37 protein-coding genes, 1 tRNA gene and 1 pseudogene (2 of these 39 only partly in view) are annotated in these 57,671 nt (G+C 57.6%); 29 read left to right on the top strand and 10 right to left on the bottom strand.

The window, feature by feature from the left end; genetic code table 11:
• From H3T89_RS04415 to H3T89_RS04395, 5 genes are all read left to right on the top strand, one after another.
• On the top strand, window positions 1-723 hold the 3' portion of the coding sequence (locus H3T89_RS04415) for a hypothetical protein (protein ID WP_198216321.1). Its footprint begins 135 nt before the window's first position; only the last 723 of its 858 coding nucleotides appear in the window; its start codon lies off the left edge, out of view; it ends in the stop codon at window positions 721-723.
• Window position 724: 1 nt separating this feature from the next.
• A complete protein-coding gene (locus tag H3T89_RS04410; RefSeq protein WP_198216320.1) occupies window positions 725-1,549 on the top strand; it encodes an ABC transporter permease in 825 nt (274 codons plus the stop codon).
• A 130-nt stretch (window positions 1,550-1,679) separates the two neighbouring features.
• Entirely contained in the window at window positions 1,680-2,411 is a 732-nt protein-coding gene (locus tag H3T89_RS04405) for a response regulator transcription factor (protein ID WP_198216319.1), read from the top strand.
• Window positions 2,399-3,907: a sensor histidine kinase gene (locus tag H3T89_RS04400; RefSeq protein ID WP_198216318.1), complete on the top strand. Its 1,509-nt coding sequence runs from the start codon at window positions 2,399-2,401 to the stop codon at window positions 3,905-3,907. Before H3T89_RS04405 ends, H3T89_RS04400 begins: the two co-directional genes overlap by 13 nt.
• Window positions 3,908-4,121: 214 nt before the next feature.
• Complete coding sequence (locus H3T89_RS04395) at window positions 4,122-5,654, top strand: ATP-binding protein (RefSeq protein ID WP_198216317.1); 1,533 nt, start codon at window positions 4,122-4,124, stop codon at window positions 5,652-5,654.
• Between the two features lie 81 nt (window positions 5,655-5,735).
• On the opposite strand, the gene H3T89_RS04390 is transcribed toward H3T89_RS04395, so the two are convergent.
• Complete coding sequence (locus H3T89_RS04390; RefSeq protein ID WP_198203178.1) at window positions 5,736-6,788, bottom strand: LacI family DNA-binding transcriptional regulator; 1,053 nt, start codon at window positions 6,786-6,788, stop codon at window positions 5,736-5,738.
• A 243-nt stretch (window positions 6,789-7,031) separates the two neighbouring features.
• Between H3T89_RS04390 and H3T89_RS04385 the strand changes: the two genes are divergently transcribed.
• The 5 genes from H3T89_RS04385 (at window position 7,032) to H3T89_RS04365 (ending at window position 19,829) form a co-directional block, all read left to right on the top strand.
• Complete coding sequence (locus H3T89_RS04385; protein WP_198216316.1) at window positions 7,032-8,330, top strand: MFS transporter; 1,299 nt, start codon at window positions 7,032-7,034, stop codon at window positions 8,328-8,330.
• A 32-nt stretch (window positions 8,331-8,362) separates the two neighbouring features.
• Window positions 8,363-11,029: an alpha-L-rhamnosidase gene (locus tag H3T89_RS04380; RefSeq protein ID WP_198216315.1), complete on the top strand. Its 2,667-nt coding sequence runs from the start codon at window positions 8,363-8,365 to the stop codon at window positions 11,027-11,029.
• Between the two features lie 186 nt (window positions 11,030-11,215).
• Window positions 11,216-12,541 (top strand): MFS transporter, encoded by a 1,326-nt coding sequence (locus tag H3T89_RS04375; RefSeq protein WP_198216314.1) that lies wholly within the window; start codon window positions 11,216-11,218, stop codon window positions 12,539-12,541.
• A gap of 203 nt (window positions 12,542-12,744) precedes the next feature.
• On the top strand, window positions 12,745-15,870 hold the full coding sequence (locus tag H3T89_RS04370) for a cation-translocating P-type ATPase (protein WP_232348441.1): 3,126 nt from the start codon (window positions 12,745-12,747) through the stop codon (window positions 15,868-15,870).
• 122 nt (window positions 15,871-15,992) lie between these two features.
• A complete protein-coding gene (locus tag H3T89_RS04365) occupies window positions 15,993-19,829 on the top strand; it encodes a DEAD/DEAH box helicase (protein WP_198216313.1) in 3,837 nt (1,278 codons plus the stop codon).
• 1,355 nt (window positions 19,830-21,184) lie between these two features.
• Here the strand turns inward: H3T89_RS04365 and H3T89_RS04360 are convergent.
• Together H3T89_RS04360 and H3T89_RS04355 are read right to left on the bottom strand one after the other, a co-directional pair.
• On the bottom strand, window positions 21,185-22,573 hold the full coding sequence (locus H3T89_RS04360) for an AbiH family protein (protein ID WP_198216312.1): 1,389 nt from the start codon (window positions 22,571-22,573) through the stop codon (window positions 21,185-21,187).
• A 2,762-nt stretch (window positions 22,574-25,335) separates the two neighbouring features.
• Window positions 25,336-25,408: transfer RNA gene (locus H3T89_RS04355), tRNA-Lys, on the bottom strand.
• Window positions 25,409-25,908: 500 nt separating this feature from the next.
• Between H3T89_RS04355 and H3T89_RS04350 the strand changes: the two genes are divergently transcribed.
• The 11 genes from H3T89_RS04350 to H3T89_RS04300 all read left to right on the top strand — a co-directional run bounded on the left by H3T89_RS04350 (window position 25,909) and on the right by H3T89_RS04300 (window position 37,567).
• Window positions 25,909-26,646 (top strand): ABC transporter ATP-binding protein, encoded by a 738-nt coding sequence (locus H3T89_RS04350; protein ID WP_198216311.1) that lies wholly within the window; start codon window positions 25,909-25,911, stop codon window positions 26,644-26,646.
• On the top strand, window positions 26,646-28,067 hold the full coding sequence (locus tag H3T89_RS04345; RefSeq protein ID WP_198216310.1) for an FtsX-like permease family protein: 1,422 nt from the start codon (window positions 26,646-26,648) through the stop codon (window positions 28,065-28,067). Before H3T89_RS04350 ends, H3T89_RS04345 begins: the two co-directional genes overlap by 1 nt.
• 37 nt (window positions 28,068-28,104) lie before the next feature.
• Window positions 28,105-29,370 carry a sensor histidine kinase gene (locus tag H3T89_RS04340; protein ID WP_198216309.1) on the top strand — a complete coding sequence of 422 codons (1,266 nt, stop codon included), beginning with the start codon at window positions 28,105-28,107 and terminating at the stop codon, window positions 29,368-29,370.
• Window positions 29,363-30,037 carry a response regulator gene (locus H3T89_RS04335; protein WP_198216308.1) on the top strand — a complete coding sequence of 225 codons (675 nt, stop codon included), beginning with the start codon at window positions 29,363-29,365 and terminating at the stop codon, window positions 30,035-30,037. The genes H3T89_RS04340 and H3T89_RS04335 overlap by 8 nt, the downstream gene beginning before the upstream one ends.
• Before the next feature lie 299 nt (window positions 30,038-30,336).
• Entirely contained in the window at window positions 30,337-30,900 is a 564-nt protein-coding gene (locus tag H3T89_RS04330) for a GNAT family N-acetyltransferase (protein WP_198216307.1), read from the top strand.
• Between the two features lie 1,061 nt (window positions 30,901-31,961).
• Entirely contained in the window at window positions 31,962-32,870 is a 909-nt protein-coding gene (locus H3T89_RS04325; protein ID WP_198216306.1) for an ABC transporter ATP-binding protein, read from the top strand.
• Window positions 32,867-33,598 carry an ABC transporter permease gene (locus H3T89_RS04320; protein WP_198216305.1) on the top strand — a complete coding sequence of 244 codons (732 nt, stop codon included), beginning with the start codon at window positions 32,867-32,869 and terminating at the stop codon, window positions 33,596-33,598. Before H3T89_RS04325 ends, H3T89_RS04320 begins: the two co-directional genes overlap by 4 nt.
• A gap of 225 nt (window positions 33,599-33,823) precedes the next feature.
• Entirely contained in the window at window positions 33,824-34,387 is a 564-nt protein-coding gene (locus tag H3T89_RS04315; protein WP_198216304.1) for a hypothetical protein, read from the top strand.
• Window positions 34,388-34,436: 49 nt separating this feature from the next.
• The gene (gene ftsY, locus H3T89_RS04310) at window positions 34,437-35,759 is read left to right on the top strand and encodes a signal recognition particle-docking protein FtsY (RefSeq protein WP_198216303.1); all 1,323 of its coding nucleotides are present in this window, start codon (window positions 34,437-34,439) and stop codon (window positions 35,757-35,759) included.
• A 186-nt stretch (window positions 35,760-35,945) separates the two neighbouring features.
• Window positions 35,946-37,211, top strand: coding sequence for an ammonium transporter (locus H3T89_RS04305; protein WP_110417747.1), 1,266 nt, complete (start codon window positions 35,946-35,948; stop codon window positions 37,209-37,211).
• Window positions 37,212-37,228: 17 nt separating this feature from the next.
• Window positions 37,229-37,567: a P-II family nitrogen regulator gene (locus H3T89_RS04300; RefSeq protein WP_110417746.1), complete on the top strand. Its 339-nt coding sequence runs from the start codon at window positions 37,229-37,231 to the stop codon at window positions 37,565-37,567.
• A gap of 116 nt (window positions 37,568-37,683) precedes the next feature.
• Here the strand turns inward: H3T89_RS04300 and H3T89_RS04295 are convergent, their stop codons facing one another.
• Window positions 37,684-39,075, bottom strand: coding sequence for an MATE family efflux transporter (locus H3T89_RS04295; protein ID WP_232348440.1), 1,392 nt, complete (start codon window positions 39,073-39,075; stop codon window positions 37,684-37,686).
• 416 nt (window positions 39,076-39,491) lie between these two features.
• On the opposite strand from H3T89_RS04295, the gene dnaB reads away from it, so the two are divergent.
• The 5 genes and pseudogenes from dnaB to H3T89_RS04270 all read left to right on the top strand — a co-directional run bounded on the left by dnaB (window position 39,492) and on the right by H3T89_RS04270 (window position 45,459).
• On the top strand, window positions 39,492-40,832 hold the full coding sequence (dnaB, locus tag H3T89_RS04290; protein ID WP_033510868.1) for a replicative DNA helicase: 1,341 nt from the start codon (window positions 39,492-39,494) through the stop codon (window positions 40,830-40,832).
• Between the two features lie 2 nt (window positions 40,833-40,834).
• Window positions 40,835-42,226, top strand: a complete 1,392-nt coding sequence (locus tag H3T89_RS04285; protein WP_232347040.1) for a Mur ligase family protein — start codon at window positions 40,835-40,837, stop codon at window positions 42,224-42,226.
• Window positions 42,227-42,252: 26 nt separating this feature from the next.
• A complete protein-coding gene (locus tag H3T89_RS04280; protein WP_198216301.1) occupies window positions 42,253-43,059 on the top strand; it encodes a type 1 glutamine amidotransferase in 807 nt (268 codons plus the stop codon).
• A 217-nt stretch (window positions 43,060-43,276) separates the two neighbouring features.
• Window positions 43,277-43,537 (top strand): annotated as a pseudogene (locus tag H3T89_RS04275) (phasin family protein); the annotation flags it as partial.
• A 212-nt stretch (window positions 43,538-43,749) separates the two neighbouring features.
• Window positions 43,750-45,459, top strand: a complete 1,710-nt coding sequence (locus H3T89_RS04270) for an ABC1 kinase family protein (RefSeq protein WP_198216367.1) — start codon at window positions 43,750-43,752, stop codon at window positions 45,457-45,459.
• Between the two features lie 55 nt (window positions 45,460-45,514).
• On the opposite strand, the gene H3T89_RS04265 is transcribed toward H3T89_RS04270, so the two are convergent.
• Entirely contained in the window at window positions 45,515-46,375 is an 861-nt protein-coding gene (locus H3T89_RS04265) for an aldo/keto reductase (RefSeq protein WP_015022564.1), read from the bottom strand.
• 181 nt (window positions 46,376-46,556) lie between these two features.
• On the opposite strand from H3T89_RS04265, the gene H3T89_RS04260 reads away from it, so the two are divergent.
• Entirely contained in the window at window positions 46,557-47,639 is a 1,083-nt protein-coding gene (locus H3T89_RS04260; protein WP_198216300.1) for a glycerophosphodiester phosphodiesterase family protein, read from the top strand.
• On the opposite strand, the gene H3T89_RS04255 is transcribed toward H3T89_RS04260, so the two are convergent.
• The 5 genes from H3T89_RS04255 to H3T89_RS04235 form a co-directional block, all read right to left on the bottom strand.
• Window positions 47,608-49,683, bottom strand: a complete 2,076-nt coding sequence (locus tag H3T89_RS04255; protein WP_015022562.1) for an ABC transporter permease — start codon at window positions 49,681-49,683, stop codon at window positions 47,608-47,610. The two genes, H3T89_RS04260 and H3T89_RS04255, sit on opposite strands and share 32 nt — an antisense overlap.
• A gap of 443 nt (window positions 49,684-50,126) precedes the next feature.
• Window positions 50,127-50,765: a uracil phosphoribosyltransferase gene (gene upp / locus H3T89_RS04250; protein WP_015022561.1), complete on the bottom strand. Its 639-nt coding sequence runs from the start codon at window positions 50,763-50,765 to the stop codon at window positions 50,127-50,129.
• Between the two features lie 248 nt (window positions 50,766-51,013).
• The gene (locus H3T89_RS04245; RefSeq protein WP_198203513.1) at window positions 51,014-51,709 is read right to left on the bottom strand and encodes a thymidine phosphorylase; all 696 of its coding nucleotides are present in this window, start codon (window positions 51,707-51,709) and stop codon (window positions 51,014-51,016) included.
• A gap of 13 nt (window positions 51,710-51,722) precedes the next feature.
• Window positions 51,723-52,802: an NUDIX hydrolase gene (locus H3T89_RS04240; protein ID WP_198216299.1), complete on the bottom strand. Its 1,080-nt coding sequence runs from the start codon at window positions 52,800-52,802 to the stop codon at window positions 51,723-51,725.
• A 61-nt stretch (window positions 52,803-52,863) separates the two neighbouring features.
• Window positions 52,864-55,110 (bottom strand): RNA degradosome polyphosphate kinase, encoded by a 2,247-nt coding sequence (locus H3T89_RS04235; protein WP_110417735.1) that lies wholly within the window; start codon window positions 55,108-55,110, stop codon window positions 52,864-52,866.
• A gap of 781 nt (window positions 55,111-55,891) precedes the next feature.
• Here H3T89_RS04235 and H3T89_RS04230 point away from each other — a divergent pair.
• Window positions 55,892-56,662 (top strand): hypothetical protein, encoded by a 771-nt coding sequence (locus H3T89_RS04230; protein ID WP_198216298.1) that lies wholly within the window; start codon window positions 55,892-55,894, stop codon window positions 56,660-56,662.
• Window positions 56,659-57,671 carry the 5' portion of a CpaF family protein gene (locus H3T89_RS04225; RefSeq protein ID WP_015022556.1) on the top strand. 76 nt of this gene lie beyond the right edge of the window, so the window shows 1,013 of its 1,089 coding nt (coding positions 1-1,013); its start codon is at window positions 56,659-56,661; its stop codon lies off the right edge, out of view. Before H3T89_RS04230 ends, H3T89_RS04225 begins: the two co-directional genes overlap by 4 nt.

The following is a 57,671-nucleotide window of genomic DNA, read 5'->3' as shown; positions in this document are numbered from 1 at the left end:
CGGTCGGCACCACCCAGACGGATGGCCCTGGCTTTCCCCCTGGTGCTCATTGTCATCGTGGCTTGCTTCGCATTCGGACTGCACGCCTGGTTGCCCTCCTGGGTCAACTACTGGTATGTCCTGCTCCTTCCGGCCATGACCGCCCTGATAAGCGTCGCCGTGGCCAACATCGACGGAAAGCAGCGGTGGAGAACGACCCTGTCCCTGCCCGCAGCGCCCGTTCTGGTCTGGTGGGCCAAGATCGTCTACTGTCTGCTTCTAGTCGGCCTCGCTACCTTGCTGGCTCTGGGTCTTTCGGCAGTCATGGTCGCCGTCTCCGGGGTCGAGGGCCCCTCCCTGGTCGATTTTGTAGTCAGCGCCCTGATGCTGGTCCTGGCCTGCTCCTGGATGATACCGGCGGGACTTGCCCTGACCGCCAGGTTCGGCGTTCTGATCGGGTTCGGCCTGCCTTACATGGTGGACCTGCTGGTCTCAATCATCTTCTGGGGAAACCAACGGCTATGGCCCTTCCTGCCGCCCGCCGCCATGATCAACCTGCCGGTGCCCTTCATGAAGGTCATGCCTGATGGTGTGCCCCTGGAGACTGAAGACAACAGTCCCATCAAGGCTGCGCTGTCTGTCTTCGGCGGGCAAAGCCTGACGGCCTTGGTGGCCTGTCTGGTCTGGTTCCTGCTCCTGTCCGTCCTGACGGGCATCTGGTTCTCGCGGAAGGAGACCAACTGACATGGCTGGGATGACAGTCGGCCGGGTCGTGGCCTCGGAAGTCGTGCGTTTGCACGGATCTGTGCTTATCGCCATCCATGTCGTCTGCGGACTGGCGGCCGGCCTCGTCTGTGGCGCCTACTTCGCTGCAGCTCCCTATGATCCTGGTCTGGAGACCGATGCCTTCTTCCAGGTTCTGGGCGCCTTCATGCCCCTGATGGCCGCTATCGTTGTTGCCATAAACATTGAGACTGAGCGGGAGGCCGGCGACATGGCCAATCTTCTGGGGATCCCCAGCCGCCGTCTGGGTCTGGCAGCCAAGGTCCTGGTGCTCTGGTTGCTGGGTCTGCTGGCTCTTGCCTTAGCGGCTTTAGCATACTGCCTATCCGTGGCTTTGGCAGGCGGAGCGGGTGCACCAATCACGGCCGTCGCGCTCGCCACCCTGGGGATGGCCGGTGGTTCCCTCTGCCTCTACCTTTTCTCCATCGCTCTGGCCCTGCGCTTTGGCAGAAACACGACCATCGCCATTGGGGTCCTTGGCACGGGGATATCCATCAGTTCCCTTGGCGGCCTTTTCAATGGTCTATACGGCCGTACTTTATCCGGTGTCGAGAGCACTCCTGGGATCAGCCAGTGGATACCCTTCACCTGGCCTACCAGGTTCGGCTCCCTGGGAATCGAACAGGCTCTGGCCTTGACCATGCCGGGAGGGAAGGGTCTGCGTGCTTCAATTGGCGTGACGGCTGTGGACAATCTGGTCCCCTGCCTGGTCCTCACTCTGACCTTGGGCCTGGCCCTCCTGCTTTGGATCGGCAGGTTCGAGGATCGGCGCAAGGTCAGCGATTAGACTGGATTGCAGGGCATCCGGTCCGTGAGAAATCTGTTCTAGGAATCAGGCTTGCAAGACACCTGGTCCACAGGCGTTCATTCTCGAAAGCGGGTGGGCTGAGTCTGCAAGCGCAGAAAAGGAGCCAATCGTGGCTGACGTGCACGCCGAAGGTTCCCCCGGGAGCAATCGGCATCGGGCATCCATCCTGGTGGTGGACGACGATACAAGGATCACGACCCTGCTGATGGCTGCCCTGTCCAAGGACGGCTATGCCGTGACTGTGGTCAACGAGTCGCGGAAGGTCGTAAGCATGGACCTGTCTTCGGTCGATCTGATCCTTTGCGATGTCATGATGCCACACTTGGACGGCTTTGCCCTTTTAACTTCCATCAGAGACCGGGTATCCTGCCAGATCATCTTCCTGACGGCCAAGACCGATGAGGATAGCGCGGTCCTGGCCTACGGCCTGGGCGCCGACGACTACATACGCAAGCCTTTCGGTATCGCCGAACTCCGAGCCAAGGTCAGAGCGCGGCTGTCCCAGGGCAGTCGGCGCGGGCGTCCCCTCCTGCATTTTGGCTCCTTGGAAATGGACCTTCAGGCGCGGCAGATCAGGGTGGACGGGCGCAACGCCAATCTGACGGATGCGGAATACCGCATATGCGCTTTGCTGGCAGAGCATCCAGGGAGGGCCTACGCGCCCATGCAGATATGGGAGGCCTGCCTGGCTGCAGAGGATGATCCGGCCTCCGATGATACGGACAGCGATGCCACGGCTGCGGTCAGAGTGCATCTGAGCAATGCCCGGCGCAAACTCAAGGTTCTGGGGGTGGACCCCATCAGGACCATCTGGTCGGTGGGTTACCAATGGGTGGCCTGACCGACGGCGTGCCCGAATCGCCGATGGAACAGAGCCTCGACGACGAGGGCCAGCCAAGCCGCAAGGGAATGCCCATCGTTCTGCTGATCATCAGGTACTTTCTCTACGTGCTGCTGATTCTGGCTCTGCTGTTCGCAGGCATTTATATGGTCTGGATAAACCTGGGGGCCAGGGGTGACTTCTTCTGGGCCAACTATGGCGAGCAGCATCTGGAGGAGGTCGGGCAATCCATCGGCCGTTCGACTACTGTAGACGAATCCGTGATTCCCGCCGCCTATTGGTACCGAACCTATGATCATCAGGGGCGTCCTAAAGGGGGAGATATGAGGGGCGGCATGGCCAGCGAGGCCGACCAGCTGGCGACCGACCACTTGGAGCACAGGGCATCTAAGCCATCGGAAGAGCAGACAAAGAAGACGGGACGGCCCCTTGCCACTCGTGAAAAGCCGGATGCGACCTACGTCGTCTATGCCACAGCCGATGGGCGGCCATGCGTCCTGGCCTATCGGGTTCAGCCGCAGTGGGCATCGAGGCAGACCCGGGATCGCTATCCCAATCCTCAGAATCTTCTGCTGGCATCTTACGGGGTTGCTTTGCTGCTCACCCTCTTCTTGGTCGGATTGCGGGCGGCCCATGTCATATCATCCAAGCTCAAGGTCTTCAACCAGGTGGCTGACGATATAGGGCGGCAGGATCTGGATGCCTCACTGCCCCGTAGCAACGTGCTGGAGATCAACCGGGTGCTGGGGTCCTTCGACAGGATGCGCGTCACGTTGAGGGAATCGCTGGAGAAGACCTGGACGGCCCAGGAGTCCCAGCGTCGGCAGGTGGCGGCCCTGGCACATGACCTGAAGACACCGCTGACCATCATGCGAGGCAACGCGGACCTGCTGGGGGAGACTGGACTCAGCCAGGAGCAGCAGTCCTACCTGGACTCCATTGAGGATGCCATCCGCGAGATGGCCGACTATGCCCAAGCCATCAGCCAGGGTTCCGTGGGCACCGCTTCAGAGCGATCCGGGGTTACGACAGTTGCCTTGAGAGATATGGTCGACAACCAGGCCCAGGGGTACCTCAATGCTCGGGGTCTGCGACTCGAGAGGGATGACCGCCTGGGTTCCGATGCCGGACGGGTTTCCGGTAATGATGCTGACCTTGCCAGGGCGATCATGAATATCGTCGCCAACGCGGCTGACTATTCTCCGGACCAAGGCCTGGTGACGCTGACCTGGAGGCTGGAGGATGGCCAGGAGGGCGGGCGCGATTTGGTGGTGGCCGTGCGTGACCAGGGTCCAGGATTCAGCAGCCGGGCTCTAGCCCATGCCACGGAATGGCTCTATCAGGCCGATAGCAGTAGGCACGGCTCCGGCGGCCACCATGGCATCGGCCTGGCTGCAGCGCGGTCGACTGTAGAGAGTGCTGGAGGCCGTCTGACCCTGGCCAATGCAGCAAGTGGCCAGGGCGCAGTAGTCACGGTATCTTTGCCAGTGCAGTGACTGGGGCAGGGTGAATATCGGTTACTACAAACTCCGTGTCCGGTTAAGAATTGCACATTGATAAAGATCCGGAAATAGTGTTGACCATGGGCCGATAATTATAAAAACATCAATTTTTTAGTAATCATTTTAGTAATTGATTACTAAAGTTTGCCTTTCTTTAGTAAATCTGTATGATAGAGATTACAGAGATTATCAATTTGTAGGGGCCTGTATGCAACAATCAGATGACGCTGAACAAAGCGATCTGTCGCTGGAGGAGGTCGTGCGTTCGATTCAGCGCAAGGGTTGTGAAGGCCAATCGATAGAAGTCAAAGCCGCCAGCCAGGGGACTCCAAAGGTGTATGACTCGCTGTCGTCGTTTTCCAACCAAAACGAAGGCGGCATCATCGTATTCGGGCTGGATGAAAGCCTTGGATTCGAGGTTGTCGGCGTCCATGACGCGCAGGAGCTGGAAAAGGCGGTAACGGCACAGGGCAAAGAGATGTATCCCGAGGTCAGACCGGTCTATAGCGAAAGCCTGATTGACGGCAAGTCCGTGGTGTCGGCTTACGTCAACGGCAAACCCATGGGCGAGAGGCCTGTCTACCGTAAGACAGCAGGCATCAGCGCAGGCAGCTACACCCGGATCGGGGATGCCGATGCCCGCATGACGCTTACGCAGCTGTATGAGATCGAGACTTTCAAGGACGGTCGGCGCGACGATGTATCGGTAGACCCTCAGGCCGATTCCGATATGTTGAACCCAGGAAAACGTCATGATTTCATTAGTCGCGCACAGCGGGAACGCCCGCTCCTGGCCAGAAGGAATGAGGACGAGATCCTGGAGCTATCAGGTGTCTGCCGTCGTGGATCTCCCACTCTTGCAGGTCTGATGACCCTTGGCGAATATCCGCAGCAGGTGTATCCGAACCTCTGCATTACCGCTGTGGTTGTGCCGGGAGCCAAGGCCGGAACTGGTCTTGGGGGAGAGCGGTTCCTTGACAATCAGCGCTTTGAAGGGTCCATCGATCGCATGCTTGCGGATGCCATGGCCTTCGTGCGGCGTAACAGCAGAACCAGAACGGTGATCAGGGATGGGGTGCGCACTGATATTCCCGAGTATCCCGAAACCGCAGTCAGGGAAATCCTGACCAACGCATTGATGCATCGTGACTATGGCCCATACTGCAACGGAACGCCGGTCAGATTGACGCTCTTTGCCGATCGTCTTGAATGCTGGAATCCTGGTGGTGTATATGGCGGTCAGAGCATCAACGACTTGGGCTTTGCCAATAGTCAGACCAGGAACCCTACTCTGGTCAGTCTGCTGGAGATTGAGGGGATTGCGGAGAATCGGCACTCAGGGATTCCGGCTATCCGTGAGGAGGCCAAACAGTATGGATATAAGCCTGTAGAGTTTCAGGATCGGCAGGCTTCCTTCACTGTGCGCTTCTACTCTGTGCCGGAGCGTGCTGGTGCGGCGGAAGCAAACGTTCCTTGGTCCGGAACCGCAGTATCAGATCCTGCGAAGAAGAGCATTGGAATACGAGACAGGATTCTCGATTTCTGCAAGGAGCCCCAATCGCTCGAGAGTGTTGCGCATGCGCTGGGGTTAGGCAAGTACTACGTCCGCAGGCGGTACATCGAGCCGCTGCTCGTAGAAAACGCACTCTCCATGACGCTTCCCGATAGACCCCGGAGCAAGTACCAACGATATGTGGCCAATGATTCCTTCTCTGAAGTGTCTTCGGGGAAGCAGCCGTGAATGGCATACCGTAAGGGCAGGCATTGCCGGGCGGCCATGATGAAGCAGGGTCATAACATGGTGAATGTCTTTTCCTCGAGATTATGCCGCCCGGCTTGAATCCCGCTCCACCAGAATCGGTTCAATCAATACAGAGCCGTGTACATGCCGGGAGTTGCTGAACTCGTCCATCAAGAGGGCTGCGGCCTTGCGGCCCATGTCGACGCCGGGCGCAGCGACGACTGACAAGGGGACCTTGGGATAGTTGCCCGTGCGGGCACCTTCGGTGCCGATGATTTTGATGTCGTCGGGTACGCGATATCTGTGCTTCTCCTGCAGGGCATTGATGATTCCCACCCCGAGCACATCGGTGCCGGCAATGATGCCGTCAGGGACTGTCGTAGGCGGGAGCTGGCTGATCTCGCAGCCGACCTCATAGCCGTCTTCTATCATGATTCCGTGTGAGTCGATGATTGACAACTTGGCCTGGGACTGCTCTCGCATGGCCCGCTGAACCCCCGTATAGCGGTCGTATATGGACTGATAGTCGAAGGAGTGGGATACGAAGGCGATGTGTTGGCATCCAGCTTCCAGCAAATGCCTGGTCGCCATCTGCCCTACGGCGAGGTTGTTCTCCAGGACGCTGCAGTTTTTGGTTTTGCTGCTGGGCTCCACATGATCGACCAGCACTACGGGCAGCTTGACCGAGGCCGCCCACTCCAAGTCAGCGGTGCAGTCCACTACGCTGCAGAGAATAACCCCCTTGACGCCCAGTGAGTAGAAGAGCTTGAGCAGGCTGGTCTGGCGTTTCGAATCGGAATAAGCATTGGTACCTATCAGCTGCATGTCCTTGTCTTCGCAGATTTCCTGGGCCCCCTCGAATACGGAGGTGAACAGGGAATGCTCGATGTCGGTCATGATGATGCCGATGGTGGACTGTCCGGTCAGGGCCGCGGCTCCGCGAGCTGGGCGGGGCACATAGCCGAGTTCGTCTATTGCTGCGCTGATGCGTTCTTTCAGAGTCTGCGAGACGCGGTCAGGGTAGTTCAGATAATTGGAGACAGTGCCCAGCGAGACTCCGGCTTTCTGGGCGATGTCTGCAACGCCGACCTTGCCTCTGCCTGCCGGGACGGCTGCGTCTTGTACGGACGACATTGTGTCGGATTCCTTCCTGCTGACCGTGATTATCGCATAAAACCAGCCTAACGCTTACCTGCCGGTAGCGCCGGGCTTTGTTTGGAGGCAAGGATTGAAATTTTCAAAAAGCGAGTTAGTATTAATCCATGACAAGGCATTCTCTCGCCTTATATATGGAATGAAAAATAAAAAATGACCAGTGCTGGGCTTCGATATGCAAGGTCGCGCCCGGCGCTCGCCTCAATGACAGAGGAGAAAAATATGGCAGACAGCACTTCTGTGGTGGACAAGGGGCTGGGAGGCTACGGCTCCCTGGCTGTTGCCGCCGGCATCGGGTCCATGCTGGGATCAGGCATCATTGTGGGCCTCTCATCGACCATCACAGTCTGGCAGCAGGGTTTCGGGCTGAGCAATGGACAGGTGGGGGTCCTGTCGGGTGCCTTGACCTTCGCCATCGCTTTCGGGTCCCTCTTCGGAGGTCGCATCGCTGACGCTGTGGGCAGGGTCCGCTTTTTCAATTGGATCAATCTGCTCTATGCGGTGGGGGCCGCCATCGTCGTATTCTCCGGCTCCTATGCCATGCTTCTGGTCGGAGTGGTCATTGCAGGCGTGGCCTCAGGCGCGGATCTGCCGGTGTCGATGACCGTCGTCTCTCATGATGCTCCCAATGATTCGCTGGCGGCCCGTCTGGTATCCACCACCCAGGTCTACTGGCAGGTTGGCGTGTTCATCTCCTTCATCTGCGCTTTCCTGGTTTCCAGGATGCAGGGGGCTGCAGGAGGCCGTGTGGTTTTTGTCATTCTGGCTGTTTTTGCAGTGATCGCCTGGCTCTGGCGCACATGCTCGCCCACCTTCCGTGCCTTCCATGAGGCTGCTGACCGTCGTGATGCAGCCGAGCCCGGGGTTGAGACCGGGGCAAAGGTTTCGGTGATCAAGGTGATGATGGGCGCGGACAAGAAGATGTATCTGAGCTTCTTCGCTGCAATCCTGATCTTCTATGTGGGCTGGAATCTGCTGGCCAACACCTGGGGTCAGTTCCAGACTTTCATGCTGGTCAATGCCCATGCCTCCCAGACTCTGGCCACCGGTATGGGCATCATCCTCAACTTCGTGACTCTGATCCTCAACATCGTCTTCGCTTCGATCGCCGGGGGTAAATACCGCAACAAGGCCTTCGTAGCAGGCATCATCATCACCTTCATCGCCATGGTCGCCCTTTCCCTTGGCGGCACCAACCTGTGGGTAATCGTCGGCGCCACCGCCTTCATGAATCTGGGTAGCCCTCTGGCCGGTGAAGCCCTCTACAAGGTCTGGACCCAGGAATCCTTCCCCATTGAGATCCGTGCCTCCATCCAGGGCTTCATCAACGGATTCTCCCGTCTGTGCTGTGGCCTCTTCGCCCTGGTTACACCTGCCTTGGTCGTTCCTTCGACCATTCGAACCACCATGTGGGGCTTCGCAGTGGTGGTGATCATCGAGGCCATCGCCGGAACCATCATGATCAGGCTCCAGGCGCGGTATGGCACCGATGAGGAACGCCGGGAACGGTCCAAGCGGTAACGCCCGCATACAAGACAAGGAGGTCAAGTTATATGAAGACGGATCAGGCAATCGTCATCGGCGCCCCTGAGGTGGAGCACTACCACGGTGACGTGCTGGGAATCGGCAGCCACAGACCCAGGCTCTCCTGGACATACTCGGACCAGCCGCCCCAGGGGGCGAAAGTGGTGGTCAAGTTGACCAGGCTGATGCCGGGCGGCGATCCTGTACAGCAGGAGGCCAAGGTCGACGCAGGCGACAATGTTCTCCTGGCCTGGCCATTTGAGCCCCTGCGTTCGCGGGAGCGGGCCCTTGTGGTTCTTGCCATGCTCAGTGCCGACGGGGTCCCTCTCGGAGCACCGTCACCGGAGCGCCGCTTTGATGTCGGGTTGGATGTGACCGACCGCATCGCTGACTTCGTCGGTCCCTCCTGGCCAGAGGCCGAGACGGACCATCGTCATCTGCCCCTGGTGCGAGCGGAGTTCGCGCTGCCTGCAGCGCCCAGGTCCGCCAGGCTTTATCTGTCGGCGCTGGGGCTGGTCCAGGCTGAAATCAACGGCGCTCGGGTCGGATCCGACGAGCTTACGCCGGGCTGGACCGTTTATGGCCGCCGACTGGAGTGCTGGACCTACGACGTGACCGAGCAGCTGTCGCAGGGTGCCAATGCCATGGGCTTCTGGCTGGGCGACGGCTGGTACCGTGGCCGGTTGGGTTTCGACGGCGGCATGGCAAACTTCTATGGCGACAGGATAGGAGTGTTCGCCCAGTTGGAGGTGGAGGGCGAGGACGGCTCGATCACCCACATCTACTCCAACTCCTGGGACCGCACTTGGAAGACCGCTCTGGGACCGATCGTGTGCTCGGACCTCTATGAGGGAGAGACCTATGACGCCAGGTTGGAGGAACCGGGCTGGTCCAGTCCGGGTTTCGATGACTCGGCATGGCGGCCAGTGGCTGAGGTTCCTTATGATCCGGCCAAGATTGAGAATCCGGAGCTCCAGTCCGTACGCATGCAGGGGCGGAACCAGCCGGTGTCCATTACCCGTACAGGAGGGTCGGGGAAGTCCTCCTCCTGGCTGATCGACTTCGGTCAGAACTGCAGTCAGCGGATGCGCTTGCACATGCATGGGTTGGCAGAGGGTGCTCAGATCTCCATCCGCCATGCCGAGGTGCTGGAGAAGGACGGCACCCTGGCCACACGGACCCTGCGCCGAGGGCAGGAGCATGATCAGTACATATCGAATGGCCAGGATGCCTGGTGGGAGCCACGCTTCGCCATGCATGCCTTCCGCTATGCCAGCATTGAGGGCTGGCCCGGAGAGCTGACCACCGAGGACATCGACTGCCGGGTCTACCACTCCACCATGGAGCGGACCGGGTGGTTCGACAGTTCCAACCCCCTTCTGAACCAGCTCCACAGCAACGTCCTATGGTCCATGCGTTCCAATTTCCTCTCCATACCAACCGACTGCCCTCAGCGGGACGAGCGCATGGGGTGGACCGGAGACATCGACCTTTTCGCGCCGACGGCCGCTTACCTGTACGATGTTCAGGCCTTCCTCTCTTCCTGGCTGAAGGATGTGCGCATCGAGCAGGAAGCTCATGGAACCATACCGTTCTTCGTGCCCTTTGTGCCGCTGGGCGTCTGGGCCAAGCCGACGGCTATCGCCATCTGGGGAGATGCGGCCGTAGCGGTCCCTTGGACCCTCTATATGGAGGGCGGGGACCGGCGTGTTCTGGATGAATCCTGGGACTTGGTGCGGGGATGGATAGACGAGGTGCGCGCCTACCTGTCGCCGGACGGAGTCTGGGATCGTCGGCCGGACTATGTGTTGGGTCAACTTGGAGACTGGCTGGATCCCACCGCTCCGCCCGATGATCCTGCCCAGGCTATGACACAGAAGGAGCTGGTGGCCACTGCCTACTTCGCCCGTTCGGTTGACTATGCCTCCCGCATTGCCCAGGCTCTGGGGAAGCAGACGGAAGCAGCGGATTACTGCTCCTTGCATGAGCGGATGGTTGCCGGCTATCGGAACCGGTTTGTGGCCGGCGATGGCCCAGACATGCGCATGACCTCCGATACTCAGTGCGCCTATGCGATTTCGATTGCTTTCGGGTTGTTCGATGCCGAGCCTGGACTCAAGCAGGCTGCCGGCCAACGGCTGGCGGAACTGGTGCGCGAATCAGGCGGCAAGGTCTCCACTGGTTTCGCCGGCACCCCATTCGTCCTGCCAGCTTTGAGCGAGACCGGGCATGATGCTGAGGCATACTCCCTATTGCTGTCGACCGAGTGCCCCTCCTGGCTCTACCAAGTGAAGATGGGAGCGACGACCACTTGGGAGCGCTGGGATTCCATGCAGCCTGACGGGTCCATCAACCCGGGCGGCATGACCTCCTTCAACCACTATGCCCTGGGGTCTGTGGCCGAGTGGATGCACGAGCGAATCGGCGGTTTAAGAGCTCTCGCACCAGGGTGGAGCCTTTTCGAGGTCGATCCTCGAATCGGTGGCGGGTTGACGAAAGCCTCGACACGCCATCTGACGCCACATGGCATGGCTGAATCGTCCTGGCGGCTCGAAGAAGATGGCCGGGTCAGGCTTCGTCTGGTCGTCCCTGCCGGTTCCGTGGCGCGGGTGCTGATTGGTTCCCCTGCAGCCCCTGGCAAGCGATCCAGCAAGGATTACCCTGCAGGAACCTACGATCTGGTGGTTGAACGCTGACTGCTGCTGGGCCGACCAGGTCCTGACTGTTTGGACCTGGTCGGCCCAGAAAGCTATGCATGACGCATTCTGTCGTGGCTGATCCTCGTAGAAGCTGAGCGAAAGGTCACGGCTGCAGGCCTGCGGAAGAGCAAAGAAGCTCGGATTGAGCATGGTGCTCCCCTGTAAAGGATCGGAGTGTATGAAATGGCTGATACGGTTGAGCAAGACCAAAAGACGGCACCCTCGTCGGATGCATTTGCGCCGGATACGGGTCGTCCTCTGACACGAGCGGAGAAAATCCGCTTCGGCGTAGGCTTCTGCCTGTTTTCAGTACTGTGGATGACCGCCGGCACCTCCGGCTCCCAGGTCCTCCTGCCACAGCGGTTCACGGATCTTGGCATCGGCGTTCCCGAGGCCATACTGGGCACGATGAATTCAGTCGGATGCGTATTCGCTCTGGTGTCCAATGTGATCTTCGGCGCCCTGTCGGATATGTCGCACTCGAGGCTGGGCAAGCGCACACCCTGGGTTGTGGCCGGCGGAATTGTCACTGCGCTGGGCTATCTCTATACGGCACAGGCAGTGACTATTCCTACCATCGTGGCCGGCTGGTGCCTGGTGCAGGTGGGCGTCAACATGATGATTGCTCCGGCTGTTGCGGTGCTCTCGGACCGGATACCCGAGTCCACTCGCGGTACTTTCTCTGCCTTCTATGGAGGCGGCAGCATCGTAGGGCAGTCCCTAGGCACCCTGATAGGAGCCCGATTCATTGGTCACATGCAGGTGGGCTTCGTCCTCGGTATCTGCCTGTTTGCGGTCACCGGCATTCTCACCGTCATCATTTGGCCGCGTGAGCATTCCGCTGTTGAAAGTGCCGCAGCAACGGCTGCGCATAATGGAAAGGGTAACCAGAAGCAAGGGCTTTGGCACCGGCTGCGGGTCTCCTTCACTCCGCCGACCAAGGGGAGTCGTGACTTCTACCTGGCTCTCGGTGGCAGGCTCTTTATGATGATAGGTTCGTCGATGGTCGCTACTTATCAGCTTTACATTCTGCAAAAGTATTGCGGGCTTTCAGTGGCGGAGTCGGCCAGTACAATTTCCACGATGTCCGTCATCTCAATGGTAGTCACTTTCTTTGCTTCAATAATCTCCGGTCCCATCTCGGACAAGCTGCGCCGTCGCAAGGCCATTGTGGTGGTCAGCTCCTGCATCCTGGCCCTGGGCATCGCCCTGCCTTGGGTGTTCCCGACAGCAGTGGGCATGATGTGCTACGCGGGCATCGCCGGCCTGGGCAATGGCATCTATACCTCGGTAGACCAGGCCCTCAATGTTGATGTGCTGCCGAACAAGAACGAAGCCGGCAAGGATCTAGGCATCCTGAACCTGGCCAATACCCTGGGACAGATCATCGCCCCGGTACTGGTCTCGGTCCTAGTGATCCGTGCAGGGTATATGTTCATATTTCCCGTTGCTATTGTCATGGTGCTGGTCGGGGCTGCGGTCATCATGCTGATCCGTTCGGTCAGGTAGGTTCGTCTGTCTTAGGGCGTATGGGCATGGAAAGTCGGCTGATACGCCCTGAAGCAAAGGACTTGACGAGCATAGCCTGATTTATGTATATTCTTGGTTCAACTTGGTAAACATCCACGCAGCGTTTTGGTTTGGCCGCCTCTGATTTCTTTCAACAGGCCCTCGAAGCGTTGACTACTCCGTGGCATAAGCAGGAGAGTGGCATGACTGGGTTGACCAGCGACTCCAAGCATGAACAATCAACAGATACCGGCGTGATTCCGGCCGCGGGGCAGAGCTCTGAGCAGAGGCTTGCTGCGAATGACCCCGTCCTCAAGGACCCTTCTACAGTAGATGTCGATCAGGTTGCCTTTGCCCTGAACGTGGATCCCAACCAGGGTCTGGCCGAGGCCGAAGCAGCTCGCCGACTGAAACTATTCGGCCCCAACGAGCTTGCTGGGGCGCCTCCCGTTCCCGCGTGGAGGAAGTTCCTCCAACAATTCAAGGATCCCCTGGTCTATCTGCTCTTGGTAGCCACAGCCATTTCGTTGGTGGCATGGGTGGTGGAGCGCTCGCACCCGGCATCGGGAGGTGGCGAACTTCTGCCCTTCGATGCCATCGTCATTATGATCATCCTCATTCTTAACGCTGCACTGGGATATGCCCAGGAGGCCAAGGCCGAGCGGGCGGTTGACGCTCTGGCGAGCATGACGGCCCCGCGTGCCTCGGTTCTGCGCGACGGTCAGGTGGTCAGCCTGGAGACCAGCAGGATCGTCCCCGGCGATGTAGTGGTCCTGGCTGAGGGCGATTCGGTCGGCGCTGACGGAAGACTGTTCCAGGCTGCGGGCCTGCGTGTGGCCGAGGCATCGCTGACCGGCGAATCATTGCCGGTGGGCAAGCGGCCGGGTCGGCTTGACCGGCCCGAGGCTTTGGGCGACAGGGCCAACATGGTCTTCAACGGCACTGCGGTGACCCAGGGCACCGGTCGCATGATCGTCACCTCCACCGGCATGGATACCCAGGTAGGGAAAATCGCCGGCATGCTGGCTGACACCCAGGAGGAGCCTACGCCTCTGCAAAAGGAGATGGCCAGGGTCTCCAAGCTTCTCGGCCTGGCTGTCTGTCTGATTGCGGTCCTGGTTCTGGCTGCTCTGGCCATGATGGAGGGCTTTCACACAACCCAGGACCTGATTGATTCCCTGCTTATGGCTGTCTCCCTGGCCGTGGCCGCCGTACCGGAGGGGCTGACGGCCATCCTGACCGTGGTTCTCGCCCTGGGTGTGCAGCGCATGGCCAAGCATCATGCCATCGTCAAGAAGCTCAGCTCGGTTGAGACGCTGGGCTCGGCATCGGTCATCTGCTCCGACAAGACGGGGACACTGACCCGCAATGAGATGACCGTTGAGCGGGTGGTCGTCCCCTCGGGACAGGTCCGGATCACTGGCACCGGGTACGCCCCGGAGGGAACCATGCAGCAGATCGAGGCCGGAGGTTCCGACGACCAGCTGGACACCATAGATTCGTCATTGGCCAGTGCGGTTGCAGAGACCCTGATGGTCGGGACTATTGCCAACGACGGAGACCTTCATTGGCAGGTGGACGAGGCCGAACCTGATTCCCAGGCCCGGTCCGGATCCGGGCAGGGTCACTGGCAGATCGTCGGCGATCCCACGGAGGTTTCGCTGATTGTTGCCGCTTGTAAAGTCGGCGCCGATGCCAAGGCTGATGGTTATCGTCGTCTGGCTGAGATTCCCTTCACATCCGAGCGCAAGCTCATGTCGGTCTTGGCCGCCCCGAATGATGGCGGCGAAGGGCGGTCGCGGCTCTTCTGCAAGGGCGCTCCCGACGTGCTGCTTGGCCGGTGCGACCGGATTCTCGAGAGCGGCAAGGTCAGGTCTATGACCAGCGCCGATCGGGAGAGGATTCTTGCCCGGGTCGGCAGTCTCTCGGCGGATGCCTATAGAACTCTGGGACAGGCTTTCCGGCCTCTATCCGATCAGGAGCTGTCGTCCCTGGCTGAACCCGACGAGGGGGAGGAGCCGTCAAGCACGGTGGGGACGGATCAGACGGACCGGTTGTCTCAGAGGTCTCAGCATGCTCCTGCAATCCGCCTGTCTGCCGACAAGGTGATCCAGGAAAGCCCCCAACTGGAGAGCAATCTGATCTGGACGGGCATGGTCGGCATCATCGACCCGCCCCGCACTGAGGTCCGTCATGCGGTGGATCAGGCTCACAAGGCCGGCATCAGAACGATCATGATCACCGGCGACCATCCGCTCACCGCGGCCAGAATCGCGGGGGACCTGGGCATCATCAAGCCTGGCCAGCCCGCCTGCACCGGCGAGCAGCTGGATGCCATGGACTCGGACCAGCTTCGGGAGACCACCTCCAAGGTCTCCGTCTACGCCCGCGTGGCACCCGAGCACAAGCTGAAGATCGTCGAATCGCTCCAGGACCAGGGCAAGGTCGTGGCCATGACCGGCGACGGCGTCAACGATGCCCCTGCTGTCAAGACCGCAGACATCGGCGTGGCCATGGGCATCACCGGGACCGAGGTCACCAAGGAATCGGCCAAGATGATCCTGGCTGACGACAATTTCGCCACCATCGTCCAGGCCGTGCGAGAGGGCCGGGGCATCTTCGACAACATCCGCAAGTTCCTGCGCTACCTGCTCAGCTCCAACATGGGCGAGGTCTTCACGGTCTTCGGCGGCGTGGTCTTTGCGGGGCTTCTGGGCATATCGCAGCCCGGCATGGCGGGCGTGACCGTGCCGCTGCTGGCCACCCAGCTGCTCTGGATCAACCTGCTGACCGATGCGGCCCCCGCGCTGGCGATGGGTGTGGACCCGCAGACCGACGATCTGATGGATCGCCCGCCCCGTTCCGTCAACGACCGGGTGATCGACCGGGACATGTGGGTTGACATCATCTACATTGGCCTGGTCATGGCTGCGGTGACCCTGATCGGCATGGATATGCACCTAAGCGGCGGCCTCTTCACCGACAGGTCCGTCCAGGCGATCGGCCACGAGGCACAGATCAGGGAGGCGCGGACCATGGGCTTCACCATCCTGGTATTCGCCCAGCTCTTCAACGCCCTGGCCTCCCGCTCCTCCCGCAAGTCGGCCTTCCAGGGGCTCTTCAGCAATCCCTGGCTCTGGGGCGCCATAGGCGTCTCCATAATGCTGCAGCTCCTGGTGATCTACGTGCCCTTCCTGGGCGAGGCCTTCGGCACCGTCCCCCTCCAACCCCAAGCATGGCTGGAGTGCATCGCCCTGGCCTCCCTGGTCCTCGTCGCCTCGGAACTACGCAAACTGTTCAACTGGGCAGTCAGGCGGATACGGGCATGATCGTTTCTTCCTGATGCGGTGATTGGTCTGGACGTTGCCGCATCGGGATTGTCTCCCATGGTCTCAGTTGAGGCTTGAGCCTGTGCCTGCATCTGTCCCCGCTTATCCGCATACTGGCAAATATGGGGAACGATGAGCAACAGCATGCAATGGATGTTTTGTCATATTGGTGCGCAGTTGAACTGTTCTCGCCACAAAATTGGAGGGATAACCAGCTCATTGCTTTATCCTCCTCCCACAATGGCAGCAACGGAGTAAGCGTTTCTGAACAGGAGCGACTTCCATGGGATGGCATTCATGCTGATCTTCTCATCGGGCCGGTTGACAATGAGCGTCGTTCGTATACAAACCTCTATAACGACCTGCAGAGCAGGAAAATATACCGGCTGCAGACAGACATGAACGCCCGGCTGACCAAACCCTTCTCATTCGCAGAGGATACCGAGAGCTGGTTACGATCCCAGGCGTTCAAATCGGGACTCGACGAACAGGCTATAACTGGTCTTCTTGAAGAAACAAATCAGCTATGGCGTGCAATAGTGGATCAGCCCGACCCTCTGCCGGTAGGTAGCAAGCTGACGGATTCCATGGTTTTGTGTCTTCTGAGGGTAGTGAGAGAGCTGGCAATAAAAGTCCGGTGGCACGGCGTAGCCTGCGCTGTTTACTGTAAGGACTATGACCCCCGGTTTGTCTCTTCCCCTGTCCTGCGGGCGGTGAAGCTGAAACGGAACCGGAAAACATTAGAGACGTATATAGATTGCCCGTGGCTTCATCATGAACGTTTCCGAATAGCTGTCGGACTCCGCCAGAATGTGGTCACGAATGCGTTAATGACTGCAGCTAGGCTTGTCCGAAATCTGTCATCTGTAGAAGAGATAGCTCAAAACGAGACAATGCTGGAACTTGCTCATCGCCAGTACAAGCGCGGAGGCGGTCTTGGTGTCATGGCTTCTCTTATGGAGTTTTGCATAGGGGATGACGGCAGATTGGTCTTAGGGTCCTTCGCTATCTCTCAATATGCTAAAGCTGTTTCTTGTTTGTTCAATCATCGAGGTTGGCCTGATTGCCCGACTGGGTGGCCTGATATTACTGAACTCGATGGGGCAGAGAACGAAATCGAATCGTATTTCAACACTTCGGTGTGCAAGGAACTCAAAGATGTACAGGGGCAGATAACGCACGAGAAACGCCCAGTTACCAAAGATGACATAAGAGAGCTTATTCGTGGGACGACAAACTTGATGAGGCTTGACGACCATAGTATAAGTTGTTCGCCTCTTTTCTCCCCGCAAGACGGATCGCCTCTGATGCGCAATTATGTCAATTGCCATTTGGAAGCTAATTCAGAATATCTCAATGGCGGGTTAATCGACTCCTTCTTCTTAGACGATTTGGAAAAGCTCCACAACGACGGACCAAACAATTTTTCTCGTCCAGTCAGGAGTTATCTGTCGATGAGCCATCCTCGACGATTCAATTTAGGTGAGGATTCAAAGGGTCTTCTCGTTGATGGTGCTGTGAAACCTTCCAGTATGCCGATTGGAAGATGGCCTAGTGCTTCCAATCAGTTCCAGTCCGTTGGACAGCAGTTTGCCATTAATCAAATACGTGCAGTTGCAGAAGGAATTTGTGGCTCACCGCTATTGGGTGTCAATGGGCCCCCCGGTACTGGTAAGACTACCCTTTTGAAGGATGTAGTAGCCGAGATTATCGTTGCACGAGCTAAACGATTGGAGAAATTACAGCAGCCTGACGATATTTTCAAACAGCAACGTTATGCCACGAATATTTTCGATCGGCGCAAGAGTTATGAATATTGGACGCTTGATCCGTCGGTGACTGGTTTTGAGATTGTTGTGGCTTCGAGCAACAACAAGGCTGTTGAGAATGTCAGCCAAGATCTGCCTAGAGCCGATGCTATAGACAGTGAGTGGGAATCCTATATCGAGAACATGTGGAAACAGGCACCTCGTGGGTTCGACTTCCGGGACACTGCTACATTAATCCTCAATAGTCAGGATAAGCATAATGGGAGTAAACTCTCCAATGCCCACTCAACCTGGGCTCTGATATCTGCAGTTTTGGGTAATAGGCGCAATAAAAAGCGCTTCTTGGGCTCTTTCAAGGATGAGTTTGTATATAATTTTTTGAAGAATTTATCTACAACGACAAGTGTAATTGACGGATGGGAAGAAGCCAAAAGAGGATTCAATGATGCTCTGAAGAAAGAAGAGTGCATTCGTGCTCAAAAAGTACACGAGTATAACCTAATTCGTTCTTATTCAGACCTGTGTGATCAACGCTCCGCTCTTTCGGCCAAGCTTGATGAATTAAAGATAATGCGGCACGACTTGAAAGTCGAACAGATGCAGTACGAGAGACAGATCATAGCCGTAAAAGAGCGGCTGTCAAAAGCCAAGCAAGCTGCCGATGTTGCATGCGCTGCCCAGGAGCAAGCTGAAACTGCCTATGAGGACCATCTATCATCTTGTCGGACACATCCTTTGAAATATCTTTTCCAAAAAACGAAAGAACAACAACAGGATGAGCGCAAGAAACGCACTACTCTGGAAAAGGCGTGGAAGAAAAGGGGTTATTGCGACGCCGAAGTTGATGCTGCCAGTCAGGAGTTATCTTTTTTGCAAGATAGCCTTGATGATGCGAGACAAGATTCAGAGAATTGCGAAAAACAAGCTACAGACCTGTTCAATCAGCTAACTACGGTAGAAAGGCAAATTGCTGAGGCCAAGCAGATTCAGTGGCCCAGGCCCGATATTGGCGATGACCATGTTGCGTGGATGGATCAGGAATGGAGCAAGGCGCGGACGGAGGTCTACATCAAGGCGCTGGCTCTTCATCAGCAAGCCGTCATCGGTGCTGCCCACCAGTTCATGTGCAATCTTTCCCTGGCTTGCGCTGTGATGCAGTCGAATGGTTTTACGGATGACGAGAGGCTGGTGGCTTGGCAGACTTTCTTCCTGGTGATCCCGGTCGTCTCCTCGTCCTTTGCATCAATATCCAGAATGTTTTCGGGGATAGGCAAGGAGGCGCTCGGCTGGGCGATTGTTGATGAGGCTGGACAGGCCCTGCCCCAGGCCGCTGCTGGTCTATTGCAGCGCGTGAAACATGTGGTTGCAGTTGGAGACCCTATGCAGCTCCAACCCGTGGATACCATGCCCAAGCCGATGCGAGAACTCCTGGCGAGCACCCATCATCTCAAGCGTCTGGGACTGGAGTCCGAAAATATGCAGGCCTTGGTTGATTACCAGACGCCTTGTGGCCTTTTGGACGAGACGGATGACCACTGGCTGGGGATGCCTTTGGTGGTCCATCGGCGCTGCGATGAGCCTATGTTCTCCATATGCAACGATATGGCCTACTCCGGCAGGATGGTTCGTGTAGGGCCGGAGCATCAGCCCTGTGCATATCCGTCCGGACCCCATGCGGGCGATGAGCTGCCGGCCTCCTGCTGGTACGATGTGCCGCCGCGATTCGGCGAAGCCGGGAGAGCGCAATGGAGGCCGCAGGAGAGCTACGAACTCCATAAGCGTCTGTGTGGGCTCTTCCAGGGCGGAATCGACCCCACCAATATTCTGGTCATCGCCCCGTTCAGGGCTGTGGCCAACCAGGTGCGTGACACCTTTGCGGATGCCTTGCGGCAATGCACTGGTTGCAACAGCAACGAAGCGAGCCGGCTGGCGTCAAGCCAGGCTGGAACCGTCCACACCTCCCAGGGGCGGGAAGCCGATGTGGTCTTCATCGTTCTTGGCAGCAGAGCCGGCAAGCGTGGAGAAGGCTCTCGTTCATGGGTTAACGGTTCGCCCAACCTGCTCAACGTCGCTGTGTCGCGAGCCAAGCGCCGTGTCTACGTGGTCGGCAGTCTGACTGATTGGAAGAATGGAACCTATACGTCCAGGATCGCCAAGGATCTGCCGGTGGAGGCGAGCATAGAAAACTGAGTGGAGCGGGAAAGGTGCGCTTATGCTTTAACGAACCTTTCTTTTCCTCAGGTTCCTCGTGCAGATACGTCTAGTCCGATTGTCTTGAGAAGGTGAGTAGATATATTATAATAAGGAGTGATGGCATTCGTGATTATACCTATTGCATTGTTAAGCCATCCATCCGTTAATGGCAACTATTCATCTTAACAAATATTTGTAGTAGGCAGAATCTATAGTTTTCTCTTCTCAAGTTTTCTCTTCTCAATTCGGCTCTAAAGAGTCTGGTATAATGCATAACAAAATCATAAAATTTGGTTGGTTTTATCGAAAAACTAAGCCCTGTTTATCTTGACTTCCACAGAGGCCTTTGATTTATGCTATGAGCTGGTGAATACTAAATAAGCTATAAAGTATATTATCTTTGTTTCTTGCAATCCAGCTAATGCTTATCAAGCTAGTTATTGCTGATGCCACGGTGATATATGCGCTTATCATAATTTCATTCACTAAAATTTAAATCTCGCAAGCTCTTTCTGCGGTTATTTTTTAATTTAAACGATAGATTATTTATGTTTATATGCGAACAGCCAACTCGCTATTGATTTGAGTTATAAACAGTATCATCGTAGTTTCCTATATTGTCGTTCATCGCCCGTGGCGCAAGTTACAAGTGAAACAACTTACCCCATTGGTGATTGGTCTAGAAAACCAGTGTAAAAGGTGCTGTGTCAATTCACACTTGTTGATGTAGGGGCGCTATCTGATTTGTATCGACGGCTCCCAGCTTGAATCTGTGGGCGATCAGCTACTAGTTGGAAGGTTAGGCCAGTAGCATGGGCTGTGATATCAAACCCAATATTTCTTTTCGCCAACGAGAAGTAGGCGTACCTTACCAGCTGCGATAGCTCAAGGCGATGCCATGGAGGTGGATTTTGAACGAGACTCAAAGAAAGTAGAACGTCACAGGTGTCATTGTTCAGACCTATGGCGTTTGTTTGGGCCAGTTGACATGTGGGATGTGTGGTCTGGCTGATCCAAAATCGAACTGTAGTTCTGACATATTCGTGCGTGCCAAACTCGCGCGAGAGTCTCGAGACAGTGTCACTGGATTTATAGCATATCTCATTCAAGCTTATGTTGAACAGTGGGCACAGCAACTAGTCTGTGCCCACTGTTCAACATAAGCCAAGGAATAAGGTCATAAGGACAAATAGCCCCAGAACGAACCATGCCAGCCTATTGTGTCTTGTGCTTCCTCGGTGGTTAATTTCCATTGGGAGTTAAGTCACTAAGAGGCCTGATAGGGTGGTCGGGGTTGGCCGGTTGAAGCGTACCCCTTAGAAAGACGGATTCGTTTCCTGGCAACTGCAATCCTATCGTTGGCTTGCTTTGGGGCACCCAGGAGCTTGGATGACTCGGAGTCTGTTTTCCAAAAGAAGTTTGTGCATAAGATTGCGACCGTGATCTTTGTTGTCCAGAGTCTGCCCGTATGTCGTTATTAGACGATTGACTTTTTCGAACATGTCCTCCTGTGCGCTCTCGGCAAGATCATTGCTACTCTCTTCATTTTCGTCTTTTTCGTTCGTACGGTTCTGATTGTAATAGAAGATCAAGTGTGTGTTGCTTTCGTACAGGTCCACTTCATCAAAAATTGCTTGGAAGTATGAGTAGTCGGGGTCTCCTAAGGAGTGGCCAAAAAACTTAATGATAGAGGTTTCGCTGCCTGGCTGCCCAGGAAGATGTGGGCGAACCAAGTTAACCTTGGGACCTTTGCTCAATGCCATGAGTCTGAAAGTCTTAGTGAACTTAACGAGTTCACTGTAATTTTCAATGCTATTGTCAACGTTATTCCCATCGATACCGAAGATGATGTCTTCGCCATACATATCCCCATGAATATTGATGAGGTCGGGAGTGCTTCCGAATTCGTAAACTGGATTGGTGAAATTGAAGTCAAGAATCCTTGCGCTATCAGTAGGGCCGTTTATGGCGAAGGAATCCACGGGTTTATTAAAAAATTTATTTAGATTGTCGGCACCGTCTGAATTGGTCAACTGATCATTCAAGAGTTCTACCAACAAATCATTGGCAAACTTATAATATTGTTTATTGTTTTTCATTATGGAATTCAGGTAGTTGGAAAATTCCATTTCTAGACGGTGGAGTTCCCTCATCATTACTCTTATGATTGAAGCTTCATCGGTTTTGTCACTATACCAATTTATTATTAGCATAGCGACTTGCTCGTCCACAGGCATATTCACAAACACTTCAGAAGGTTGTGCTGCAATTTTAAGTTGCATTGTACCAGTTCGCTTAGGTCTGCGCTGTTCTAGATCTTGTTGAAGATTAGAGAACTTATAGCTTTGGATATAGCTTTTAACTGTCTTAAGTTGATTTTCTTCTCTGAGCTGATCTTTTCGAGGACGGTTCAGAAGCCAGTCTCTGATGCAGGCTTCAACGTCATACCAGGTTCGTACACGTTCATCTTCGATAAGCACTAGATCCCAGACAGTAATATGCTTATCCCAAAGGTCGGCAGGTAAGGATGCTCCGCACTGTCCTTGATTACCATTAGGGTAAGTAATAACTTCAGTTTTTTCTTCTAGCGTATCTGCGTTATTTCCGCTCGCAAAATAGGTTTTTAAAAGCTCGTCTATCGTCTTTTTGCGAGGCTCCTCAAAGTCTTTGAATGAGGAAGCTAACCCGCATTGAAGGTCAAAACCGTTCCCAAGAACTAGCAATTGATCGGACAATGACATTGCACGTGCTCCTTTGCTTAAGTAGTCATCTATGCACTTAAATAGTAACGATACTCCTCTGAGTGGATTGAATAGAACGAGATTGAAATATGTCAGTATGCACTGTATGTGCAGTTAACGATTGCTGATAATAATGTAGATGCCGGTCACCGGTGTTGTGTTGAACAGCGAATTAAGGCACTAAGTGTTCTTATGCTTGAGCTGTATCTTGTTCCGGTGCTGTCTAGATCAGCATTATAGTAGACACTAACTCGTGCTTGTACGGTATCGATTCGATAATTCCAACCAGAAAGGGGCTAAAAAGTCAGTTTTACGCTTTAAAAGCTTGAGCCCATTGTCTTCTTCATTCTTTGAAACAAGTGCCGGATTAATTTTGACGGTTGAGGTGATGCTGTACGAATTGAGAAATTCCCCTCTTTCCCGGTACTTCTCGTTACTGTAAAAAAATCATTCTTTTAATATTAATATATACTCTGGATGGGTTACTTGTCAGAATAACAAAAAAAGTTATTATTAAAGGCCTATAGACCAATGCTCTCCATCATTATTGTATCTCTTCAACCCGTGGTACTTGCACGATTTACAAAGTGAGTTGGGTTATTTTGAAGAGAATGCTCAGTATGAAGTTAATTTTCCAACAACTATACAGGTATAAATGCCGTATTACAGCTTTTGATTGCGTGGTACAGGCTTATAAGGCCACTGTCATAATTGAGTTGTCAGAAGTACGAAAGTATGAAGTACTCAGTGAAAAGATATACTGTATATCTGTGTATGATTCTTACAGTCAATCAGGTAAAAGGAACGGCGAATTGGCCGTTTCGCCACTATGACTGTTGCGGATAATCATACCGAGCGATTTGAATTTATGGAAATACAAATAGGAAAATAGGCAGGAGCGAATTTCGCAATCATTTGAAAGTGCCACTGCCCCATGCAAAGAGTTCCTAGCAACTAAATCCTAGTGCCGAGAGCAGGTGCTTGTGTTGATGGATTTGGGGTGCAGCTTATCGACTTCCATTATAAAGAGGAGCAAGGAGTCCCTCTTTCAAGAGCTTCGAAAATAGATTGACTGCGTACATATGTACTATTAAGTGCTATAGGAAAGTTGTCAAATCAATCTTGAAGATATACTAGCAATTACATGATGTGGCGTATCCATGCCATTAGATACGTGCAAACCCTCCGAAGTATGGGTTAGATTACTGGCGTTGCTGGATCCGCAAGGAGGGGGGTCGCCGAATTAGACATGCCCTTAACGCGCTGGAGGTGATGCGCCTTATTCGTCGTGATAGTAAGGGCAGAGGTATCTCATCCATCATCACTCTCTTAAATTCTGACGGTTCAGGAAACACATATATGCTGCCTCGGCAACAATAAAGGGAAAATGAGATGCCATATTACAAAATTCCAGCATAACTGCGGACTCTAGGCATTATTTAACAGTTGAAGAGTCTTGCTCAATTGATGCTCCTTAATCTTATTAGCCGAATCATCTGATAAGCGAAATAGCTGCATATTTGCTGGCGATGTATACACACAATGATATGCCGTATTAGTCTCTACGCGCACTCGATGTAACAATATGTTGTTGAAAACTAGTGTGAAAGGCTATTTCGCGTACCACCTCACTGCTGAGTGAGAATCTGTCAAATCTACTGAGAGCTACAAGTTCTACATAATCTGGAGCAGAAAACGCTAGAAGTTGGTCATCCAGTAGATGACAAGGTAATAGGTCATGGGTAGTGATCACTGCTGAGGTGCTTTTTTGAAGTCCTCACACTGGTGCCTGAGGGTTATGAAAGGCGGTTTACGCGTTCAATAAAATCAGGGAAAATATGACTACTTTTGAGAATTCAATTGTTTTACGCCGAAAGGAGGAAATTGCCAAAACGGCTTCAGACATTTTGGAGAGTTGATCGGCACAGTTATAGTGGGAAGAATATAACTTCTCGTAAGTTCTTTGAAACGAGTGTGTATTCCATCTCTCTAATCAGCTCTAAGAGGTTCTAGACATTACAACCTCAAAGTCATCTATGCGCTAGCAATGACGGATGGAGATGACATACGCTCTTTTCTTATCAGTATAGTAACTTTAGACATTCTAAATTCTAAAGTTTTATACAGATTTGCAAGTCTAAGAACTATAGGCGGCCGTCTACGGTAGATGTTGTTTGTTCTAGGTAGATGCCGAAGAAGTCTTTATTTATTCGGTCTGATAGCCATTAAAAACGTTCGCCTTGCCTCAGTAGAGGCTATGAGCGTAAGGGGCACGGTTAGGGAATCAAAAAAGATTGATCGTATATATATATTCGGCTGAAACAGGTCAATGATCAGCAACCGCTTATCTTTATTGTTATAGTTTTCTTGAGCTGCATTCGGTACATACAACTCATGGACCGTGTTTTTCTTGATGAGGTCGAATTGATCTTCAAAGTTGAACAACATGTTACCAGTCACTGAATGAGCATAATACTGGCACCCGCTAAATCGCTTCTTACGAAAATTGTGGGTTCGACATATTTGTCTTATAGGTGTCAATGGAGCCTAATCTCCCTTCTTCTTGCTGCCTCATACTTGCATCTGCTGTGGAGGCCGCCGTAACTTTTCTCTTTGTGACCGAAAACAGCGGTGATGAGGGAATTCTAGACAGCGCATTTGATTTAATTGGGGAATAGATGCATGTAACTATTACAGCTTGTGTGTAGTGACATAATTAATACGCACGACTAATATCAGCACTATTGGAATGCTGGTCCAAGTGCCCCCCGTGGGACTCGAACCCACAACCCACGACTTAAAAGGACGCTGCTCTAACCATTGAGCCAGAGGGGCAACATCTCAACACTACATGTTTGTTTTGGATTTTTCCAGTTCGCGGCAAGCCGGTTCTCAGGGGAAGCATCACTGAAAACCTGTACAGCTCGATGAAGAATCTCAGCATGAAACGTTATCCTTCCGCCCACTTAGGAAGGTTGTTGATATGCGTGGAGGGCGGGTGGTGGCAGGCACTGAACTTGTGCGACGGAATCCGTGCCGGGACAATAAACGAACCTGTATGCCAAAGCTTCTGCCAAGGCTGTAGAGAGGCATTCCTTCCCGTTAGGCGTTGGCCGGTCTTTGTTTTGCCATCTGCAGATGGCAAACTGGCGGCCGATGTTGATTCCCCGTACTCGGATTGAAAGAATCATCCCTGCGAGGCGATCTCTTGCCCTCGCAACTGCGCTGAGGGAGGGAGCTCCGATGAAACAACCGGCTCAATACGCATCGCTGCACGTACAGAGCATTACAGGCTCATACTGGCATTCACCCGTTTGCAAGCACTGGATACTGCCATGAAGCATACTGTCGATCCTTCCGGCCAGGGCGAGCCCTTCCCCATCCATGCATCTGGTCTGTGCAAGCAGGTTTCACCCAGGAAAGCGGAGACCATAACTCTCTTAAACAATGTGGAATTCACTGCATCTTGGAGAGCCATGACCGGGATTGTAGGGCCATCGGGTAGCGGCAAATCAACCCTGCTCTACTGCCTGGCCGGTCTCGAACCAGTCAGCTCGGGCCAGGTGGAAGTCCTGGGTCGGCGCATCTCTGCCATGGGGCCTGCGGCATCGGCACGGTTCCGCCGTGCGCACCTGGGTTTCGTTTTCCAGTCCTATAATTTGGTGCCTTCGATGAGTGTGGAAGACAACCTCAAGCTGCCTTTCATTCTGCGCAAGACCCGCTGGTCGGAGGATCAGGCGGTCGAGCTGCTGTCCAGGCTCGGCATCAGGGGACTGCTCAAGGCCAATGTGACCCTCCTGTCAGGGGGCGAGCAGCAGCGTGTGGCTCTGGCCCGTGCGCTGATTTCGGAACCCGATATCATCTTCGCCGATGAGCCTACTGGCGCTCTTGACCAGGAGACCGGCAACGCGGTCGTCAATGAGCTCGCCGCCTTCGCAGAGCGACCGGGCCACGCAGTGATTATGGTCACCCATAGTCCGGAAGTCGCCTCCCGTTGCAACACTCTGGTGCATCTGTGCGACGGTCGCATAGTCACAGCCGACAAGGTTCCTGTGCCGAAAGCGGGCATCTGATGCGACTTCTTCTGCGAGATTTCAAGGATGCCCCCTTGGCCTGGTCTGGTGTCGCCCTCGTGCTGATCGCCTCGCAAACTATGGTCGGCCTGCTTGCCATGATGCTCTCTTCAGCCAAGGCCCTGGGCGACCTTCCCGGCATGGCCGAGCAAGGTCGTACCGCCTACCAAAACTTGATGATCCCCTTTGTCGCACTGCTCGTTGCCGCAGTATTGATCGTTCTGCAGGTCGTTTCGTCGGTGATCAACCAGCGCAGACGCAACCTTGCCCTGTTAGCCATGCAAGGCGCCACACCTTGGCAACTGACCTCGCTGACCTGTGTGCGCGTATTCATCTTGGCGCTCGCGGCCAGTGGAGTCTCGCTGGCGGCCTCTTTTCTGCTGGCCCGTCCCCTCTATGCCTGGCAGACCTCACAGTTCCTGATCGGCAGGCAGCCTTTTATTGCCAGCCACCAGCTGGCTTCCTGGATGGTAGGAACCTCATGCGGAGTATTGGTGGCTTTGATCGGCACGCTGCTGACCATCCGGACCATCAGCAGGATCAGTCCGGTGGAATCCCTGCGGGCCGCAATCATCCCCCCAAAAACAGCGGGCTTGGCTCGTCGTATCGCCGCTGTCTTGTGTTTGCTGGAGGCATCAACAGCCATGCTGATGCCGATTATGCAAGCGCGGACCATTCCTGGTGAGCAACTGGTCCGTTTGCACACCGCGGCGCCCATCCTGCCTATCGCCATGGGAAGCACTTTCGGCTTCATGCTCCTGCTGGCCGCAATCTGTTTGGCGGGTCCCTCCCTGCTGGGTGCGGTCACCAGCGGCTGGACCAGGCTCGTCGCTCTTCACAGCCCCTCATGGCTGATCGCTTGCCGGCAAGCCAGCGCCCGCATGCGTAGTCTCAGCTCCACGGTCCTACCGCTGGTCGTGGGGGTTTCATTGCTGATGATGACCGATTCCTTCTACCAGACCAGCGCCGATTCCAGTCATCTGCTGCCTCCCAACCTGGATGTCAGCAGCTCTGATTTCTCCATGCTCATTACGCTCCTGGGCCCCGCACTGGTCGTCACGCTGGCTGGAGTATGCGCAGGATACCTGATCTCAGCCCATGGTCGAAGCCTGGATCTGTCCCTCATCTCGATCGCTGGCGCAGACCCGAATCAACTTGAAATCATGTCCGCCCTTGAAGGGTTCATCATGGCAACCACCGCCGTACTGATATCCTTCACCTCCAGCCTCCTGCCGGTCATGGCCTACGCTGCCGGATTTCGCAAGGTCTTCGGCGCTGCCAGCATCGGTATACCTTGGGCTCACTGGGTGCAGGTCTACCTGCTTCTGTCTTCGGCGGCATCGTTGGCTTCATGGGTCACGGTGCGCAAATCAGCAAGTCGCTCCCCTGCCGGTGTGATAGCACAGTACACTGGCGAATGAACCTGGGCATCCTCGGCATGCGGCGTGAGGGGGCGCGATGAAGGGCATGGCAACCTACCTATTCGAGCTGTTGAGCAATCAACGCTTGACCAGATTTGCCGCGCCTCTGCTGAGCCTGGTGTATACGATTCTCTATGTCAGTGCCCCTACGTTTCCTCCAGCCTGGGCCGAGAACATTCCTTTGCCCGTTTGGAAGACGGCCATCGGTCTGATCGGATTCCTGTGCTCCTGCCTGCTGTACTGGAGCAGGCAGCTTCCCCTGCTCATCACGACCATGGAGACTCTGACGTACGTCGGTCTGTCATTTGCCACCTCGGACGATAGCTTCCTGATACCCTTGGTAGGCGCTCTTTATTTCTGCGTCTGCCTATCACCGGTACCCAAGAGTGCGGCAGGCGTGGGTGAGGCAGTCGCGGCCGTCAGTCCGGTCACCTTCAGCATGCATGCCGGGCACATGCTCTTTCTGGAATGGTCGGCCAGGATGGCTGTCATCATGGCTGTCGTAGCCGCTGCCGTAGCCGTCAGATCCTACCGGATTCGACGCGAGACGCAGCAGCGTGAGGAGCGGGAGCGCATCCGCTCTGAGATGCTTGCCAGGCAAAGGGATCAGGCTGTATCACGTGCCCAGGTGGCAGGGGAGTTGCACGATAGCGTGGGCCATGATCTCACCACAATCATTGCCCTGACCCAGGGATTCGCTGACTCGGTTGAAGTAGAGGAGCTGCAAGAGGTGCTTAAGGACATCAATCAGGTGGCCAGGGATGGGTTGGCCGACACCCGACAAGCCGTCCGTACCCTTGTCCAAGAGCATGAGGCGCTACCTGAAGAGTCCGATGATGATGGGCGCAGCTATGGTTCCAGGCTGCACACGCTCGATGAACTCGACACCGTGATCGCCCATGCCCGCGCGGCTGGTCTGGCTGTCGTGTCTACCGAAACAGGGCATCGGCGGCAGGATCGCAGACAGGACAACCTCTGCTTCATCATCAGCAGGGAGGCAATCACCAACACGCTCCGGCACGCTTTAGACCCGAGCGCCATCGTCATCTCCCGCGACTATGAGCAGGGCGGCACCCTCCGAATCAGCATCCGCGACGATGGGCATGGGAATGCACATCGACAAGCCTCGGGCGATTGGAAACCGGCCATTCATGACCATCCAGGAGTGGGCCTAAAGCAGATTGGCGAGCAATGCCGACTGATGGGAGGGAGTCTGAGTTGCGGGCCGAGCGAGAACGGGGGGTGGACTGTAGAAGCCATTCTGCCTGGCGCCAGCGAGAAAGAGGGCAATGCCCATGATTGACCTGATGCTGGTCGACGACCTTGCGCTCCTCCGCAAGGGGTTGGTGCGCATGATCGAGGCCGACCACGATTTACAGGTCGTCAGACAAGCCTCCAACGGTCAGGAGGCAGTGACCATGCTTCGAGAGATGAAAGCAGCCGCGCAGCCACTTCCTCGGGTGATCCTCATGGACGTTCGCATGCCGGTGATGGACGGCATCAGTGCCACTGCGGTCATTGCCAAGGAGTTCCCCGACATTCGCACGCTGATCCTGACCACCTATGACGAAGACGATTACGCCTTCACCGGTCTGCACGCAGGAGCTTATGGATTTCTTCTCAAGGACGTATCCACCAGAGACCTGCATCGAGCCATTCGCGCAGTGGCTGATGGTGACGCAGTGCTCACCCCCCGTATCACAGCAGAGCTCATCAACCGTGACAGAGCATATGCGCGGCATAAGGTCAGTGACCCGCAGGCCCGGCAGCAGCTGGATAAGTTGACCCCCAGGGAGTACGAGATAGCCGGGCTCATCGCTCAGGGGCTGTCCAATCAGGAAATAGCCCAGCGTCTCACTCTCGAAATCACCTCCATCCGGCGCTACGTAAGTCGCATACTCGACAAGACCGGCCTGCGAGACCGTACACAAATCGTCATCACATGGTTTCAGGCCGGAATGTCTGACTGACGATCCCTGATCAGTTGTTCAGGGCATCGCGAGGAGAAAAGCAGAAAGAACAATAGATTCCAGAGCTACGCTTTCGTTGACCTGATGAAGCTGAAGCTGGGAACTGAAGAACAGAACTTAAGTTTGGAAGAACCTTGTTGAACATTGTGATTCTTGCTGTATTGAGTTCCGACTACTCACCCATGTGCGCGATGTTCCTGTGGCGCTTGTCTTCTTTGGAAACTCGAGTTCCGTTGAATGCTGCTCAGGTAAGCTGAAGCACAAAGGGGTGGCCAAGTACTCGGCAGAAGAGGTGGACCATGGGAATCCGTCTGGTGAGGCTGGACCGGCCGGGAGCAGTGGGTGCCGAAGCGGTTTGGGAATATCTGCAGGTCTGTCGTGCTCGAACTGAGGATGAAGCGGCTGGGCTCGGCCCTTTGGAGAACTGTCACAGCCTGGATGAGGTTCGTCGGTCAGGCCTGCCTGAGGTGGCTCATCAGGCGCGCGGCGATGATCTGCCGCCGGGGTTTGTGCCCGCCCTGCAGTTCGCCGCCATGGACCCCAGCGGCAAACTGGTGGGGATGATTCAGCTGAGGTTGCAGCTTACGCAGGCGCTTCTGCGCACTGGCGGCAACATCGGCTATTCGGTCCGCCCGGATTGTCGCCGGCTGGGCTATGCCGGGCTGATGCTGGATGAATGTCTTCGACAAGCTGCCACTCTGGGCATGAGTAGGGTCCTGATTACTTGTTCCCCGTCGAATCTGGCCAGCCGCCGGACCATCCTTTCGCGTGGCGGGCAACTGGAGAATGTGCTCCCCAGCAGATCTGGTCAGCCAGTAGAACGGTATTGGATTGATTTGTCTTCGAAACGAACAGATCGGTAAACGCAATCTTGGATGCAAAAGCAGCTTTCATGTAATTGCTTCCTGGCTAGGCTCTCTGCAATGATTTTCTCCGGCTATGACGTATATGCGCATCCAGAACGCGAACTTATTTTAAGCTTATTTTGAGCGAATGCCGGTTAGTGTATATTTTGTTTTTATGCACATTCCGTGCATTATATACGACGGCAAAGGAACCGCCATGAGACAAACAGCTTCGACACAGAAACCATCCGATAAGCCGCAAGTCATTGCTGTCAGGTTTTTTGCCCTGGCATTAATTCTCGCCCATGTTATATCGTTTGCCACCGGTTCACAGTTCTGGGGTTCATGCACATACCCAGCAGTTTGGCTAATGATGATTGTCTTCATGAAGGTAAGAGACTGGCGGCGAAACGGTGAAGGCCAGCATCATTCGAGATAGCCAATACGCGAAAAGGGCGAAATAGTGGGTTCCGTTGATAACTTGCAGAGTTTCGCATCATCGCCGTCGCTGTTCGTTCGCGCGGTCTACTGTTGTCGGCGGTCAACCTCCCCACTGGTGAGCATGAGCCGGGGGAACAAGCATCGCACTTTTCTCAATATCCGCTTTTGCTGATACTGGTATGGCTTCTCTTACCAAAGTGCCGATTGGGAACAAAGTAGATGTACCCGTCCGCCCCTTGGCGGCCCGCTTGATAAATGGGAATATGCTGTTCCAGCTGCAGGTAAACCAGTAGTGGAATCAGTGTTTGCCAGTACGTGCTCTTGGATGCCATAATTTGTGGGACGGTGGCGGTTTTATGTCTGATCCAGCTTGTATTTTATTAGAAAATGCCTGAAATTCTGGGCTCATGGGTGAGGAAAGAATATGGATTAATAAGCTATCGTAGTTGAAGCAGATGGTCTCATGGAAAAGACCATCGGAGCCAAAATCACCATACTATGCTGGGCCGGAATTTGGACTGATTCTTTCCTCCACCTGCGCAGACTCAGCAAATTGAAATAGTCATGAATAGACAAGCAGCAATAGACGACACAACCCGCGCTTTACCACATCAGTATTGACGCTGAAAGGCTCTGGAATGGGCAATATCGAAGTAAGCGTATCGAACCTTACTGTTCGAATAAAGAACAAAACGATTCTCTCTCATCTTTCATTGGAGGTTGAAGAAGGGGCCTTCCATGGGGTCATCGGGCCAAATGGCGCTGGAAAGACAACCTTGTTCACCGTCTTGGAAGGACTGCAAAAACCGGTTGAGGGAACGGTCTCTGTTCTGGGCAAGACGCCCTATCCACGCAACCCGGCCCTGCTGCGCCAAATAGGCATCCAGCCTCAAAAGTCGTCCTTCTTCCCCAAAACGACGCTCCTTGAGCACCTTACTGCAGTGGCCGATATCTACCAGGTGCCCCGGTCGCGTGTGGACGATCTTATTGATGCATTGAAACTGGATCATGTGGCATCCAACAAGGTTGAATCATTGTCCGGCGGCGAACAGCAGAGACTGGCCATCGCCACGGCTGTCGTCCACCATCCTCGGCTGCTCTTTTTGGACGAACCCACTGCTGCCCTCGATCCTGAGTCACGCCATGACCTTGTGAGCCTGCTCAAATCCAGTCAGCAATTGGCCGCCACGGTTCTTTATACAACGCACCATCTGGACGAGGCGGAGCGGTTGTGCAACGTGGTCTCGATCTTGGCGGATAAGCATATTCTCGTAACAGCCAGTCCCAGCAAGCTTATTGCACAAGCAGAGATGGAATCGACCATTCTTCTTCCAAATGCCTTGGATCACGCTGATCAAGTAGCCCATCTCGTGGGGGACGACTATGTAAAGGTCACGCCCGATGGTCTAACAGTACGCACCCGGGATACCGGAGTTACTTTCGCAAAATTGGTTGATTCAGGGATCAATACAAGCCAGGCGCAAGTCAAGGATGGGCGTCTGGAGGATGTCTACCTTCGCCTTCTCGAAAAGGAGAACGTCAAATGAGCAGCTTCAAAACTCTATTCAAATTGATGTTCCACTACGATATTCGTGACTGGTCCACCCTGGTTTTTACCTTTCTCTTTCCGATAGCTCTGTTATTGGCGCTGGTCCTGTCTTTTAAGAGCTACGTTCCTGGAGTTGATATTGCCAGTCAAATCAGCGCCAATGTCATTGCATTTGGCGCGGCCTATGTGGGTATTTTTGCAGGTGCTTCGCACCTTGCTCTCTGGCGTGAGAATGGCATGCTTCAGACGGTTCGCAATTTTCCTCTATCCTGGAATGTGATTATCCTCTCCCAGGCTGTTGTGGGTATCGTCGTCCTCCTGGCGCAGGCTGTAGTGCTTGTCATCTTGGGAATGATCATGGGAATGAGGCTGAAACCGACATTTTTGTCGGGATTGCTTCCCCTCGTTCTTGGCTATCTTTTGTTCTTTTTCCTGGGTGTCATTATCGCCGTGATAATTTACTCCATCGCAGGGGTATCCATCCTTGCGAACATCATTATTCTGCCCCTTGGCTTCATCGGCGGAGCTATGATGCCGCTCAATATGCTACCGTCCTGGGTGCAGACCATTGCCCCGTATACGCCCCTATATCACATGCGGGAGGCCTTATCGATGATGCTGATCGGATCGGGCACCTGGCCTCATGCCTGGCTCGGGATCCTCTACCTGACCGTGGGCTGCATTGCCTCAGGGCTTGTTTCCATCTACGGATTTCGCTGGAAATGATACTTTTGATGGCTATGCATCTTTTGTCGCCATTGCAGGAGATTTCTCGAATGGTAGTTGCGGACCTTGCTGAGCGTAATTCCTGCAATAGTCTTCCTACTTGCCTGCGACTGCCTTGGGTGTAAGAGGGGTCCTGAGCATCTGCTGACCTGCCAGTGTGAAAGAGACCGATAGATTCCTCGTGTCTTAGCGCGTCTGAGGGGTTCTTCTGAGAGAATGGCAGGTATGGTCTGGCTGATTGTCCTGGTATGGGTGCTGGTGGTTGCGGCATTCATCGTATTTGTCATGCGCTTGGCGCTTGGTGAGTCCCAGGACCGTGCCTTCTCCCAGTCTCTGGATGAGCGTGTACGTCGGGCCGCCCGCCGTCAGCAGGAACGAGAGAATAAACTGCCACGTATAGCAGGAGGGCACCTGTCTTTCGCCCCTGGTTCGGGCGAGGATGCGCCAACCGCTGAAGACCGCGCACATCCCTATCCGGTCTATGTCAATGCATCCTCCGTGGTGGAGGTTCGGGGTATGCTGGCCTCCGATTCCACAGACGAGATCAATGTGCCTCCGCCACCAAGCAGCGATTCTTCATCATCGGTCAATCCGAGACAGAAGAATAATGCCATGCAGTCGGCTTCCGCGGCCTCTGGGCCTCCAACCCCCAGGAACTCCACCCTGCGATCATCCAGCCCTGAGCCTTCGCGTCCGCAGCGGTGGGAGCCTCAGCCCACCACCTCCGACATCATGCCTGCAGTCAAGAACGGTTCACAGATGGGAAAGAGTCATCCGAGCGGAAAGTGACCGCTCTTGATGACCGTTCGTGTCCCTTTTCGCCTTTAGGCTGGTACCTATGACAACACAGCAGATCCTTATTCTTATCGCGGTGTTGATCGTCCTGGTGCTGGCGGTGGTCGGCATCCTGGTGGCGGTCCGCAAACGCCGGTTCCAGGGGGATTCCGCGCGCTCTGGCAGGGCGGAAGAGCCTGGTGACGGTAGATCCTCTTTGTCCCCGAAATCGGCGGCTTCTGCGGCAAAGAGTCAAGCTGAAAGCCGACCTGGCGCTTCCCGAAAATCTTCGTCGGATGGCCAGGCAATCCAATCTGCCTCGTCTGCATCGGATGCATCCTCCAATCCGGGCGCGCCTAAAGGTTCAGCAGGCTCAGTCGCTTCAGAGGCATCCAGTCAATCGTCCTCGGCCGACCAGGAAGCACTGTCGGCACAGGAGGAGCTGGCTCACCCGGAGGCATCCGCATCCCGTATGACCAGGCTCAAGGCCAGACTGGCCAAGAGTCCCAACCCCTTCGGCAAGGCCCTCTTTGCCATTCTGACCAAGGATCATCTGAGCGAGTCCGACTGGGAGGATGTGGAAGACACCCTGCTCATGGCGGATGTGGGTGCCGAGGCCAGCGAACAGCTGGTGAAGCAATTGCGTGACGATGCCCGGATTACCGGGCAGAAGGACCCCGCAGCAGTGCGTCGTGGCCTTCGTCAGCGCCTGATCGATCTGGTCGATCCCAATATGGACCGAACTCTTGTGGCTGCCCGACCCCAGGCCAACAGGCCGTCGGTCATTATTATGGTGGGCGTCAACGGCACCGGCAAGACCACCACGGCGGGCAAGCTGGCCAGGCTTTTCGTGGCCGATGGCAAGTCAGTGGTCATGGGTGCCGCCGATACCTTCCGCGCCGCCGCCGCTGACCAGCTGGAAACCTGGGGCGGCAAGGTGGGTGTGCCCGTGGTCCGCAGCGACCGTGACGGTGCTGACCCTGCCTCCGTGGCCTTCGAAGCCGCCGAACGAGCCAAAAATGATCAGGCAGATGTTCTCATTGTGGATACGGCCGGCCGTCTACAGAACAAGGCCAATCTGATGGACCAACTGGGCAAGATCCGGCGGGTGATCGAGAAGAACCTGCCCGTGGACGAGGTCCTGCTGGTTTTGGATGCCACCACCGGGCAGAACGGGATGATCCAGGCCCAGGTCTTCGCCCAGGCCATCGGGGTCACGGGCATTGTCCTGACCAAACTGGACGGCTCGGCCAAGGGTGGCATTGTCATATCTGTCCAGCGGGAGCTGGGTGTGCCAGTCAAGCTGGTCGGGCTGGGTGAGGGCCCTGACGATCTGGCCGTTTTCGACCCCGAGTCCTTTGTCGACGGCATTCTGGGAGACGAGTAGTCCGGTCCGTTGGTCATAAGGTGGTCATCCAATAGTCACCCGGAGGTAATGCGACGGTGACCTGACCGTCATCCTCTTCCTGTTTGATGAATCGGGAAGTGGAAGAGAATCTGACGTAGGCTGTCCGGAGGGGAGCCCCCTTTATCGGGGATTGCTCGCCCGGATGGGGAAAAGAGAGGTGTAGGCATGGATTCTGGAAATGCTGCCTGGATGCTGATAGCGGCATCCTTGGTTTTCCTGATGACTCCAGCAGTGGCTTTCTTCTATGGGGGTATGGTCCGAGCCAAGGCTGTGCTCAACATGATGATGATGTCCACGCTGGCCATTGCTGTGACCGGGTTCATTTGGACCCTCTGGGGATGGTCGATTTCCTTTGCAGGCAAGGATATCGGAGGTGTCTTCGGCGACCCTATCACCGGTTTCCTGCTCAAGGATACGGTCACGGCCAAGGATGGGGTCTTCACCTCGCTTGATTCTGCAAACGCTGCCTACCCGCATACGATAGACATCGCCTTCCAGGCCGCCTTCGCCATGATCTGCGTGGCTCTGATCTCGGGAGCCCTGGCAGAGCGAGTCAAGATCAGCACCTGGATGATCTTCGTGGCCCTCTGGATCACCTTGGATTACGCGCCCATGGCCCACATGGTCTGGAATCACGGGCTTTTGGCTGCCGATGGACCCATCTCCAACGCCATCGGAGCTCAGGCGCACGACTTCGCAGGCGGTACGGTCATTCACATCAACGCTGCAGTGGCAGCCCTGGTCATTGTGCTCATCATCGGCAGGCGAATCGGCTTCCCCAAGGAGTCAATACGCCCCCACAATGTGCCCATGGTCATGCTGGGTGCCTTCCTGCTCTGGTTCGGCTGGTTCGGCTTCAATGCCGGGTCTGCCTTCGCCGCCAACGGCACGGCTGGATATGCCTGGGTTTCCACGACCATAGCTGCCAGCGGCGCCACCTTGGGCTGGCTCTTTACTGAACGGATTCGCAGCGGGCACTACACCGCCATGGGTGCCGCATCCGGCATGGTCGCCGGTCTGGTGGCCATCACTCCGGCAGCTGACGTGGTTTCCCCGCTCTGGGCCATGGTCATCGGCCTCTTGGCTGGTTTCGTCTGCTGCCTGGCCTGCGGGCTCAAGTTCCGTTTCGCCTATGACGACTCCTTGGATGTGGTAGGCATCCACGGTGTGGGTGGTTTCTTGGGCACTGTGCTGATAGGCTTCTTTGGTACCGGCACGGGCTTCCTGGCCGGCGGCAATTTCCGGCAGCTGCTGGTTCAGTTCCTGGTCGCGGTGATTGCGATCATCTACGCAGCGGTAGTCACTGGTGTAATCGCCTTTGCACTGGAGAAGACCATTGGTTGGCGGGTCAGCAAGGATCAGGAGGTCATCGGCGTCGATCAGAGCGATCAGGGTGAGAGCGCCTACGACTTCGGGTCCATTCTGAACTGATCAGAAAGGAAGGCAGCATGAAACTCATTACCGCCATCATTCAGCCTGGGCGGCTGGATCAGATTAAACAGGCCCTGAGTGAGGTCGGCGTGCACGGCATGACCGTCTCGTCAGCCCAGGGCTATGGTCGGCAAGGCGGCCATAAGGAGGTCTACCGGGGCAGCACTGTCAAGGTGGATCTGGTTCCCAAGGTGCGCCTGGAGGTGCTGACCGAGGATCAACGGGTCGACGAGTTGGTCGACACCATCGTCCAGGCCGCTGCCACCAACACCGTGGGTGACGGCAAGGTCTGGGTGCAGACCCTGGACTCGGTTATCAGGGTTCGTACTGGGGAGACAGGCGTAGACGCCATCTGAGGCAGCCGCATGTTGCCGTCCCTATGGTCGTCTTCCTACTGACCAGTTTCGCAGGATCCCGCCGCTGTGGCTTATTTCATGGTCCGGCGGTGGGGTTCTGCTTTTTCTATGGCTCTTCAGGCTTGGCTGGTCTGGTCGATTGTCCCCATCCAGACATCGGTGCGTGTTCTCAAGCCATTGCAGATGGCTCTGACGCCGATGAAGAGGACATTGAGGACGGCCCAGAGCATGGCTATCCGCCAGGTGGGTGTCCAGTTCATGGCCAGAGTCGTCATGCCCAGCAGTCCGATCACATAGATCACAGCCGTCAGGGAGCAGGTGGCTGCCAGGTAGCGATAGTCCCCGGCCCCGATCAGAATCCCGTCCAGTGCCCACATCCATCCGGCGACGGGCATGAAGACCCCTTGGACGATCATCCCTACGGTGATCAGCGACCTGATGGCTGGCGTTGGACTAAACAGTGGAGCGGCGAAGAGGCCCAGAGCGATCATGACCAGTCCGACCAGCACTCCCATGGCCATGCCGGCCTTGGCTGACAGATCGGTCATGACCCGTGCCCGTGACCGCTGTCCGGCACCTAGCTCGGTGGCTACCAGTGACTGACCGGCGATGCCCACGGCATCCAACATGTTCAGTCCGAAGTTCCAGGCCGAGTTGACCCCCTGGTAGGCAGCCAATACCTGCTCGCCCAGGTGGGCTGCAGCCACCACGGTCATGAAGAGGCAGACCCGCAGGGCCAGGGTCCGCAGGAAGAGCGGGAAACCGTCGCCCATGCTGGCCGCCATGCCTGAGAGCCGAGGCCGCAGTTGGGCGCCTTCCCGACGGGCCCAGACCAGGGCGGGGATGGTCAGGAAGAGCCCCATGGCCCACTCGGCGATCAGGGTGGCCAGGCCGGAGCCCAGAATGTCCATGTGCAGGCCGAAGACCAGAAGGACCTCCAAGGCGGTGTTGAGGATGGCGCCTGATACAGCGGCCACCAGGGTGATCTTTACCTTTTGCAGTCCCCGGAAGATGCCGTTGGCCGCATAGACCATAAGCATGGCCGGAAGACCGAAGACCAGGGCATTCAGGTAGGTCTGCGCTGCCTGCAGGACCGGCCCGCGGGCTCCCATCAGGCTGCAGATGGGCCGGCTCAGAGCCAGGAGCAGGGCGCAGACGACCAGGCCGATGACGAAGGCCAGCCACATGCCGTCCACGCCGGCCTGCATGCCCTCCCTACGGCGGCCTGCACCCATGAGTCGGGCCACCTGGGAGGTGGTCCCGTAGGCCAGGAAGATGCAGAGCCCCACGGTGGTCAGCACCACAGTGGATCCGATGGAGAGCCCGGCCAGGGCCGAGTCGCTGATGTGGCCCACGATGGCGGTGTCGATCATGACGAAGAGCGGGGAGGCGATCAGCTGGCCGAAGGTGGGTATGGCCAGTCCAGCGATGGTCCGGTAGGTCGCCCGCCGTTCTTCCGGCGTGATTGATCCGGTCTTGGTTTCGGGGATGTTCCTGTGGCTGCGCATGGACGCCATGCTAATGCTCTGGACTGAAGACACAATCCAGGAAAGCCAGTCCGTGGACGCCCTGTCGTGGATGCCGTATCACCAAACAGCCTTGAGTGCAAGCCGGATTGATGATGTGGCAGGCTGTCCCCAAGTTTTGCACAGAGTTATACCCATGAGGTGGATAAGTTGCACACATGTCCTCTAGGACACGCCTTGAATGTGGATAACTTATTTTTCTGTACACATGCATGAGCAGCCTTGTACCCCGTCCAGTACGGTCGGCGCGTCCTAGTGAATGCCTTGGGTGAAATCCGTTTCTCAGGGCTTTCAAGGATGGTCCTCTTCGTAGAATCGTGGCTATGGCTTCCGACGACTATACCGACTACACCCATCCCGAACAGCGTCCCACCGATCATGTCCAGACCGGCCGCGACATGCTTTTCGACCGGGTGCCCCCGCATGACGACGATGCGGAGATGGCCGTGCTGGGCGGCATGCTCATGAGCAAGGATGCCATCGGCGAGGTCAGCCAGATGATCGAGATATCCGACTTCTACCAGCCCAAGCACCAGACCATCTACGAGGCCATCGTCACCCTCTTTTCGGCCTCCCAGCCGGTGGACGCGGTCCTGGTGGCCAACGAGCTGCTCAAGTCCGGCGACCTGGAGAAGGTGGGGGGCACCGACTATCTGCACTCCCTGGTGGCCTCGGTTCCGACTGCCGCCAACGCCACCTACTATGCCGAAATCGTCCACCAGCGGGCCATCCTGCGCAATGTGATTGCGGCCGGCACCAAGATCGCCCAGCTGGGCTATTCGGCCGAGGGCTCCCAGGCCGAGGACATCGTCAACCTGGCCCAGGCCGAGGTCTACGAGATGAGCGTGGGCAGGGTCCGCCAGGATTACGAGGCCATCGGTCCAGTCGTCCATGACACCCTGGATCAGCTGGACAAGCTGCAGAACGGCGACATGGAGCGGGGCGTGCCCACCGGCTTCAAGAGCATCGACGACGTGACTCAGGGCCTGCAGCCCGGGCAGATGATTGTGGTGGCAGGCCGCCCGGCCATGGGCAAGTCCACCCTGGGCATCGACTTCGCCCGCGCCGCAGCCCTCCACAACAACATGACCACAGTGGTCTTCTCCCTGGAGATGAGCAAGACCGAGCTGGCCCAGCGCATCATCTCGGCCGAGACCGACATTCCTCTGGTGGCCCTGCGCCGGGCGGACGACATCACCCCTGAGCGCTGGAACACCCTGAACACCTTCTGGAGCAGACTCCAGGACGCCCCGCTCTTCCTGGACGATTCGCCCAACATGAGCCTGATGGAGATCCGCGCCAAGTGCCGCCGGCTCAAGCAGACCAACGATCTGAAGCTGGTGGTCATCGACTACCTGCAGCTGATGACCTCGGGCAAGCGGGTCGAATCCCGCCAGCAGGAGGTCTCCGACTTCTCGCGCGCACTGAAGCTGTTGGCCAAGGAGCTGGAGGTTCCGGTGGTGGCGCTGAGCCAGCTCAACCGTGGTCCTGAGATGCGCAACGACAAGAAGCCCATGCTCTCCGACCTGCGCGAGTCCGGTTCCATCGAGCAGGATGCCGACGTGGTCTTCCTGGTCCACCGACCGGACTTCTACGACAAGGAGGACCGTCCGGGCGAGGCCGACATCATCCTGGCCAAGCACCGCAACGGCCCCACCGACACCTTTAAGCTGGCCTTCCTGGGCGAGAAGTCCAAGTTCAAGGACATGCCCCAGGACTACCAGCAGGGAGGGGTCTGATCATGCGGTCCACGACTTCCAAGGCGCAGCCTGCCGATCAGCCTGATCGTCCCCGTCGGCCTTGGCGTTCGCTCCTGGCCCTTCTGGTCGGTAAGGCGGTGCGCTTCGTTTCGCGGCTATCCCATCATGGCGGTTCGGCCCTGCCTGGCAAGGTGGTGGAGCGGATCGACCCGGGCTTCCTGGCCAGGACCCTGTCGGGGCTGCCCCGTGGTGTGGTTCTGGTCTCGGGGACCAATGGCAAGACCACCACCACCAGGATGGTGGCCTCCATGTTGGAGTCCCTGGGCCTCAAGGTCTTCACCAATCCGACCGGATCCAACTTCACCCGGGGCGTGGTCTCGGCCTTGGTCTCTACACTGGGGCTCTCCGGGCGTCTGCATGCCGACATTGCCGTGCTGGAGCTGGACGAGGCCTATGCGGTCCACTTTGTGCGACAGGTCAAGCCCCGCTATGCCCTCCTGCTCAATGTCATGCGTGACCAGCTGGACCGGTTTGGGGAAATCGACACTACAGCCCGGCTGCTGGGTCAGGTGGCCCAGGCCACCACGGGCACGGTGGTCCTCAACCGGGAGGATCCGCGCGTCGCAAGCCTGGCCGCCCAGACGCCGGCCCAGACCGGTGTGGCCTACTTCGGTCTGTCGGACGATCTGCTGAGGTATTTCCCCACCGATGACGATATGCATGCCTCGGATCGGGATGCTGATGGAGCCCGTGCGGACAGCGCTCCCCGTCCGGTCCGCCATGGTCACCGGCTGCCAGCCGAGGTGACCCTGGAACGGGTCATGGATCATAGGGCTGCCTTTCGCCTGGACGGTCGGATCCTGGAGACCGACCTGCGTCTTGAAGGTGTCTATAACCTCTACAATGCGGCTGCTGCTTTGGCGCTGGTGAGAGTCGTTCTGGAGGACAGGGAACCTGATAATGCAGCGCTCATGGATGCCCTGTCCAAGGTGACGCCCGCCTTCGGCCGCGGGGAGGTCATCACTTATCAGGGCGCGCCGGTTGAGCTGGTCCTTGTCAAGAACCCCATGGGCTTCCGACTGGCACTGTCCTCCTTCGACCCTGCCGGCCAGGACACCATGATCGCCATCCGGGACGAGTATGCGGACGGGCGTGACATGAGCTGGCTCTGGGATGTGGACTTCACCTCGCTCAGGGATACCGGCGTGGCCATGGTTTCCGGCACCCGGGCCTATGACATGGCCCTGCGTCTGGCCTATGACCAGGTGCCCACGGATGCGATCGAGAGCGACCTGGATCGGGCGCTGACGGCCTTCCTTGAGGTGCACCCAGGGCGGCCCAAGCGAATCTACTGCACTTACACCTCCATGCTCCGGCTTCGGTCAGCCCTCGGCAGGATCACTAGCGTTGACGATGCCGGGGTGGGCGCATGAGCGAGCGAACCGGAAGGAGCGCAGGAATGCCGCAGACTCAGGATAGGGCCAAGGTCGAGGCCCTGGGAGACCATCCGCCGCTGCAAATCCTCTCCCTCTACCATCGTGACATGAACATCTATGGGGATTCGGGCAACATTCTCAGCGTGACCCGCAGGGCTGAGCTGTATGGGTTCCGCCCCATGGTCCGCTATTACGATCCCGGCGATGCCTGGCCGGAGCGGATCGATATGATTTTGGGCGGCGGCGGTCAGGACCATGGCCAGGAACGAATCATCGACGACCTGCGTGGGCGGGGCGGGCTTCTGCGCGATCTGGCCGACCAGGATGTGCCGATGCTGATGATCTGCGGACTCTATCAGCTTTTCGGCCATTATTTTGAGACCTCAGACCATGAGCGCCTGGAGGGGGTCGGCATCCTTGACGTGCATACCATTGCCAAGTCCGAGCGGATGATTGGCAACCTGGTGGAGCAGGCAGAGGACTTCGGCAGGGTGGTCGGGTATGAGAACCACTCTGGTCTGACCTACCTGGGGGAGGGGGCCCATCCACTGGGCATGGTGACCGAGGAAGGCCGCGGCAACAACGGCAGGGACCACACCGAGGGTGCCCGATGGAAGAAGGTCATCGGCACCTACATGCATGGGTCGCTGCTGCCGAAGAACCCGGCCATTACGGATTTCCTCATCGAGGGTGCAGCCGACAGACGGTACGGCCAGGGCACCTTCGCCCAGATGAAGACTGCCATGGACGAGAAGAGCCGGAGCGAACTGGAGCGTCTGGATTCCCTGGCTGATCAGGCCAGCAGTATCGCTGCCTCCAGGCCCAGATGAAGAGGAACCTGCGGTTCCGTCTGCGGGTCCTGCACAGATTTTGATGAGCGCTCGTAGGGTAATGCCAGGGGAAAGGCGTTGCGGTTCCTCTTGCCACGGTGTCGAATCGGATTGGTCAATGATAACCAGCTAGACTGTAAAGAGAGACGGCCGCTCGTCTCTTGGCGGTCTAAAGGGCCCGGTACTTCAAGGGCGTATGAATGCTGGGAGGCATATCATGTCGGATTTGCATATCGGTGATGGATTGCACAAGGTACTTCTGGCTGGCATCGGAGCGCTGGCCACAGGCGTGGAGAAGGGCCAGGAGGTCATTGACAACCTGGTCAAGAAGGGCGAGCTGACGGTCGAGCAGGGGAAGATTCTCAATACTGAGCTCAAGCGCAACAAGCAAAACCGTCCCGCTCCAGCACCTGCACCTGCTCCTGCTGACAGTACACCTGCTGCTCCGGCCCCAGCTGCCGGAGCGCCCAGGCCTGCGACTCATGTTGCTCCTGCTCCCCGCCGTCCCGACCATGAGCCCCTGGCGCCAATGCCGAATCGTCGGTCCGGGTCCATCCCCATCACTTCCAATGATCCCATCGCAGGTCAGCAGGGCTGAAAGCAGTCGATTACTGTCAGCGTCGGTCGTCTGCGTCGGAATGTCTGCCGCTGGTCGGTCATGCGGATAAAGGACGCAGGTGAGTGGTGAGTATGGATGCCATGAACGGACATGATGCCCCGGTACAGACCATTGGCCTCTTCGGGGTCGGCACGGGAGAGCAGCAGGGGGCAGCGGGAAGGATTCGTCACAGGCGTGGCAGGGCTCGCCGACTGGCCGAGATGATCCGCATCGCCAACCGGTTCGACATCATCCACGGCCTGACCCCGGTCACCATGCGCCGCATGTTCGAGGCGCTCGGGCCCACTTTCGTCAAGGTGGGCCAGATTCTCTCCATGCGTTCGGAAATCCTGCCGGAGGCCTTCTGCCGTGAGCTCTCCAAGCTGCGCGCCGACGCGGATCCCATCCCTTATTCGGTGGTGACCGGAACCCTGGCCGCCGAGTATGGCCGTCCACTCGACCAGATCTTCTCCTCCATAGACCCTGTTCCGCTGGGGTCGGCTTCCCTGGCACAGGTACACCGGGCCCGCCTGGTCAGCGGTGAGGACGTGGCCGTCAAGGTTCAGCGTCCAGGGATTCAAGAGACCATGGCCCAGGACATTGACATTATGCGCAGCATTGTCAAGTGGGCATCCCGGTTCATCCGCAGCACCCAGGTGATTGACATTCGCGGGGTGGTCGAGGAGCTCTGGGAGACCTTCCAATCCGAAGTCGATTTCCAGCAGGAGGCTGAGAATCTGGCGGAGTTCAAGGATTTCTGTGCCTCATACGCCTACATCGACTGCCCGAAGCCCTATCCCGAACTGTGCACCAGGCATGTGGTGGTGATGGAGTACATCGACGGGATATCCCTCTCACGGCCTGCCCAGCTGGTGGCCCAGGGCTATGACCTGAAGGAGATCGGCACCAAGCTGGTCGACAACTATGCCACCCAGATCATGGATCGGGGCTTCTTTCACGCCGATCCTCACCCCGGCAACATCATCATCCGCGATGGCTGCATAGTCCTGATCGACCTGGGGATGGTCGGTCGCCTGGACAAGGTGACCAAATCTGCCCTTAAGGACATGATTTTTGCAGTAGGCCGTGAGGATTCACCAGCCCTGGCCCAGGGGCTGCTCCGCTTCGCCGGCACGGGAGAGGCCCGGGCCGAGGATTACCCCTATCTCCTGGCCGACCTGGATGCAGTCGTCCAGCGGTTCGGCAAGCTGGACCTGGCCGATCTGGACATCGCCGAATACGTCAATGCCGTGATGAAGCTGGCCGCCCGGCATGGCATCAAGGTGCCGGGGTCGGTGACCATGGTGGCGCGGTGCCTGGTCACCCTTGAAGGACTCTTGGATGAGTTCCTGCCCGAGGCAAATATCGTGCAGATCATCACCGATCATGTCGTCTATAGCATGGGCACGGGATCCATCCTCAAGGAGGAGGCCCGGAAGCTTGGCATCCAGAGTGACCTGGCCCTGCATGGCCTTTTGGGCGCCCTGGCTGAGTCCCAGACCGCAACCAAGATGCTGACACGGGGGCAGCTTCGGGCCAATGTACAGCTGGTAGGCTCCGAGGAGCCCTTGCAGCAGCTGTCCGACATGGTCAACAGGCTGACCATGGCCCTGATCGTCGTCGGCCTCTATGTGGGCTCTTCAATCGTCTACTTCGCCCGCATCAAGCCGGTGGTCTTCGGTATCCCGGTGGTCAGCATGCTGGGCTATGTGGTGGCTTTCATTCTTTCGGTCTGGATAGTCCTGGACATCCTGATCAAGCACCGGGCCCTCAAGCGTCGGCGACGCAACGGCGAAGCCTAGACTGAGAGCCCGTCCATCCTGCACAGATATGGATATAGAACTGTCTGATGCTGAATCAGCCGGCGAAGTCCTCCACGGTTTCAGGTGATTCGTGGTTCATGAAGGCGGATTTGCCGGTGTCCATGGCCCGCAGCCGGTCCATCTCCTGGTCGCTGAGCTGGAAGTCCCAGATATCGAGGTTCTCGCGCATGCGCTCTCGGTGGGTGGTCTTGGGGATGACGATGACCCCGTCCTGAACCAGGAAGCGCAGGGCCACCTGGGCTGCGGTCCGGCCGTGCGCCTGCCCGATCTCGGTCAGGGTCGGGTTGGTGAACATCCCCTGGCGGCCTTCGGCGAAGGGTCCCCAGGATTCGATCCGGGTGCCGTACTTATCCATGTAGGCGCGCTCCCGGGGACGCTGGTGGAAGACGTGGGTCTCCAGCTGGTTGACAGCCGGGACGATTCTATTGAACTTGACCAGGTCCACATAGCGGTCGGCATAGAAGTTCGAGACGCCGATGGCCCGCAGGACCCCCTGGTCATAGAGGTCTTCAAGGGCGTGCCAGGCTGCGTAGTAGTCGTTGAAGGGCTGGTGGAGGAGGACCAGGTCCAGGTGGTCAGTGCCCAGCTTCTTCAAGGACTCCTCGACCGAGGCCTTGGTCTTGTCGTACCCGTAGTTCGTGATCCAGACCTTGGTGGTCAGGAAGACCTGGTTGCGGTCGAGGCCGCTCTGGGCCAGGGCATCTCCGACGGCCTGCTCGTTTCCATAGGCCTGGGCCGTATCGATGGCCCGGTACCCGGTCTCCAGGGCATCCAGGACTGAGCGGCGGCATTCGTCCAGGTCGGCGATTTGGTAGACGCCGAAGCCCTCCATGGGCATGAGGACGCCGTTGTTGAGTTTGACGGATGGGACCGACGTGGATGAATCATTCTGCATGGTGTTTGCTTCTTTCTTGGCAGATGGCTTGACGGAGCTGGCTGAAAGGCAGGGCGTGCCTCTATGATCTGCTTGTTCAAGGATAAGGCCTTGAAGCAGCTTGAAGTCAAGCCGGCAAAGCGCGTCCAGCCTCCTGCGATGCTAGCGTGGATAGTGAAGTAGCTGATGGCTGGAGGCGATGATGGGGTCCAAAGCACGATTGGCCGGCAAGGTCGCACTGGGTCTGGGATTCGGTGTTTTGGGAGGCTGGTGCTGGGCCCTGGCCCCTGGTCTTTCAGTGGTTGCGGGCCGGAGAAAGCCCGTCGGTCTGTCCTTGCATCCCTACGCCCATAGGGGCCTGCACGACGCTGGCTCGGGGATGGAGACGACCAATCCCAACCCTGGACAGACCGCCTACCTGCATCGTATCCATGACTGCCTGAAGGTTGAATCCGATCGTCCCTCAGGCAGGCACGCCTCGGCCCAAGCCAAGTCCCCTCGGGTAGTGGCGCCTGAAAATTCTCTGGCTGCCTTCGAAGCGGCCTGCAGGGCCGGCTACGGGATCGAGTTGGACGTCCATCTCAGCCGGGACGGCCAGGTGGTGGTCATCCACGATGGAGACCTGCGGCGGGTGGCTGGCGTCAACCGGGCAGTGGCGGACCTGACCTATGAGCAGCTGCAGAGGATTCCCCTGTGCCCAAGCCCTGCCCAGGCTCTTGAGTCCGGGGAAGGAATTCCTGGCTCTGCCGACCACGATGGCGGTCCCGAAACGGAGGGCGGGGACGGGGGCCTCAACGATCCCGAGGTGCAGCATGTGCCTCTTCTGTCCGAGGTGCTCGCTCTGGTGGATGGCCGGGTGCCCTTGGTCGTCGAGATCAAGATGGACAGGGGCTTGGATCGGGAGCTCATGCGTCGGACCGATGCCCTCCTGTCCAGGTACCAGGGCCCCTATGTAATTGAGTCCTTCAACGTCCTGGCCCTTGCCTGGTATCGGGTTCACCACCCAGGCGTCACCAGGGGGCAACTGGTCGCCCCCTACCATGGCCGGGTAGATTCGCGCTCGTCAGCCCTGCGCTGGATGGCCGGGTCCCTCCTCTTCAACTGGCTGGGGCGGCCGGACTTCGTGGCCTGCGAGTGGCAAAGCGGGCACTCACTGCCCATGCGTCTCTATCGGTTCCTAGGTGGAACGCCCATCGCCTGGACCGTCCGCTCCGAGCATGCGCAGGAGGAGGCCAGTCCGGACTTTGATGGGATTATCTTCGAGTCGTATCTGCCCGAGAGCTGAACCAGCTATACAGGCCTGAGGCCGCAACGGCCAGGCCTATGGCCCAGAGGGCCATGATCAGGAAGTAGCCGTAGGGGAGAGGCACGACGCTCATGTCTATCTGGCCGGACAACTGATGGAAGATGACGGCCAGCACCCCCGCCATGGCCAGGGCTGAAAGCAGGGTGGCCGAAAGAGCATCGATTACTGACTCCCAAATCGAGGAGCAGACCAATGTTCCACGTGAAACACCGGCAGCCTGCATCCTTCGGTTCTCCTGGCGGCGCTCATTGACTGCGATGGCGCATGCTTGAATCAGGAAGATGGCCGTCAGGACGATGGCCCCGTTGACCATCTGGGGCATGGCCCGCTGCACCTCCTGGGACCTTTGGATTTCGGAACGAATGTACTCCTTCTTGGTGCAGGCCTTGATGCCTTTCCTGTCCCATGAAGCATTGAGCTTATTGATCAGATCGTCTGTGCGAATTTCAGGGGCGGTCCTGGCCAGGGTGGTCGATCCGCTGTTGTCTGGCGCCAGCTGCAACAGGTCTGCATCCGTCATCAGGTATTGGCCCATCTGCCCTGTCGGGGTCATATCGACTACGGCGGTGATGGTCAGCGTATGGCCTTTGTCGTACCTGTCGATCAGAGTCAGCTTGCGTCCGATGGGGTTTTTCTCCTGAGCGCGGCCACTGGCAATAACGGCGATCTTGCCCGGCCCCAGATCCGCAGCGGAGCCCTCGATGAAGATTGGGCTAATGGTATTGACGCTCTTGCCTGCTTTGTTGACATGCATAGCCATGACGGAGGGTTCGCCATTGCCGCCGGTATCTTCCTTGTCTGCAGTTTTCCAGGATCCCTCGCTATAGGTGACGGCGGATTCGACGTCTGCAGTGGACCGAAGCTGGCGATCCAGGTCTCTTGGATCATTGCTCTCTGCAGTGATCATGGTTTCGGCAGCGACCGGCTTATACCGGCTTATGGCTTCTTGCGCCCAGCTGGACCGTACTAGGGCTATTATTCCGGTCACGATGACCAGCATCAGTATGATCGGCACTGCGACGGCGGTAGAGCTCCGGTTTTCCTTCCGCGCCCTTTGCCGTGCCAGAAGACCGGCACCTCGGAAGGCCAGTTGGAAGGGGATGCCGATCAGGTTGGCGCAGGCCGGAACCAGGACAGGAGCCAGGGCGCCGATGATGACGAGCAGGCAGCCGGTCGAGGCCAGGATCTGGATTTCAATGTCCATGCCCTTGAAGCGGTGATAGACCATGGCCAGTCCTCCAGCCAGGCCGGCCAGGGCGATTATCAGGCGAAGAGGGCCGATTGACTTGGTCCCTGATCTGTTCTCGGAGTCCTGCAGGGCCTCGATGGGAGAGATGGCGGTAATCCTCCTGGCGGCGAACCAGGTTCCGAAGAGGCCTGCCAGGAGTATCCCCGCGAAAGCGAAGATAATTCCCATGGGGTGGGGATGCGCGGTCATTTCCAGTGCTTCAAGACCTGAGTTGATCAGGGACTTGGCGAATGCGGGCACCAGCAGGCATCCCGCCGAACTGCCCAGGAGGGCGGCCAAACCTACCGGAATCATGAATTCCAGCAGAGAGATGAATCTCACGGTCCTGGGAGAGGCGCCGGAAAGCCGCATCATGGCATACTCGCGACGACGGCGCTCGATTAGGAACCCCACGGAGGTGATGACCAGGAAGATGGAGACGAACCCGCATATGCAGGCGTACGTTATGGATATCAGTGCAGCGCCGTCTTGTAAGGACAGGGTCATAGCGCGGTCGTAGGAATTCATTGCGCGTGTATCTGGCATCCCGTCGCCCTTCCGAGCGGCAATGGCTACCTGGGCCCAGGCGCTGGTAAGGACTGAAGCGGCCATGACTGCCAGAACCATGACCGTGTAGGAGGACCGATGCTCATGCAGAAAGGACTGCACCAGGGAGCCCAGGCCAGGAGTGCGTGCCTTGGTTCGACCTGCGGTTTGCGAGCCGCCCCCGCCCATCGGTCCTGAGGCTCCGGTTCCTGTGATTGATCCACCTAGGGAAAGGGACTTGCCCTCCATGGTGTGCTCCTTTCTCGCCCTTGAATGCCGCTGTTCTTATTGCAACACCAGGCAAGGCCCACTCAGGGTGTTTTCAGGGTCAGACCAGGGGAAGAACCAGGGTGGCGATCAGCGATTAGGCACTCTCGTGCGAGAGGTGGGCAAGAGGACAGAGGGCGAGAGGGTGGAAGTCGAGGGATAGACGGTTGGGAGAATAGAGGTCGGGAGGATTACAGACATGATGACTGGTTCGCTAAGCTCCATGGCATTGCAGAGCCGGCAGTTTCTATAGCGACGACTTCATAGCGAACCTATCCTCACTGACGGGGTAGGGGAGGGAAGCCTAGTCCATTTTGCACAGCATCCGCCGGGACGGCCATCGAACACCGTTGAAAAAAGGACCCGAATCGTGCAGATTCGGGTCCTTGTCAGGTATGGGGTTCGTGCCCCGTCAGTTCGTTGGATCAGTCGATGACGCCGTAAAGGCGGTCGCCGGCATCGCCCAGGCCAGGCACGATGTAGGCGTGCTCGTTCAGCTTCTGATCGACTGCGCAGACCACCACCTTGAGGTTGATGGAGGGGTCCATCTCCTCCTTGAGGCGGTTCAGGCCCTCGGGAGCGGCCAGAATGTTGATGGAGGTCACGTCCTTGGCGCCGCGCTCGGCAAGGTATTTGGTGGCGGCGATCAGGGTGCCGCCGGTGGCCAGCATGGGATCCAGCAGGAAACACTGACGCCCGGAGAGGTCCTCCGGCAGGCGGTTGGCGTAGGTGATGATGTCCAGAGTGTTCTCGTCGCGCTTGAGACCAAGGAATCCGACCTCGGCGGTTGGCAGCAGCCGGGTCATGCCATCAAGCATGCCCAGTCCGGCGCGCAGAATGGGGACCACCATGGGGCGTGGGGAGCAGAGCTTCTTGCCCACCATGGGAGCGACAGGGGTCTCGATGGGGTGGTCTTCGATGTCCAGATTGCGGGTGGCCTCGTAGGCCTCAAGCATGACCAGTTCGCTGATCAGCTCGCGGAAGGTGTTGGAAGGGGTGTTTTTGTCCCGCAGTACGGTCAGCTTGTGCTCAATCAGCGGGTGTTCCAGTACGTGAAGTTCCATACCTCTCAGCGTAGCTCAGCGGGTCGGCTTCTGGTAGCGACCGGCAAGCCATGCTGCCTTTGATTTGGGAATGGAAATGAAAACGCCGAACCATGCAAGCGCCTGTCGGCGCAAACGCCGCTCGCAGCGGCAACAAACGGAGCCCGGGGCTTAACCATGGTCCGACGCAGTCCCCATTGTAGGGCATGCCGGGGTCTGATCTGTGTTCACGGCGCGCTTACGCTTCCGGCTTGAAAGGGTGGCGGATCCTACTCCAGCCGTCCCCGCCGCCAGAGTGATGCGCCCCTCATGAAGTCACGTGCCGTCTGATTGAGGGAGTTGACGGTGCGCTGTGCCGCGTCGACCTCCTTGGTATCCTGACCGTCCAGCTGCCGGCTCTGGGCGTCCCGGATGGTGGTCTTGATTCCGCGGGCGATCACGTCGCAGAAGGCTCCGGCGCGTTCCAGGGCTATGGCGAAGTCGCCCGTGAAAGCTCCGGAGAGGATGGAGTCGGCGGTTCGGATGATGTCGTCGGCCTCCGGGGCCTGATCCACGCCGGCGATGGCTGATGCAGCGCTGTCAGTGGGTTCGCCCAGCCGCCACAGGCGGCTGATTCCATCAGCGTCCTTACGCATCCAGCTGCGAAGCATGTAGAGCCGCCAAAGAATGCCAGGCAGAGAGTCGGGGTCACTGTCGCTCCAGAGCTCGGCCACTATATCCACGCCCTCGCGGTCGACCAGGGTCAGGACTCGTTTGACGATGGCCGGGTCGGCGCTGTGGTGGACCCGGTCCAGCAGGGAGGCTGCTGACACATGGCTCATCTCGCTGATCTGCTGTGGATCCATGCCTCCGGAGAGCTGGTCGGCGATGGCCGGATCCAGCTGACCAGGGCGTGAAGGACGCGATGCTCCGGTGCCGGAGGCTACGAATCCCGTGCGGGAGGAGCGGATTGAGGATGAACCGATTCTGGAGTTGCTGTCAGTAGACAATGGGAGTCACCTTCTGTATGTCGATGATGGTCGGATGATTGGGGTCGCCGGTCAGACTGAGGACGACGGCGTTGCCGGTGGGCATGAAGGGGGAGTCATCGGGCAGCCGTTTGGACAGCGATCCGCTGGAGCATAGCCCGCGCAGCTTCTCGAAGACTCCTCCCAGGACAGGGCGATGCATGCAGATCATGATGGTTCTGTTACCTGTCAGCAGGTCGGCCATCTGCCCGTCCAGCCAGGTGTGGGCCTGGTCTGGGCGTCGGTGGTAGGAGGACTCCGTCAGACAGGTCACCATCTCTATGGGCAGGCCTACCTCGTCGGCGTAGGGTCGCAATGTCTGCACACAGCGGATCCAGGGGGAGGACAGGAGGTTGTCGGGCGCGAAGCAGGCCAGCTCACGAGCCAGGGCATAGGAGGTGCCGGCACCCCTGGGGGTCAGGGGACGATTCGCGTCCTTGCCTGTCCACTCCTTCCGGGCCACAGCCTTGCCGTGGCGGACGATGATCAACTGACGAGCCCGGATGCCTCCCTGCTCCACCTGATCCACGAAGGCGTCCAGTATGGTTCTGTCGCTGGGGTGGGTCAATAGTTTGCGGGCTTCTGAGGCTCCAACCCATCGTATCTGGTCGATTTCCCTGGAATCAGGCCGGTGGATGGGTCCCAGCAGTGCACTTTGACCGGCGGCGTGCTCCGAGTCGGTCGGCGTGGCCATCCAGTAGCAGATGTGTTTGAGCCTGCCACCTTTGCCGCCCCGACTCCTGCCCTCGTTGTTCAGCGGATATTCGGCATCTCCCAGGTATGGCCCCAGCCGGACAAGACAGCCGGTCTCCTCGCCCACCTCGCGCACGGCCGCCCGCATGTGGGTCTCACGATTCTCCAGCTTGCCCTTGGGCCAGCTCCAGTCGTCGTACTTGGGACGATGGACCAGGCAGAGCTCCAGCTGATCGAGGTCGGAGCGTGGGCTGGCTCCTGGGGCTGCTCGGCCGTCGTCGCTGAATTTCATCCATCCCTGGAAGCTTGTGCGCCACCGGTAGAGGATGGCTCCGGCTGCCTCGACCGTCCTGCTCATGGCCGGGCGCCATCCCAATCGTCCGCCTTGGCGGCGGACCGGCCGGTCGGGAGGCGCATCATCATCTCCTGGCCCTGGGGGTTCGGGTGTGACGGTCGATCAGGTACTCCTGGGAGTCGACCAGAGGCCGGCCCTGATCATCGCGGCTGTGCCGCACATAGGTGCCGTCGGGCTGCATGTGCCAGGAGCTGGTGGTGTCGGCCATCTGCAGATCCACGTAGTCGATCAGTCCCTGCACCTGCTCGGGCGCAGTGATGCGGACAAGCGCCTCCACGCGGCGGTCCAGGTTGCGATGCATCAGGTCGGCGGAGCCTATCCAGACCTCTGGCCCGGCCAGAGGACCCTCGCCGATTTGGGGGCCCTGGGAGTTGGCGAAGGCGAAGATGCGGCTGTGCTCCAGGAACCGGCCCAGGATGGAGTGGACTCGGATGTTCTCGCTCAGTCCGGGCACGCCAGGTTTCAGGGAGCAGATGCCACGCTCCACGATGTCGATGCGGACCCCCGCCTGGCTGGCCCGGTAGAGGGCGTCGATGATCTTTTCATCCACCAGGGAGTTGACCTTGATTCGTATCCATGCAGGCTTGCCGTTCAGGGCGGTCTCTTCCTCGCGGGCGATCCGCTGCAGCAGCCCGGAGCGGACTGTGCGTGGGGCTACCAGCAGTCGGTGGAAGGAGGACTTGGGTGCATAGCCTGACAGCTGGTTGAAGAGCCTGGTCAGGTCCTGTCCCACCACTGGGTCACAGGTCAGCAGACCAAGGTCGGTATACTGGCGGGCGGTCTTGGGGTTGTAGTTGCCGGTGCCTACGTGGCAGTAACGACGCAGGCCGTCCTGCTCCTGACGGACCACCAGGGAGAGCTTGCAGTGGGTTTTCAGGCCCACGATCCCGTAGACAACGTGGACACCGGCCCGTTCCAGCTGACGAGCCCAGGCGATGTTGGCCTCCTCATCGAACCGGGCCTTGATCTCGACCAGGGCCAGGACCTGCTTGCCGGCGTGCGCGGCATCCACCAGGGCATTGATGATGGGCGAGTTGCCCGAGGTCCGGTAGAGGGTCTGCTTGATGGCCAGCACTCGCGGATCGGCTGCTGCCTGCTCCAGGAAGGCCTGAACTGAAGTGGAGAAGGAGTCATAGGGGTGGTGAAGGAGGATGTCATGCTCGCGGATGGCGGCGAAGATGTCCTGGGCCTGGCTGGATTCCACCTCGGCTATCTGCCGGTTGGTGGTGGGAATGAATGGGCGAAACTTGAGGTCGGCCCGATCGATGGACTGCAGTTCGAACAGGACGGTGCAATCCAAGGGGGCGGGTAGCCGATAGACCTCCTCCTGATTGACTCTAAGCTTGCTGGCCAGCAGCTGGGAGAGGAAGGGAGAGGCGGAGTCGGAAATCTCCAGGCGGATGGGCGGTCCGAACCGCCGTTGCAGCAGCTCCTTCTCCATGGCGTTGAGCAGGTTTTCGGCGTCGTCCTCCTCGACGTCAATATCCTCGTTGCGGGTGACGCGGAAGGAGCGGGCCTCCTTGATGATCATGCCTGGGAAGAGGTATTCCAAATGGGCGATGATCAGGTTCTCCATGGTGATGAACCCGTAGCGCTCCTCCCGACCCTCTTCGTCGGTCAGGTCGTCCACAGGAACCAGGCGGGAGAGATTGTCGGGAATCTTGACGCGGGCGAAGTGGGTCTTGCCCGAGGTGGGGTTCTCCACCAGGACCGCCAGGTTCAGGGAGTTGCCTGAGATATAGGGGAAGGGGTGGGCCGGGTCGACGGCCAGCGGGGTCAGGACCGGAAAGACCTGGTTGCGGAAGAAGTTGGTGAGCCGTTCCTGTTCCTGACTGCTCAGCTGTGTCCAGCTCAGAAGGATGATGCTTTCGGCCGCGAGATCAGGCAGGATGTGGTCGATGACGTAGTGGGCATGCTCGTCCTGAAGCTTGTGCGCCTGCTCGGAAATGGCTCTCAGTTGCTGACGAGGGCTCATTCCGCTGGCTGCAGTCACAGCGATGCCGGTGTCTACGCGACGCTTCAGACCAGCCACGCGAACCATGAAGAACTCATCAAGATTGCTGGCGAAGATGGCGGCGAAGTTGGCGCGCTCCAACAGGGGCACGCTCTCATCTTCGGCCAGTTCAAGCACGCGTTTGTTGAACTTGAGCCAGCTCAGCTCCCGGTCGAAATAGCGATCCTCAGGCAAGGGCGAGACCGGGTGATCCGAGTGCCTGGATACGTGCCGTGCCTGGCCGTCGGTCTCGGCAATATGCTCCGCGATCTGGCTGCGTAGCAAGGCCTTGGAGGGTGCGTCAAATTTCTGAACCATACCATAGCACTTTATTCGCAGGTGCCGTCCTCTGCAATCGTTGATAAAGCCTGTGGATAAATAGGGACGGCCCCCCGCAGGAGGCCGTCCCTACAAGGTCGGTCCAGATGGAATCTCTGCACAACATCATCGTTGCAACGGTCAAGTCTTATATACCCGTCCAACGTATCGGTCCTGGTGGCCATACACTTTGTGGGCTTCCGTGCTCTTGAACCGTCCTTGTATATGCCATTATGCCAGTTTTGTGGCCGATGGCAAGATATTCATGGGGTTAGAGCCGAGAAGGTTGCTGGCTTGAACTTTTGTGCGGTTGCGTGCATTGAGCTAGGTAGAAAGTGCCGGTTTTGGAGGAATCTGTCGCTTCCCTGTGAGCATCTGTGGCATTCCATGGACATGGGCTTAAAAATGCTGCAATTTCGGGCGTGTCGTGGGTTTGACGCATGTGTTCACACAGAGGGTGAAGCGATGTGGAGGCATAGGGTCATTCGACCACATCGGTTCCGGGTACTGGTGCTGACGTCAAAAGGTGGATGTACTGGTAGCCATGACTGGAATGAGTGCAGGCAGACCGCCGACGATGATAAAAGGCGGCATAAAAGGGCGGGAACCCGAATGGACTCCTCACTCCTTTGATTCGTTCGGGTTGTCTTCGGAACGTCGGCCAGGGAGGGTGACTGGCGAAGATACAGGCATCGGGCAAGGTGGCTCAGAAGTCAAATACGGGTCCGCTGTGACGGGGCTGGTCTTTCTCTCGGCTTCTGGAGGAATTGGGCTGACAACCATGACGGCCCTGATGGCCAAACAGCTTCGGAACATGGCCCTGTCATGCGCTCTGGTGGATTTGGACCTGGATGGAGGAGGGATGGATGTCCTGGTCGGCATCGAGGGGGCGCCTGGCATGCGATTGGGGCGGATTCGTGCTCCCCTGGGCCGGGTGGATCCTCAGGCCCTTCGTGAAGAGCTGCCGGTCTGGGATGGCATCCCGCTGCTCAGCAACGATCCCTGGAGTGCTCCGCCACAGGGCTGGTGGGACATGGACGCAGCTGTCAGCGCGATGGCAGGATTTGCCGATTTCCTGCTGATTGATGCCGGTCGGGGCCAGGGTCTGGGTAATTTGCGCTCGCTGAAGGGACTGCCTTCGCTGTTGATGGTGGACATGACCGTGCTGGGCCTTGCACGGGCGAAGGCACTTCTCCATGCCCTGAATGCCCACAGGGATGCTGATGATCGAACTCAAGACAGCCCATTGATTTCGTGTAGGCCTCCTATGGCTCTGATTGGGATGATGCCCACTCGGCACCGGGTCAGTCATGGTGTCGACCCGGAGCAGGCGGAGGAGTTTCTGGGCCGATCGGTGGACGTGGTTCTCAAGCCACAACCGAGACTGTCGGCATCCGTCCTGGACGGGCGCGGCCTGGAACGGGTGCCGCGCACTTACGCCCGGGCCCTTCATCCCCTGGCAGAGCGGATCGCGGGGATGGTCGTCGTCGGCGCAAAAAAGGAAGAGCGGGTCTCTTCTGGCGGATTGGCTCGGTCCGAGGCTATCAAATGATCACGGGGAACGGGAAAAGCCTTGAAGGTTCATTCCCTGACGACTATTCGTCTCAACCGCCCACTTTCGGCTACCTGGATGGGCTGGTGAGTGATCCTGCGGTGACTGACATCGCGGTGACCGGGCAGGGCGATGTATGGATCGACCGGGGCGCGGGGATGGAGGAGGTTCTGCTTCGGCCCGGGTTCACCGGACCTCGGGCAGTAAGGGACTTTGCTGTGCAGTTATGCGCTCAACTGGGGCGTCGCCTGGACGATGCCCGGCCCATGGCTGATGCTTCCAGCAGGGAGGGGATCAGAGTCCACGCCGTGCTTGCCCCGCTCGTGCCCGAGGGCGCAGCCATTTCCATCAGACTGCCCAACAGACACCCGCCAGGGCTGGAGGAGCTGGCTGCTGCTGGGTTGTGTCCTGCCAGCTGGCTCTTCATCCTTCGGGCGCTGGTGGTCAATCGGGCCAGCATTCTGGTGACTGGCGGCACGGGTGCCGGCAAGACCACACTTCTGCGGGCCCTGCTGCGCATGTGTCCACAGGAGCAACGGCTGGTCGTCGTGGAGGAAGTCCGTGAGCTTGGTCGTATCGACGGTCACAGGAATATGGTTTCCCTGGCTGTCAGAGAGTCCAACATTGAAGGGGCAGGGGGTGTGGGGTTGGTCGATCTGGTCAAGGCCACACTGCGTATGCGGCCCGATCGGATCATCCTGGGCGAGTGCCGGGGTGAGGAGATAGCTGATCTGTTGCGGGCTTTCAATTCCGGTCATCGGGGCGGGATGGCCACGCTGCATGCCGACAACGTGGAACGAGTTCCAGCCAGACTGGCGACTCTGGGGTTGCTGGCGGGGCTGCAGCCGAGGGCACTGGCGGCTCTGGCCCAGGGGGCGTTTGACGCTGTTGTCCATCTGGAACGTTCAGGCGGTCATAGACATATCGCTCAGATTGGTCGACTGACGACGGCCGCTGACGGCCGGCTTTTGGGGGAGGCTGTCTGTACTTGGCCGGGCCGAGGGACCGC

The sequence above is a fragment of the Bifidobacterium sp. W8114 genome (assembly GCF_016101165.1).
Lineage (GTDB): Bacteria > Actinomycetota > Actinomycetes > Actinomycetales > Bifidobacteriaceae > Bombiscardovia > Bombiscardovia asteroides.
The sequence above is the reverse complement of the archived record's forward strand: the minus strand, read 5'-3'. Positions and strand labels throughout refer to the sequence as shown.

Coding starts and splice junctions, on each gene's coding strand:
- H3T89_RS04410 (WP_198216320.1), top strand. CDS start 725: ATGGCTGGGATGACAGTCGGCCGGGTCGTGGCCTCGGAAGTCGTGCGT.
- H3T89_RS04400 (WP_198216318.1), top strand. CDS start 2,399: ATGGGTGGCCTGACCGACGGCGTGCCCGAATCGCCGATGGAACAGAGC.
- H3T89_RS04395 (WP_198216317.1), top strand. CDS start 4,122: ATGCAACAATCAGATGACGCTGAACAAAGCGATCTGTCGCTGGAGGAG.
- H3T89_RS04390 (WP_198203178.1), bottom strand. CDS start 6,788: ATGTCGTCCGTACAAGACGCAGCCGTCCCGGCAGGCAGAGGCAAGGTC.
- H3T89_RS04385 (WP_198216316.1), top strand. CDS start 7,032: ATGGCAGACAGCACTTCTGTGGTGGACAAGGGGCTGGGAGGCTACGGC.
- H3T89_RS04380 (WP_198216315.1), top strand. CDS start 8,363: ATGAAGACGGATCAGGCAATCGTCATCGGCGCCCCTGAGGTGGAGCAC.
- H3T89_RS04375 (WP_198216314.1), top strand. CDS start 11,216: ATGGCTGATACGGTTGAGCAAGACCAAAAGACGGCACCCTCGTCGGAT.
- H3T89_RS04370 (WP_232348441.1), top strand. CDS start 12,745: ATGACTGGGTTGACCAGCGACTCCAAGCATGAACAATCAACAGATACC.
- H3T89_RS04365 (WP_198216313.1), top strand. CDS start 15,993: ATGGGGAACGATGAGCAACAGCATGCAATGGATGTTTTGTCATATTGG.
- H3T89_RS04360 (WP_198216312.1), bottom strand. CDS start 22,573: ATGTCATTGTCCGATCAATTGCTAGTTCTTGGGAACGGTTTTGACCTT.
- H3T89_RS04350 (WP_198216311.1), top strand. CDS start 25,909: ATGAAGCATACTGTCGATCCTTCCGGCCAGGGCGAGCCCTTCCCCATC.
- H3T89_RS04345 (WP_198216310.1), top strand. CDS start 26,646: ATGCGACTTCTTCTGCGAGATTTCAAGGATGCCCCCTTGGCCTGGTCT.
- H3T89_RS04340 (WP_198216309.1), top strand. CDS start 28,105: ATGAAGGGCATGGCAACCTACCTATTCGAGCTGTTGAGCAATCAACGC.
- H3T89_RS04335 (WP_198216308.1), top strand. CDS start 29,363: ATGATTGACCTGATGCTGGTCGACGACCTTGCGCTCCTCCGCAAGGGG.
- H3T89_RS04330 (WP_198216307.1), top strand. CDS start 30,337: ATGGGAATCCGTCTGGTGAGGCTGGACCGGCCGGGAGCAGTGGGTGCC.
- H3T89_RS04325 (WP_198216306.1), top strand. CDS start 31,962: ATGGGCAATATCGAAGTAAGCGTATCGAACCTTACTGTTCGAATAAAG.
- H3T89_RS04320 (WP_198216305.1), top strand. CDS start 32,867: ATGAGCAGCTTCAAAACTCTATTCAAATTGATGTTCCACTACGATATT.
- H3T89_RS04315 (WP_198216304.1), top strand. CDS start 33,824: ATGGTCTGGCTGATTGTCCTGGTATGGGTGCTGGTGGTTGCGGCATTC.
- ftsY (WP_198216303.1), top strand. CDS start 34,437: ATGACAACACAGCAGATCCTTATTCTTATCGCGGTGTTGATCGTCCTG.
- H3T89_RS04305 (WP_110417747.1), top strand. CDS start 35,946: ATGGATTCTGGAAATGCTGCCTGGATGCTGATAGCGGCATCCTTGGTT.
- H3T89_RS04300 (WP_110417746.1), top strand. CDS start 37,229: ATGAAACTCATTACCGCCATCATTCAGCCTGGGCGGCTGGATCAGATT.
- H3T89_RS04295 (WP_232348440.1), bottom strand. CDS start 39,075: ATGCGCAGCCACAGGAACATCCCCGAAACCAAGACCGGATCAATCACG.
- dnaB (WP_033510868.1), top strand. CDS start 39,492: ATGCTTTTCGACCGGGTGCCCCCGCATGACGACGATGCGGAGATGGCC.
- H3T89_RS04285 (WP_232347040.1), top strand. CDS start 40,835: ATGCGGTCCACGACTTCCAAGGCGCAGCCTGCCGATCAGCCTGATCGT.
- H3T89_RS04280 (WP_198216301.1), top strand. CDS start 42,253: ATGCCGCAGACTCAGGATAGGGCCAAGGTCGAGGCCCTGGGAGACCAT.
- H3T89_RS04270 (WP_198216367.1), top strand. CDS start 43,750: ATGGATGCCATGAACGGACATGATGCCCCGGTACAGACCATTGGCCTC.
- H3T89_RS04265 (WP_015022564.1), bottom strand. CDS start 46,375: ATGCAGAATGATTCATCCACGTCGGTCCCATCCGTCAAACTCAACAAC.
- H3T89_RS04260 (WP_198216300.1), top strand. CDS start 46,557: ATGGGGTCCAAAGCACGATTGGCCGGCAAGGTCGCACTGGGTCTGGGA.
- H3T89_RS04255 (WP_015022562.1), bottom strand. CDS start 49,683: ATGGAGGGCAAGTCCCTTTCCCTAGGTGGATCAATCACAGGAACCGGA.
- upp (WP_015022561.1), bottom strand. CDS start 50,765: ATGGAACTTCACGTACTGGAACACCCGCTGATTGAGCACAAGCTGACC.
- H3T89_RS04240 (WP_198216299.1), bottom strand. CDS start 52,802: ATGAGCAGGACGGTCGAGGCAGCCGGAGCCATCCTCTACCGGTGGCGC.
- H3T89_RS04235 (WP_110417735.1), bottom strand. CDS start 55,110: ATGGTTCAGAAATTTGACGCACCCTCCAAGGCCTTGCTACGCAGCCAG.
- H3T89_RS04230 (WP_198216298.1), top strand. CDS start 55,892: ATGACGGCCCTGATGGCCAAACAGCTTCGGAACATGGCCCTGTCATGC.